Origin of the sequence: Jiella endophytica (genome assembly GCF_004519335.1) — a bacterium.
Classification (GTDB): Bacteria; Pseudomonadota; Alphaproteobacteria; order Rhizobiales; family Rhizobiaceae; genus Jiella; species Jiella endophytica.
On sequence record NZ_SOZD01000005.1, the window covers coordinates 224883 to 279706 of the forward strand.

Here is a 54824-nt window from a genome sequence, read left to right on the forward strand (position 1 = left end):
ACGCTGATGGCCTATGAGGACAGCTGGCGCGCCTCGCCGATCGGCAAGGACCTGAAGCCGGTCAGGAACGTCAAACCGCTCTGGTCGCAGTTCGGCACGCGGCTCGGCATCGCGCTCGGCGGCCTCGACATGTGGACGAACTCGCTGTTCGGCTTTTCCTTCTTCGGCACCCGCAAGCACGGCAAGCCCGACTATGCGTGCCTCGAGCCGGCGGAGAAGCACAAGCCGATCGCCTATCCCAAGCCCGACGGCGAACTCACCTTCGACAAGGTCTCGTCGGTCTATCTGTCGAACACCAATCACGAGGAGGACCAGCCGGTCCATCTTCAGGTGAAGGACCTGGGCCTGCAGAAATCCTCCGAGCTCGGCGTCTATGCCGGCCCGTCCCAGCGCTATTGCCCGGCCGGCGTCTATGAATGGGTGAAGGAGGGGGATGAGGACAGGTTCGTGATCAACGCCCAGAACTGCGTCCACTGCAAGACCTGCGACATCAAGGATCCCAACCAGAACATCAACTGGGTGCCCCCCCAGGGCGGCGAGGGGCCGGTCTACGAGGTGATGTGAGAAAAGGCGAAAAGTTCGCGGCGGCCTTGCAGCAAAGCGCCGCCGCCACTACTTCTCGACCCCGGTCGGCATTTCTCCATATTCACGACTTTTCGCTCCGGGAGGGGCTTGAGAATCGTCCGGAACGCCGCTAGAAGACGCCTTCCTATGGAAACGGCGCGTGGGGTGTCTCGGCACTCTTCACGCGCTTTAGCCGTGAGCAGTTTATGGCCACCAAGACCAATCCCTTCAAATTTCTGGAGCAGGTGCGTTCCGAGACGTCGAAGGTGACCTGGCCGACCCGGCGCGAAACCATGATCTCGACACTCATGGTCTTCGTCATGGTGGTGTTCGCGGCGGCATTCTTTTTCATCGCTGATCAGGCGCTCGGCTATGCCGTCGGCCTGATCATGAATGCGGGCGCTTGACGCTGCCGCAGGAGACATCGAAGCTTTCATGACCGCCCGCTGGTACATCGTCCACGCCTACTCGAATTTCGAGAAGAAGGTGGCCGAATCGATTGAGGAGCAGGCCCGGCAGAAGGGGCTCTCCGACAAGTTCGAGAAGATCCTCGTGCCGACCGAGAAGGTGGTCGAGGTGCGTCGCGGCCGCAAGGTCGATGCCGAGCGCAAGTTCTTCCCCGGCTATGTCCTCGTCAAGGCGGAACTGACCGACCAGGTGTTCTCGCTGATCAAGAACACCCCGAAGGTGACCGGCTTCCTCGGGCCGGACAACCGGCCGGTGCCGATCTCGGAAGCGGAAGCCACGCATATCCTGAACCAGGTTCAGGACGGCGTCGAGCGGCCGAAGCCGACCATGTCCTTCGACATCGGCGAGAATGTCCGTGTCTCCGACGGCCCGTTCGCCTCGTTCAGCGGCGTCGTCCAGGAAGTCGACCAGGAGCGCGCCCGCCTGAAGGTGGAAGTCTCGATCTTCGGCCGCGCGACGCCGGTCGATCTGGAATTCGGCCAGGTCGAGAAGACCTGACCGGAGAGTGGCGCCCGCCGATGCGGGCGCCTTGTCGTGCGGGAGGTGCCGTGGGCTCGAAAAGCCGGCCCATGGTGAACCGTACCGCGCGGACTGCAAAGCGCCGGCTGGCCAAGCGCCGCCGGCATCACGAAGAAGGCAGGAACAATGGCTAAGAAGATTGCGGGCCAGCTGAAGCTGCAGGTCCCGGCCGGTTCGGCGACCCCTTCGCCGCCGATCGGCCCGGCGCTCGGTCAGCGCGGCATCAACATCATGGAGTTCTGCAAGGCGTTCAACGCGCAGACCCAGGAAGCCGAGAAGGGTTCGCCCATCCCGGTGGTGATCACCTATTATCAGGACAAGTCCTTCACCTTCGCGATGAAGACGCCGCCGGTGAGCTACTTCCTCAAGAAGGCGGTCAACCTGAAGTCCGGCTCCAAGACCCCGGGCAAGGCGAGCGCCGGCACGATCTCTCGTGGCCAGCTTCGCGACATCGCCGAGAAGAAGATGGTCGACCTCAACGCCAACGACCTCGACGCCGCCACGGCGATGATCGAGGGTTCGGCGCGTTCGATGGGTCTCGAGGTCACGGAGTAAGGACGATGGCAAAGATCGGTAAGCGTATCCGCGCCTCGCGCGAAGGGATCGAGCGCACCAAGCTCTACGGTCTCGACGAGGCCATCGAGATGCTGAAGGGCAAGGCGACCGCCAAGTTCGACGAGACCATCGAGGTCGCGATGAATCTCGGCGTCGACCCGCGCCACGCCGACCAGATGGTCCGCGGTGTCGTCAACCTGCCGAACGGCACCGGCCGCACCGTGCGCGTCGCGGTGTTCGCCCGCGGTGACAAGGCCGATGAGGCCAAGGCTGCCGGCGCCGACATCGTCGGTGCGGAGGATCTCGTCGCCGAGATCCAGGCCGGCAACATCAATTTCGACCGCGCCATCGCGACGCCGGACATGATGGGCCTCGTCGGCCGTCTCGGCAAGGTGCTTGGCCCCCGCGGCCTGATGCCGAACCCGCGCGTCGGCACGGTGACGCCCGACGTCACCGCCGCCGTCAAGGCGTCGAAGGGCGGCGCCGTCGAGTTCCGCGTCGAGAAGGCGGGCATCGTTCATGCCGGCGTCGGCAAGGTGTCGTTCGACGCCAAGGCGATCGCCGAGAACGTCCGCGCCTTCGCCGATGCGGTGAACAAGGCCAAGCCGTCCGGCGCCAAGGGCAACTACGTCAAGCGCGTGGCGATTTCCTCGACCATGGGCCCGGGCGTCAAGATCGACCCGTCGACCATCGCGGCCGGGGCGTCGGCCTGATCTTAAAATCGCAGGGCCCGGTTCCTATATCGGGCACTTTGCGATCACGACGAAATCCGGGGTGACCCGGTAGGAAGGGCTCTCCGGGGCCTTTCCAAGAATGCCTGTCCGAGATTGTGGGCGACGGAAATCCTCCGGGATGACCGTCATAATCGTCAGAAAGCCTGCATGAGACGAGCGAAGAACCGTTTTCCCGGCGATGCCGGACACGGGTTCGAACTCCGAATGCCTTGCGCCGCGTGCGGGTTCCATCCCGCAGGCGACCCGTGAGGGGACAGGATCTCCGAGCGTCGCCCGGCTGATCCGGGCGGCAAAAGGCAAACCGGCCGAAGCGTTCCGAAAGGGATGTCTCGGCCAACTGGAGAGAGGCAGTGGACAGAGCGGAAAAGCGCGAATTCGTCACGACCCTCAACGAGACCTTCAAGGCCTCGGCGACGGTCGTGGTGGCCCACTATGCCGGTCTCACCGTCGCGCAGATGAACGACTATCGTTCGAAGATGCGCGAAGCGGGTGGGTCCGTCAAAGTCGCGAAGAACCGCCTCGCCAAGATCGCTCTTCAAGGCACGGACGCCGAAGGCATCTCGAACCTGTTCGAGGGCCAGACACTGATCGCCTATTCCAGCGATCCGGTGGTGGCGGCCAAGGTCACCAACGACTTCGCCAAGGGTAACGACAAGCTCGTGATCCTCGGCGGGGCGATGGGAACCTCGACCCTCGATGCGGACGGTGTGAAGGCTCTCGCCACCATGCCGTCGCTGGATGAACTGCGGGCGAAACTCGTCGGCATGATTCAGACGCCGGCCACGCGCATCGCCGGAGTGGTCCAGGCGCCTGCGGCTCAGCTCGCACGCGTCTTCGGGGCCTATGCCAAGAAGGACGAAGCGGCGTGAGGTTGGTTCCTCGCTGCTCAAACCAAAGTTCGAACCTGAAGGAAAAATCACATGGCTGATCTCGCCAAGATCGTTGAAGACCTGTCGAGCCTGACCGTCCTCGAGGCGGCCGAGCTTTCGAAGATGCTGGAAGAGAAGTGGGGCGTCTCCGCCGCCGCTCCGGTCGCGGTCGCCGCGGCTGGTGGCGCTGCCGCTCCGGCGGAAGCCGCCGAGGAGCAGACGGAGTTCAACGTCATCCTCGCTTCGGCCGGCGCCCAGAAGATCAACGTCATCAAGGAAGTCCGCGCGCTGACCGGCCTTGGCCTCAAGGAAGCCAAGGACCTGGTCGACAACGCGCCGAAGCCTGTCAAGGAAGGCGTCGACAAGGCCGAGGCCGATAAGATCAAGGACCAGCTCGAGAAGGCTGGTGCGACGGTCGAAGTCAAGTAATCGCGGCGCTGCGGCGCCACGTGACATGCGGGTAGGCGGGATGGCGTTTTGCCGTCCCGCCTTCCGTGCCTGCTAGCTGCGGCGCATCGCTTCGGCTGGCCGGCGCCCGGGAGGACCGGGCAGCCGCTGGGCTTTCTGGCGGTGTCGGGAATGCGAGGGCGTATCTTCCAACCCCCGCCGGCGAAAGCCGGTTCGCCGACACGGCGGGTGTTCGAAGATGCGGGCCGGGCGGCTCGACGATGAAAAGGCTCTCCGCCTCATGCGGAGAAGGGCGTCTGTGCCGGAGTGCCGGCACCCCGTGTCCGGCGGCCGCAAACTGGCCGGGAACGGGCGCGACGCCCGCATTCGATTGGCCGCCGAAAGGCGGCATGCCCTCCGCGAGAGAGGGATAGCAGGGTCAGCCCTTGGGTCAAGGGCGAAGGCGTTACGAGAAGGAGCGACGATGTCCCAGACGACGACATTTTCCGGTCGCAGGCGGGTGCGCAAGGTCTTCGGGCACATTCCCGAAGTCGCGCAGATGCCCAATCTCATCGAGGTCCAGAAGGCCTCCTACGATCAGTTCCTGATGGTGGACGAGCCGGAAGGGGGACGGGCGGACGAGGGTCTGCAGGCCGTGTTCAAGTCGGTCTTCCCGATCACCGACTTTTCCGGCCAGGCGATGCTGGAATTCGTCAAATACGAGTTCGAGGCTCCGAAGTTCGACGTCGACGAGTGCCGGCAGCGCGATCTCACCTTCGCTGCGCCGCTCAAGGTGACGCTGCGGCTTATCGTGTTCGATATCGATGAGGACACCCAGTCGAAGTCGATCAAGGACATCAAGGAGCAGGACGTCTACATGGGCGACATGCCGCTCATGACGATGAACGGCACCTTCATCGTCAACGGCACCGAGCGCGTCATCGTCTCGCAGATGCACCGCTCGCCGGGCGTCTTCTTCGACCACGACAAGGGCAAGTCGCACTCCTCGGGCAAGCTGCTCTTTGCCGCCCGCGTCATCCCCTATCGCGGCTCCTGGCTCGACATCGAGTTCGACGCCAAGGACGTCGTCCACGCTCGCATCGACCGTCGCCGCAAGATCCCGGTGACGTCGCTCCTGATGGCGCTCGGCATGGACGGCGAGGAGATCCTGTCGACCTTCTACAACGTCCTCGAGTTCAAGAAGGACAAGAACGGCTGGCGTGTTCCCTTCTCGGTGGATCGCGTGCGCGGCCAGAACGCCGCCGTCGACCTGATCGACGCCGATTCCGGCGAGGTCCTCGTCGAGGCAGGCAAGAAGGTCACCGCCCGTCAGGCCCGGCAGATGCAGGAGAAGGGCGTCAAGGCCCTGCGCGCCACCGAAGCCGATCTCTACGGTCATTATCTCGCCGAGGACATCGTCAACTTCGCGACGGGCGAGGTGTATCTCGAGGCTGGCGACGAGATCGACGAGAAGACCCTGAAGGTCCTCGTCGACGCTGGCTATGAAGAGTTCTCGGTCCTCGACATCGACCACGTCAATGTCGGCGCCTACATCCGCAACACGCTTGCCGCCGACAAGAACGAGAGCCGGCAGGACGCGCTGTTCGACATCTACCGGGTGATGCGCCCGGGCGAGCCGCCGACGATCGAGACCGCCGAGGCGATGTTCCACTCGCTGTTCTTCGACAGCGAGCGCTACGACCTGTCGGCCGTCGGCCGTGTCAAGATGAACATGCGTCTGGAGGTCGACGCCGAGGATACCGTCCGCGTTCTGCGCAAGGAGGACATCCTCGCCGTCGTCAAGACGCTGGTCGACCTTCGTGACGGCCGCGGCGAGATCGACGACATCGACAATCTCGGCAACCGCCGCGTCCGCTCGGTCGGCGAGCTGATGGAGAACCAGTACCGCGTCGGCCTGCTCCGCATGGAGCGGGCGATCAAGGAGCGCATGTCGTCGGTCGAGGTCGACACGGTCATGCCGCAGGACCTGATCAACGCCAAGCCGGCGGCTGCCGCCGTGCGCGAGTTCTTCGGTTCCTCGCAGCTCTCGCAGTTCATGGACCAGACCAACCCCTTGTCGGAGATCACCCACAAGCGCCGCCTCTCGGCGCTTGGACCGGGTGGCCTCACCCGCGAGCGGGCCGGCTTCGAGGTGCGCGACGTCCATCCGACCCATTATGGCCGGATCTGCCCGATCGAGACGCCGGAAGGCCCGAATATCGGTCTCATCAACTCGCTGGCGACCTTTGCGCGCGTCAACAAATACGGCTTCATCGAGAGCCCGTATCGCCGCGTCGTCGACGGCAAGGTGACGAGCGAGGTCGTCTATCTCTCGGCCATGGAAGAGTCGAAGCATCACGTCGCCCAGGCGAACGCGATCCTCAACGACGACAACACCTTCCAGAACGAGTTCGTGGTCTGCCGCCATTCCGGCGACGTCTTCATGACGCCGCGCGAGAATGTCGACCTGATGGACGTGTCGCCGAAGCAGCTGGTCTCGGTCGCCGCGGCGCTCATTCCGTTCCTCGAGAACGACGACGCCAACCGCGCGCTGATGGGCTCCAACATGCAGCGCCAGGCGGTGCCGCTGGTGCGGGCCGAGGCGCCCTTCGTCGGTACCGGCATGGAGCCGATCGTCGCCCGCGACTCCGGCGCCGCGATCGGCGCGAGGCGGACCGGCATCGTCGACCAGGTGGACGCGACGCGTATCGTCATCCGCGCGACCGAGGATCTCGAGGCCGGCAAGTCCGGCGTCGACATCTACCGGCTGATGAAGTTCCAGCGTTCCAACCAGAACACCTGCATCAACCAGCGTCCGCTGGTCGCGGTGGGTGACCGGGTGAACAAGGGCGACATCATCGCCGACGGCCCGTCGACGGATCTCGGCGATCTCGCCCTCGGCCGCAACGTGCTCGTCGCCTTCATGCCGTGGAACGGCTACAACTACGAGGACTCGATCCTGCTGTCCGAGCGGATCGTCGCCGACGACGTCTTCACCTCGATCCATATCGAGGAGTTCGAGGTCATGGCCCGCGACACCAAGCTCGGGCCCGAGGAGATCACCCGCGACATTCCGAACGTCTCGGAAGAAGCGCTGAAGAACCTCGACGAGGCCGGCATCGTCTATATCGGTGCCGAGGTGCAGCCGGGCGACATTCTGGTCGGCAAGATCACGCCGAAGGGCGAAAGCCCGATGACGCCGGAGGAGAAGCTCCTCCGCGCCATCTTCGGCGAGAAGGCCTCCGACGTCCGCGACACGTCGAGCCGCATGCCTCCGGGCACCTACGGCACGGTCGTCGAGGTGCGCGTGTTCAACCGGCACGGCGTCGAGAAGGACGAGCGCGCCATGGCGATCGAGCGCGAGGAGATCGAGCGTCTCGCCAAGGACCGCGACGACGAGCAGGCGATCCTCGACCGCAACGTCTATGGCCGCCTCGTTGAGATGCTCGACGGCAAGGCCGCGATCGCCGGTCCGAAGGGCTTCAAGAAGGGCTCGGCCCTCTCGGCCGACGCGATGGCCGAATATCCTCGCTCGCAGTGGTGGATGTTCGCCGTCGAGGACGAGAAGCTCCAGGCCGAGCTCGAGGACCTGCGCAACGTCTATGACGAGGCGAAGAAGACCCTCGAGCAGCGGTTCATGGACAAGGTCGAGAAGGTCCAGCGCGGCGACGAGCTGCCCCCGGGCGTCATGAAGCAGGTGAAGGTCTTCGTCGCGGTCAAGCGCAAGATCCAGCCGGGCGACAAGATGGCCGGCCGTCACGGCAACAAGGGTGTCGTCTCGCGCATCGTGCCGGTCGAGGACATGCCGTTCACCGAGGACGGCACCCATGTCGACATCGTGCTCAATCCGCTCGGCGTGCCGAGCCGGATGAATGTCGGGCAGATCCTCGAGACGCATCTCGGCTGGGCCTGTGCCGGCATGGGCAAGCGGATCGGCGAGATGCTCGAGGCCTACAAGCAGGACCACGACGTTGCGCCGCTGCGCGGCGAGATCGCGGGGCTGCTCGGCGACAACGACCGCAACGAGCCGGTCAAGGCCTATGACGACGACAGCGTCGTGACGCTGGCCCGCCAGATGACCAAGGGTGTCTCCATCGCGACGCCGGTCTTCGACGGCGCCAACGAGAAGGACATCGTCGAGTGGCTGGAGAAGGCCGGGCTGAACGGCTCGGGCCAGGTGACGCTCTATGACGGGCGCACCGGCGAGGCCTTCGACAGGCAGGTGACCGTCGGCTACATCTATATGCTGAAGCTGCATCACCTGGTGGACGACAAGATCCACGCCCGCTCGATCGGTCCGTACTCGCTGGTCACCCAGCAGCCGCTGGGCGGCAAGGCGCAGTTCGGCGGTCAGCGCTTCGGCGAGATGGAGGTCTGGGCGCTGGAAGCCTACGGTGCCGCCTACACGCTGCAGGAGATGCTGACGGTGAAGTCCGACGACGTCGCCGGCCGCACCAAGGTGTACGAGTCGATCGTGCGCGGCGACGATGCCTTCGAGTCCGGGATCCCCGAGAGCTTCAACGTTCTCGTCAAGGAGATGCGCTCGCTCGGCCTCGACGTCGACCTGCAGAACACGACGGCCGAACTGCCGGCGCCGTCCGGCGGCACCGAGCTGCCGGACGCGGCGGAGTAATACGACTACCCTGCGAGGGCCGTTCGCGAAGGACGGCCCGAGCCGGCGTTCGATGCGCCGGTTCGAATTGCGAGGATGATTTTCAGCGGTTGGCCTCGCCACCGCCGTTCAGGGGCGAATGCCCCATTAGGAGAAAGCCATGAACCAAGAGGTCATGAACATCTTCAACCCGCAGGCTGCGGCGCAGACGTTCGACTCGATCCGGATCTCGCTGGCGAGCCCGGAAAAGATCCTCTCCTGGTCCTTCGGCGAGATCAAGAAGCCGGAAACCATCAACTACCGGACCTTCAAGCCGGAGCGCGACGGCCTGTTCTGCGCCCGGATCTTCGGTCCAATCAAGGACTACGAGTGCTTGTGCGGCAAGTACAAGCGGATGAAGTACAAGGGCATCATCTGCGAGAAGTGCGGCGTCGAGGTCACCCTCTCGCGCGTGCGGCGCGAGCGCATGGGCCACATCGAGCTCGCCGCTCCGGTCGCCCACATCTGGTTCCTGAAGTCGCTGCCGAGCCGCATCGGCACGCTGCTCGACATGACCCTGAAGGACATCGAGCGGGTCCTCTATTTCGAGAACTACATCGTCACCGAGCCGGGCCTCACCTCGCTGAAGGAGCATCAGCTCCTGTCGGAAGAGGAGTACATGATCGCCATCGACGAGTTCGGTGAGGATTCGTTCACCGCGCTGATCGGCGCCGAGGCGATCCAGGACCTGCTCGCCTCGATGGATCTCGAAAAGATCGCAGCCGATCTTCGCGAGGAGCTCGCTTCGACGACCTCCGAGCTGAAGACCAAGAAGCTGATGAAGCGGCTGAAGATCGTCGAGAACTTCCTGGAGTCCGGCAACCGTCCGGAATGGATGATCATGACGGTCGTGCCGGTGATCCCGCCGGACCTGCGTCCGCTGGTGCCGCTCGACGGCGGCCGCTTCGCGACGTCGGATCTCAACGACCTCTACCGCCGCGTCATCAACCGCAACAACCGTCTCAAGCGGCTGATTGAGCTGCGGGCGCCCGGCATCATCATCCGCAACGAGAAGCGGATGCTGCAGGAGGCCGTCGACGCGCTGTTCGACAACGGCCGTCGTGGCCGCGTCATCACCGGCGCCAACAAGCGTCCGCTGAAGTCGCTGTCCGACATGCTGAAGGGCAAGCAGGGCCGCTTCCGCCAGAACCTGCTCGGCAAGCGCGTCGATTATTCCGGCCGGTCGGTGATCGTCACCGGTCCGGAACTGAAGCTGCACCAGTGCGGCCTGCCGAAGAAGATGGCGCTCGAGCTGTTCAAGCCGTTCATCTATGCGCGGCTCGACGCCAAGGGCTATTCCTCGACGGTCAAGCAGGCCAAGAAGCTGGTCGAGAAGGAGCGTCCGGAAGTCTGGGACATCCTCGACGAGGTGATCCGCGAGCATCCGGTGCTGCTCAACCGCGCGCCGACCTTGCACCGCCTCGGCATCCAGGCCTTCGAGCCGGTGCTCATCGAGGGTAAGGCGATCCAGCTGCATCCGCTGGTCTGCACGGCCTTCAACGCCGACTTCGACGGTGACCAGATGGCGGTCCACGTGCCGCTGTCGATCGAGGCGCAGCTCGAAGCCCGCGTCCTGATGATGTCGACCAACAACATCCTGCATCCGGCGAACGGCGCGCCGATCATCGTGCCTTCGCAGGACATGGTGCTCGGCCTCTACTACCTGTCGATCATGAACGAGAACGAGCCGGGCGAGGGCATGGCCTTCTCCGACATGGGCGAGCTCGACCATGCGCTGGCCTCGAAGTCGGTGACCCTGCACTCCAAGGTCAAGGGCCGCTTCAAGACCGTCGACGCCGAGGGCAACCCGGTTTCGGCGATCCACGAGACGACGCCGGGGCGCATGATGATCGGCGAGCTCCTGCCGAAGAACCACATGATCCCCTTCGACATCTGCAACCAGCTGATGACGAAGAAGAACATCTCCAAGATGATCGACACGGTGTATCGCCACTGCGGTCAGAAGGAGACGGTGATCTTCTGCGACCGGATCATGCAGCTCGGCTTCCGGAACGCCTGCACGGCGGGCATCTCGTTCGGCAAGGACGACATGCTGATCCCGGAGACGAAGGCCAAGATGATCGGCGAGACCCAGGCGCTCGCCAAGGAATACGAGCAGCAGTACAATGACGGCCTGATCACCCAGGGCGAGAAGTACAACAAGGTCGTCGACGCCTGGGCGAAGTGCACGGACAAGATCGCCGAGGAGATGATGGCCCGCATCAAGGCTGTCGAATTCGGCGAGGACGGCCGTCAGAAGCCGATGAACTCGATCTACATGATGTCGCATTCGGGCGCCCGCGGCTCGCCCACCCAGATGCGCCAGCTGGCGGCGATGCGCGGCCTGATGACCAAGCCTTCGGGCGAGATCATCGAGACGCCGATCATCTCGAACTTCAAGGAAGGCCTGACCGTGCTCGAGTACTTCAACTCGACCCACGGCGCCCGCAAGGGCCTGGCGGACACCGCCCTGAAGACGGCGAACTCCGGCTATCTGACCCGCCGCCTGGTGGACGTCGCGCAGGACTGCATCATCACGCAGACCGATTGCGGCACCACCAACGGCCTGACGATGCAGCCGATCGTCGACGCCGGTCAGGTCGTCGCCACCCTCGGCCAGCGTATTCTCGGCCGCACGGCGCTCGAGGACGTGCTGCATCCGCAGACCGGCGAGGTTCTCGTTCCGGGTGGGCGGACCGTCGAGGAAGCCGATGTCGAGGTGATCGAGAAGGCCGGCGTCCAGTCGGTGAAGATCCGCTCGGCGCTGACCTGCGAGATCCGCACCGGCATCTGCGCCACCTGCTACGGGCGCGATCTCGCCCGCGGCACGCCCGTCAACATGGGCGAGGCCGTCGGTGTCATCGCGGCGCAGTCGATCGGCGAGCCGGGCACCCAGCTCACCATGCGTACCTTCCACATGGGCGGCACCGCGCAGGTGGTGGATTCGTCGTTCCTCGAGGCGTCCTACGAGGGCACGGTGAAGATCCGCAACCGCAACGTCGTGCGGGACTCGGACGGCAAGCTGGTGGCGATGGGCCGCAACATGGCGATCCTGATCATGGATCCGAGCGGCAAAGAGCGCGCTTCGCACCGCGTCACCTACGGCTCGCGCGTCTATGTCGACGACGGCGATGCCGTGCGCCGCGGCCAGCGTATCGCCGAGTGGGATCCGTATACCCGCCCTGTGCTGACCGAGCTCGAGGGCACGATCGACTTCGAGGACATGGTGGACGGCGTTTCCGTCTCGGAGCAGACCGACGAGTCGACCGGCATCACCAAGCGTGCCGTCATCGACTGGCGGGCGAGCCCGCGCGGCACTGACCTGAAGCCGGCGATCGTCATCAAGGGCAAGGACGGCGAGATCCTCAAGCTCGCCCGAGGCTCGGACGCCCGCTACTTCCAGTCGGTCGACGCGATCCTCTCGGTCGAGCCCGGCCAACAGGTCAAGGCCGGCGACGTCCTGTCGCGCATTCCGATGGAAAGCGCCAAGACCAAGGACATCACCGGTGGTCTGCCGCGGGTCGCCGAGCTGTTCGAGGCGAGAAAGCCGAAGGACAATGCCGTGATCGCCGAGATCGACGGCACGGTGAAGTTCGGCCGCGACTACAAGAACAAGCGGCGGATCATCATCGAACCGCATGAGGATGGCGTCGAGCCGGTCGAGTACCTGATCCCGAAGGGCAAGCCCTTCCATCTTCAGGAAGGCGACGTGATCGAGAAGGGCGACTACATCCTCGACGGCAATCCGGCGCCGCACGACATCCTGGCGATCCGCGGCGTGGAGGCTCTCGCGAGCTACCTCGTCAACGAGATCCAGGAGGTCTACCGGCTGCAGGGCGTGTTGATCAACGACAAGCACATCGAGGTCATCGTCCGGCAGATGCTGCAGAAGGTCGAGATCGTCGAATCCGGTGACTCGGGCTACATTCCGGGCGACCATGTCGACCGGATCGAGCTCGCCGAGATCAACGAGCGGCTGGAGGAAGAGGGCAAGAAGCCGGCTTCCGGCAACCCTGTCCTCCTCGGCATCACCAAGGCCTCGCTGCAGACGCCGTCCTTCATCTCGGCGGCCTCCTTCCAGGAGACCACCCGCGTCCTCACCGAGGCCGCGGTGGCCGGCAAGATGGATACGCTGCAGGGCCTGAAGGAGAACGTCATCGTCGGCCGCCTCATCCCGGCGGGCACCGGCGGCATGATGACCCAGATGCGCCGCATCGCCGGCTCGCGCGACGACCTCATCCTCGAGGATCGCCGCAAGGCGGCGAATGCCGCCGAGACCGACCGCATGCTCACCTCGGTGGAAGACGCCGCGGAGTAAGGCTTCGGCGAAAGTCACGACATCGGCGAGAGGCCGCTTCCCGAAACGGGGGCGGCCTTTTGCTAACTAAGGCGGCAGGAGCGGGCAGGGGACGGATGGCATGGCGGAAGACAGGAACACTGGCGGCAGGACCGGCGAGACGACCGGTCCCCGGATCCTGCCGATGCGCGCAGCCGACCGGGGGCAGCTTCTTGCCCTCAACAACGACCACGCAGCCGAGCTTTCGCTGCTCGATGCGGCGGCTTTCGAGCGGCTGACCGCCAACGCGTTTCATGCCCGCCAGACGGACGACGCGAGCGGCCTCGTCGTCGCCTTCGACGAGACCGGCGACTATCAGAGCCCGAATTTCCTGTGGTTCAAGGAGCGATACGAGCGCTTCGTCTATGTCGACCGGGTGGTCGTCGCGCCGGCCGCGCGGGGCAGAGGGCTCGCGAGAGCGCTCTATGATTCCGTGTTCGCGGCGGCGGAGGCTGCGGGGACGCCTCGAATCGTTTGCGAGATCAATCTCGCCCCGCCGAATCCCGGCTCGATCCGCTTCCACGAAGCTCTGGAATTCCGGCAGGTCGGCACTGCCACACTCGATGGCGGCGCCAAGACCGTCGGCTACTACGAAAGATTGCGCTGACGCATGGCTGATCTGCGGATTTCACCGCCGATCGGCCGCCAAAACCGGTTTCGGGCGCTTGACGGGGCGAAACTGAACGTTTAGGTACCCCCCAACAAAGCCGATGTGAGGCCGAATCCTTCCTGTTGACGCCACGTCCGGGAAATCACTGCCTCAAACAAGGTTTCGTTCAACGAGACGTCAATCTCTGGCGCATGACCGTTCGCGGTCCTCTGCTTCTTCGCCGGGCCGTCCGCTAGACTAGCGGATCGACGCCCGGCTTCGCGCATGGCGAAGCTCGCTTCGCAATGGGCGAAGGCGTTTCGTTATGAACCTGGGACTGGAAGACTGTAGAGGAAGGTTGGATGCCGACCATCAACCAATTGATCCGGAAGCCCCGGCTGCGCCCGACCGAGCGCAATACGGTTCCGGCTCTCGAGGCGAACCCGCAGAAGCGCGGCGTCTGCACGCGCGTCTACACGACCACCCCGAAGAAGCCGAACTCGGCGCTTCGTAAGGTCGCCAAGGTGCGTCTCGTCAATGGCTACGAAGTCATCGGCTACATTCCGGGCGAGGGTCATAATCTTCAGGAGCACTCCGTGGTGATGATCCGCGGCGGTCGCGTGAAGGACCTTCCCGGTGTGCGCTATCACATCATCCGCGGCGTGCTCGATACGCAGGGCGTGAAGAACCGCAAGCAGCGGCGCTCGAAATACGGCGCCAAGCGTCCGAAGTAATCGACCCCCGCGATCAGTTTGAAGAGACGATAGAATGTCCCGCCGTCACAGAGCCGAAAAGCGCGAGATCAATCCGGACCCGAAGTTCGGCGACCTCGTCGTGTCGAAGTTCATGAACGCCGTGATGTACGACGGCAAGAAGTCGGTCGCCGAGCGCATCGTCTACGGTGCCTTCGACGTCGTGCATGACAAGACCCGCCAGGATTCGGTCGCGGTCTTCCATCAGGCGCTCGAGAATATCGCGCCGCATGTCGAGGTCCGCTCCCGCCGCGTCGGCGGTGCGACCTACCAGGTCCCGGTCGACGTCCGGCCCGAGCGCCGCCAGGCTCTGGCGATCCGCTGGCTGATCACCGCGGCGCGCAGCCGCAACGAGACGACGATGGTCGACCGCCTGTCCGGCGAGCTGATGGACGCTGCGAACAATCGCGGCTCGGCCGTCAAGAAGCGGGAAGACACGCACCGGATGGCCGAGGCCAACCGCGCCTTCTCGCATTACCGCTGGTAATTCCTGACTTCCTTCTGAAAGGCGATCGCCCCATGGCACGCGAATACAAGATCGAAGACTACCGCAATTTCGGCATCATGGCCCACATCGATGCCGGCAAGACGACGACCACCGAGCGGATCCTCTTCTACACCGGCAAGTCCCACAAGATCGGCGAAGTCCATGACGGCGCCGCGACGATGGACTGGATGGAGCAGGAGCAGGAGCGCGGCATCACCATCACGTCCGCTGCCACGACGACGTTCTGGCAGGGTCGTGACGGCAAGAAGCGTCGCTTCAACATCATCGACACGCCGGGCCACGTCGACTTCACCATCGAGGTCGAGCGTTCGCTGCGCGTGCTCGACGGCGCGATCGCGCTCCTCGACGCCAATGCCGGTGTCGAGCCGCAGACCGAGACTGTCTGGCGCCAGGCCGACAAGTACCAGGTCCCGCGGATGATCTTCGTCAACAAGATGGACAAGATCGGCGCCGACTTCTTCCGCTGCGTCGAGATGATCAAGTCGCGTCTCGGCGCCCGTCCGATCGTCATCCAGCTGCCGATCGGCGCGGAGAGCGAGCTCAAGGGCGTCATCGACCTCATCGAGATGAAGGCGCTGGTCTGGCGCGACGAGACCCTCGGCGCGCAGTGGGACATCCTCGATATTCCCGAGGACCTCAAGGCCCAGGCCGAAGAATATCGCGAGATGATGATCGAGGCGGCGGTCGAGATCGACGAGCCGGCGATGGAGAAGTATCTCGAAGGCGAGATGCCCTCCAACGACGAGCTGCGCCGGTTGATCCGCAAGGGCACCTGCGACGTCTGGTTTACGCCGGTTCTCTGCGGCTCGGCCTTCAAGAACAAGGGCGTGCAGCCGCTGCTCGACGCCGTCGTCGACTTCCTTCCCTCGCCGGTCGAGGTCCATGCCATCAAGGGCATCGATCCGAAGACCGAGCAGGAGGTGATCCGCAAGTCGTCCGACGACGAGCCGCTGTCGATGCTCGCCTTCAAGATCATGAACGACCCGTTCGTCGGTTCGCTCACCTTCGCGCGCATCTACTCCGGCGTTCTCAGCAAGGGCTCGTCCCTGCAGAACACCGTCAAGGAGAAGAAGGAGCGCATCGGCCGCATGCTGCAGATGCACTCCAACTCCCGCGAGGACATCGACGAGGCCTATGCCGGCGACATCGTCGCTCTGGCCGGCCTCAAGGACACGACCACCGGCGACACGCTCTGCGATCCGCTGAAGCCTGTCATCCTGGAGCGGATGGAATTCCCCGATCCGGTCATCGAGATCGCGATCGAGCCGAAGACCAAGGCCGACCAGGAGAAGATGGGCCTCGCCCTCAACCGTCTCGCCGCCGAGGATCCGTCCTTCCGCGTCAAGACCGACGAGGAGAGCGGCCAGACGATCATCGCCGGCATGGGCGAGCTTCATCTCGACATTCTCGTCGACCGGATGAAGCGCGAGTTCAAGGTCGAGGCGAATGTCGGCGCGCCGCAGGTCGCCTACCGCGAGACCATCACCCGCCGTGCCGAAGTGGATTATACCCACAAGAAGCAGACCGGCGGCACGGGCCAGTTCGCCCGCGTCAAGATGACCTTTGAGCCGGCAGAGATCGGCGAGGGCTTCACCTTCGAATCGAAGATCGTCGGTGGCGCGGTGCCGAAGGAATACGTTCCCGGCGTCGAGAAGGGCATCAAGTCGGTCATGGGGTCGGGTCCGCTCGCGGGCTTCCCGATGGTCGACATCAAGGCCGAGCTCATCGACGGCGCGTTCCACGATGTCGACTCCTCGGTTCTCGCCTTCGAGATCGCCTCTCGTGCTGGTTTCCGCGAAGCCATCCAGAAGGCTGGTCCGCGGCTGCTCGAGCCGGTGATGAAGGTCGAGGTGGTGACGCCTGAGGACTATGTCGGCGACGTGATCGGCGATCTGAACTCCCGTCGCGGCCAGATCCAGGGCACCGAGCCCCGGGGCATCGCCCAGGTGGTGAACGCCATGGTGCCGCTCGCCAACATGTTCGGCTACGTCAACACGCTGCGCTCGATGTCCCAGGGCCGCGCGCAGTACACGATGCAGTTCGATCACTACGAGCAGGTCCCGAACCAGGTGGCCGACGAGATCCAGAAGAAATACGCCTGAAGACCTTCACGGTCCTGACTGTTCGGCTCTGTCGAGCCAAGACGAAATAGATGGAGTGGCACTATGGCCAAGAGCAAATTCGAGCGTAACAAGCCGCATGTGAACATCGGCACGATCGGACACGTCGACCACGGCAAGACGTCGCTGACGGCGGCGATCACCAAGTTCTTCGGCGAGTACCGCGCCTACGACCAGATCGACGCGGCGCCGGAGGAGAAGGCGCGCGGCATCACGATCTCGACGGCGCATGTCGAATACGAGACCGAGAACCGGCACTACGCCCATGTCGACTGCCCGGGCCATGCCGACTACGTCAAGAACATGATCACCGGCGCGGCGCAGATGGACGGCGCGATCCTGGTCTGCTCGGCGGCCGACGGCCCGATGCCGCAGACGAGAGAGCACATCCTGCTCGCCCGCCAGGTCGGCGTTCCGGCGATCGTCGTGTTCCTCAACAAGGTCGACCAGGTCGACGACGAGGAACTGCTCGAGCTGGTCGAGCTCGAGGTTCGCGAGCTTCTGTCGTCCTACGAGTTCCCGGGCGACGACATCCCGATCATCAAGGGCTCGGCGCTGGCCGCCCTCGAAGATAGCAACAAGGAGATCGGCGAGGACGCGGTGCGGGCGCTGATGAAGGAAGTCGACGCCTACATCCCGACGCCCGAGCGTCCGATCGACCAGCCGTTCCTGATGCCGATCGAGGACGTCTTCTCGATCTCCGGCCGTGGCACGGTGGTGACCGGCCGCGTCGAGCGCGGCATCGTCAAGGTGGGCGAGGAAGTCGAGATCGTCGGCATCCGCGACACCAAGAAGACGACGGTGACCGGCGTCGAGATGTTCCGCAAGCTGCTCGACCAGGGCCAGGCCGGCGACAACATTGGCGCTCTGATCCGCGGCGTCGACCGCGACGGCGTCGAGCGCGGCCAGGTGCTGTGCAAGCCGGGTTCGGTGAAGCCGCACACCAAGTTCAAGGCCGAGGCCTACATCCTGACCAAGGAGGAGGGCGGCCGCCACACGCCGTTCTTCACCAACTACCGGCCGCAGTTCTACTTCCGCACGACGGACGTGACCGGCGTCTGCACGCTGCCCGAGGGCACCGAGATGGTGATGCCGGGCGACAACGTGACGATGGACGTCACGCTGATCGTGCCGATCGCGATGGAAGAGCGCCTGCGCTTCGCGATCCGTGAAGGTGGCCGCACCGTCGGCGCCGGCATCGTCGCCGCGATCGTCGAGTAGGAAACGCGTCTTCGGCCGGCGCGCCGGGGCCCCTTGCGGGCCGCAAGCGCCGGCCGTTTCGTCCCTTCCTTGAAGGGGCGGGCGGGAGAAGCTTCCCGCGCTCGATTTGGCTGATGAGAAGAATGACAAGCGCTCGGAAAAGGGCTGGCTTGCCGGTCGCTTCCGACAGAGGACAATAGAACATGAACGGCCAGAATATCCGCATCCGTCTGAAGGCGTTCGACCACCGGGTCCTCGACGCTTCGACGCGCGAGATCGTCTCGACGGCCAAGCGCACGGGCGCGAATGTGCGCGGACCGATCCCGCTGCCGACGCGCATCGAGAAGTTCACCGTCAACCGCTCGCCGCACATCGACAAGAAGTCGCGCGAGCAGTTCGAAATGCGCACCCACAAGCGGCTTCTCGACATTGTCGATCCGACGCCGCAGACGGTCGATGCGCTGATGAAGCTCGACCTCGCCGCCGGCGTCGACGTCGAGATCAAGCTCTGATCAGAGCACGGGAAGGATAACGCCCCATGCGTTCAGGTGTGATTGCACAGAAGGTCGGCATGACCCGCGTCTACAACGACGCCGGCGAGCATGTTCCGGTCACCGTCCTGAAGGTCGAAAACCTTCAGGTCGTCGCCCAGCGGACCCGCGAGAAGAACGGCTACACCGCCGTTCAGCTCGGCGCCGGTCTCGCCAAGGTGAAGAATACGTCGAAGGCCATGCGCGGCGTGTTCGCCCAGGCCTCCGTCGAGCCCAAGCGCAAGCTCGTCGAGTTCCGCGTCTCGGAAGACAACATGATCGACATCGGTGCCGAGATCACCGCCGATCATTTCGTCCCCGGCCAGATCGTCGACGTGACCGGGACCTCGATCGGCAAGGGCTTTGCCGGTGCGATGAAGCGGCACAATTTCGGCGGCCTGCGGGCCACCCACGGCGTGTCCGTGTCGCACCGTTCGCACGGTTCGACCGGTCAGCGCCAGGATCCCGGCAAGGTCTTCAAGAACAAGAAGATGGCCGGCCACATGGGCCAGGTTCGGGTGACCACCCAGAACCTCGAGATCGTTCGCACCGACCCCGAGAAGGGCCTGATCCTCGTTCGCGGCGCCGTGCCGGGTTCGAAGGGCGGCTGGATCGAGGTCCGCGACGCGGTGAAGGCTTCGCTGCCGGACAACGCGCCGAAGCCGGCTGCGCTGCGCCAGGCTGCGAACGATGCGGCTCCGGCCGAAGCGAGCGAAGCCGAGGGGGCTGAGTAATGGACATCACGATCAAGAGCCTCGACGGCAAGGATGCCGGCAAGGTGACGCTGGCGGACGAGATCTTCGGTCTCGACCCGCGCGAGGACATCCTGCAGCGGATGGTTCGCTGGCAGCTCGCCAAGCGTCAGCAGGGCACGCACCAGTCGCTCGGCCGCGCCGAGATCGCCCGCACCGGCGCCAAGCTGTACCGGCAGAAGGGCACCGGCCGGGCCCGTCACGGCTCGGCGCGCGCGCCGCAGTTCCGCGGCGGCGGCAAGGCCCATGGCCCGGTCTCGCGTGACCACTCGCACGAGCTTCCGAAGAAGTTCCGGGCGCTGGCGCTGAAGCATGCCTTGTCGGCCAAGGCGAAGTCCGGCGGCATCGTCGTCGTCGACGAGCTGAAGGCGGCCGACGCCAAGACCAAGGCGACGGTGAAGCGTTTTGCCGATCTCGGTCTTGCCAATGCGCTGATCATCGGCGGCTCTGAGCTCGACGAGAACTTCTCGCGCTCGGCCCGCAACATTCCGCACATCGACGTCCTGCCGGTGCAGGGCATCAATGTTTACGACATCCTGCGCCGGCAGACGCTGGTCCTGTCGAAGGCCGCAGTCGAGGCTCTCGAGGAGCGGTTCAAATGATCGATCTGCGCCATTACGACGTGATCACCTCGCCGGTGATCACCGAGAAGTCGACGCTTCTTTCGGAAGCGAACCAGGTGGTCTTCAACGTGCCGGGCACGGCGACCAAGCCGCAGATCAAGGCGGCGGTCGAGAGCCTCTTCGGCGTCAAGGTCACCGCCGTGAACACCCTCGTCCGCAAGGGCAAGGTCAAGCGCTTCAAGGGCCGGATCGGCCGTCAGAGCGACCAGAAGAAAGCCGTCGTGACCCTGGCCGAGGGCCAGTCGATCGACGTCTCGACCGGACTCTGAGCGGGACCGGAGGAATAGGCAGATGGCACTGAAGAATTTCAAGCCGAACACGCCGAGCCAGCGCCAGCTGGTCATCGTCGACCGTTCGGGCCTGCACAAGGGCAAGCCGGTCAAGCACCTGACCGAGGGTCTGTCCCAGAAGGGCGGGCGCAACAACACCGGCCGCGTTACCGCCCGCTATCAGGGCGGCGGCCACAAGCGGACCTATCGCGTCGTCGACTTCAAGCGTCGCAAGCTGGATGTCGCGGGCACGGTGGAGCGGCTCGAATACGATCCGAACCGCACCGCCTTCATCGCGCTGATCCGCTATGAGGACGGCGAGCTCGCCTACATCCTGGCGCCGCAGCGTCTCGCCGCCGGCGACACGGTGATCGCCGGCCTGTCGGGCGTCGACGTGAAGCCGGGCAACGCGATGCCGCTTTCGGCGATCCCGGTCGGCACCATCATCCACAATGTGGAGATGAAGCCGGAGAAGGGTGGCCAGATCGCACGCTCCGCCGGGGCCTACGCACAGCTCGTCGGCCGCGACCAGGGCATGGCGATCCTGCGCCTCAACTCGGGCGAGCAGCGTCTCGTGCCGTCGTCGTGTTTCGCGACGGTCGGTGCCGTGTCGAACCCCGATCACGGCAACATCAATCTCGGCAAGGCCGGCCGGACGCGCTGGCTCGGCAAGCGGCCGCATGTTCGCGGCGTCGCGATGAACCCGGTCGACCATCCGCACGGCGGTGGTGAAGGCCGCACCTCGGGCGGCCGCCATCCGGTCACCCCGTGGGGCAAGCCGACCAAGGGCAAGCGCACGCGCCAGAACAAGTCGACCGACAAGTTCATCATGCGCTCGCGCCATCAGCGCAAGAAGTAAGGGAAACTTTCAATGGCACGTTCTGTCTGGAAGGGCCCGTTCGTCGATGGCTTTCTTCTCAAGAAGGCCGACAAGGCCCGTTCGAGCGGTCGCAACGACGTCATCAAGATCTGGACCCGGCGGTCGACCATCCTGCCGCAGTTCGTCGGTCTGACCTTCGGCGTCTACAACGGCTCCAAGCACATTCCGGTCTCGGTCAACGAGGACATGATCGGACACAAGTTCGGCGAGTTCGCACCGACCCGCACCTATTACGGCCACGGCGCCGACAAGAAGGCGAAGAGGAAGTAAACCATGGGCAAGGCGAAAGCCGAGCGTCGGCTTGCGGATAACGAGGCGAAGGCGGTTGCCCGCTCGATCCGCGTCAGCCCGCAGAAACTCAATCTCGTGGCTCAGCTGATCCGCGGCAAGAAGGTCGACCGGGCTCTCGCCGATCTGACCTTCTCGCGCAAGCGGATCGCCGAGACGGTCAAGAAGACGCTGGAAAGCGCCATCGCGAACGCCGAGAACAACCACGACCTCGACGTCGACGCCCTCGTCGTCGCCGAGGCCTATGTCGGCAAGTCGATCACCATGAAGCGCTTCCACGCCCGCGGCCGCGGCCGCGCGAGCCGTGTCGAGAAGCCCTTCGCGCATCTGACGATCGTCGTGCGCGAGGTCGAGGAAATCGAGGAGGCCGCATAAGATGGGTCAGAAAATCAATCCGACCGGTCTTCGGCTCGGCATCAACCGCACCTGGGATTCGCGCTGGTTCGCGAACAAGGGTGAGTACGGCCAGCTCCTCCACGAGGACCTGGAGATCCGTCGCTATCTGATGGACGAGCTGAAGCAGGCGGCGGTCTCCAAGATCGTCATCGAGCGTCCGCACAAGAAGTGCCGCATCACGATCCACTCGGCGCGTCCGGGCATCGTCATCGGCAAGAAGGGCGCCGACATCGAGAAGCTCCGCAAGAAGCTTTCCTCGATGACCAAGGCCGAGACGCACATCAACATCGTCGAGGTGCGCAAGCCCGAGATCGACGCGACGCTGGTCGCCCAGTCGATCGCCCAGCAGCTGGAGCGCCGCGTGGCCTTCCGCCGGGCGATGAAGCGGGCCGTCCAGTCGGCGATGCGCCTCGGCGCCGAGGGCATCCGCATCAATTGCGGCGGCCGTCTCGGCGGCGCCGAGATCGCCCGTACCGAATGGTACCGCGAGGGCCGGGTGCCGCTGCACACGCTGCGCGCCGACATCGACTACGGGACTGCCGAGGCGAAGACCGCCTACGGCATCTGCGGCGTCAAGGTCTGGATCTTCAAGGGCGAGATCCTCGAGCACGACCCGATGGCCGCCGAGCGCCGTCAGGTCGAGGGTGACAGCCAGGGCAGTGGCGGCCGTCGCCGCGAGCACGCCTGAGCGCCCATAAGAATTCGGAGTTGGATGGATGCTGCAGCCAAAGCGTACGAAGTACCGGAAAGCGTTCAAGGGACGCATTCACGGTACCGCCAAGGGTGGAACGGCTCTCAATTTCGGCGCCTATGGCCTGAAGGCCGTGGAGCCGGAGCGGGTCACCGCCCGCCAGATCGAGGCGGCCCGCCGCGCGATCACCCGTCAGATGAAGCGTCAGGGCCGGGTGTGGATCCGGATCTTCCCGGATCTTCCGGTGACGTCGAAGCCGACGGAAGTCCGCATGGGTAAGGGCAAGGGCTCGGTCGACTATTGGGCGGCCCGGGTTCACCCCGGCCGCGTGATGTTCGAGATCGACGGCGTGCCCGAGGATATCGCCCGTGAGGCGCTGCGGCTCGGTGCCGCCAAGCTTCCGGTGCGCACGCGCTTCATTCAGCGCATCGCGGAATAAGGAGAGTTTGACGTGAAAGCTTCCGACGTCAGATCGATGACCCAGGACGAACTCACCGACGAGCTCGCCAAGCTGAAGAAAGAGCAGTTCAACCTGCGTTTCCAGCGGGCCACGGGTCAACTCGAGAACACTGCGCGCGTGCGCCAGGTCCGTCGCGACATCGCCCGGATCAAGACGATCGCACGCGCCAAGGCGGACACCGCCAAGGCCTAAAGGACCAGAATATGCCGAAACGCATCCTGCAGGGGACGGTGGTCTCCGACAAGAACGACAAGACGGTGGTGGTGCTGGTGGAACGCCGTTTCGCCCATCCGCTCCTGAAGAAGACCGTGCGCCGGTCGAAGAAGTACAAGGCGCACGACGAGAGCAACGCGCACAAGGTCGGCGACATCGTCTCGATCGAGGAGTCGCGGCCGATCTCGAAGGACAAGAGCTGGATCGTCGTTTCCAGCGCGTCGACGACGCAAGCAGCAAGTTGAACGAATGCGCCGGCCCGCCCAGACATGGGACGCGTCCGGCGGCAAGCTTTTGAAGGCGGTCTGACATGATTCAGATGCAAACAAACCTCGACGTCGCCGACAATTCTGGCGCCCGTCGTGTCATGTGCATCAAGGTGCTGGGCGGCTCGAAGCGGAAATACGCCTCGGTCGGCGACGTCATCGTCGTGTCCGTCAAGGAGGCGATCCCGCGCGGCCGTGTGAAGAAGGGCGACGTGATGAAGGCCGTGGTGGTTCGTACCGCCAAGGACATCCGCCGCGCCGACGGTTCGGTGATCCGCTTCGACAAGAACGCTGCGGTTCTCATCGACAACAAGAAAGAGCCGATCGGCACGCGTATCTTCGGCCCGGTTCCCCGCGAGCTTCGCGGCAAGAACCACATGAAGATCGTGTCGCTCGCCCCCGAAGTTCTTTAAGAGGAGAGCGGACGATGCAGAAGATCCGCAAAGGCGACACCGTCGTCGTGCTCGCCGGCAAGGACAAGGGCCGGTCGGGTGAAGTCATCAAGATGATGCCGAAGGACGATCGCGCTTTGGTGCGCGGCGTCAACATGGTCAAGCGCCATCAGCGCCAGACCGCTTCGCAGGAAGCCGGCATCATCACCAAGGAAGCACCGATTCACCTGTCGAACCTGGCGGTCGCCGACCCGAAGGACGGCAAGGCGACCCGGATCGGCTTCAAGACTCTCGAGGACGGCACCAAGGTGCGCGTCGCCAAGCGTTCGGGGGAAGAGATCAATGGCTGAAGCCGCCACCTACGAGCCTCGCCTCAAGCGCGTCTATCGCGAGGACATCCGCAAGGCCCTGCAGGACCAGTTCTCCTACGAGAACGGCATGCAGGTTCCGCGCCTCGACAAGATCGTCATCAACATGGGCGTCGGTGAAGCCACCGGCGACTCCAAGAAGCCTTCGGTCGCCGCCGAGGACCTCGCCAGGATCGCCGGTCAGAAGCCGGTGATCACCCGCGCCGGCAAGTCGATCGCCGGTTTCAAGGTCCGCGAGGGCATGCCGATCGGCTGCAAGGTGACGCTGCGCCGCGAGAAGATGTACGAGTTCCTGGATCGGCTGATCCAGATCGCTCTGCCACGCGTGCGAGACTTCCGGGGCCTCAACCCCAAGAGCTTTGACGGCCGTGGCAACTTCGCCATGGGCATCAAGGAGCACATCGTGTTCCCCGAGATCAACTACGACAAGGTTGATCAGATGTGGGGCATGGACATCATCGTTTGTACGACGGCCAAGTCGGACGAGGAAGCGCGCGCCCTTCTCAAGGCGTTCAACTTCCCCTTCCGAGCCAACTGACGCTAGTAACGGCAGACGAGCAAAGGACGACAAAATGGCCAAGAAGGGCATGATCGAACAGAACAAGCACCGCCAGAAGATGGTGGCGAAATTCGCCGCCAAGCGGGCTGCTCTGAAGGCGATCACCAAGAATGCCGACGCTTCCATGGAGGAGCGTTTCAAGGCGCAGTTGCAGCTCGCCGAGCTGCCGCGCAACGGTTCGAAGGTCCGCATCCGCAATCGCTGCGAAGTGACCGGTCGGCCGCGCGCCTATTATCGCAAGCTCAAGATGAGCCGTATCGCACTCCGGGAACTCGGCAACAACGGCCAGATCCCCGGCATCGTCAAGTCGAGCTGGTAAGGAGGCTTCGTCATGTCTTTGTCTGATCCGCTTGGCGACATGCTGACGCGCATCCGCAACGCGGTCCTGCGCAACAAGTCCTCGGTCTCGACCCCGGCCTCGAAGCTGCGCGGCCGTGTTCTCGACGTCCTCAAGGACGAGGGATACATCCGCGGCTACACCCAGACCGAATTCGAAAACGGCAAGTCCGAATTCGAGATCGAGCTGAAGTACCACGAGGGCCAGCCGGTGATCCGCGAGATCGGCCGCGTCTCCAAGCCCGGCCGCCGCGTCTACGTTTCGGCGAGGACGATCCCGCAGGTCGCCAACGGCCTCGGCATTTCGGTTCTGTCGACGCCGAAGGGCGTGATGGCCGATCACGCCGCGCGCGAACAGAACGTCGGCGGCGAGATTCTCTGCCGGGTCTTCTGACGCGGCGAAAATCGTGCCATAGGACGGGCGCTCGCGAACCCTGAAGGTTCGCCGGTCGCCCGTCGGCATTTTGAGCAACGCATGGTATGTCGCCTCTCAAAGGGCAGATGGCAGCCGTGCACGAAACGGACAGGGTTTCGAAGATGTCCCGTATTGGAAAGAAGCCGGTGGCCATTCCCGATGGCGTCACCGCCTCGGTGGACGGCCAGACCGTCAAGGCCAAGGGCCCGAAGGGCGAGCTTGCCTTCGTCGTCAATGACGAAGTGCTGGTGAAGATGGAAGACGGGGCGGTCAAGGTCGACCCGCGCGATCAGTCGAAGGTTGCCCGCTCCAAGTGGGGCATGTCCCGCACGATGATCGAGAACATCTTCGCCGGCGTGAAGACCGGTTTCGAGAAGAAGCTCGAGATCAACGGCGTCGGCTATCGTGCCGCCATGCAGGGCAAGAACCTGCAGCTGTCGCTCGGCTTTTCCCACGAGGTCGTCTACCAGACGCCCGAGGGCATCTCGATCGCCGTGCCGAAGCCGACCGAGATCGTCGTGACCGGCATCGACAAGCAGCGCGTCGGCCAGGTCGCCGCGGAGATCCGCGAGTATCGCGGACCCGAGCCCTACAAGGGCAAGGGCGTGAAGTACGCGGCCGAGAAGATCGTCCGCAAGGAAGGCAAGAAGAAGTAAGGTCCCGTCATGGCTACTCCTAAGGAATCGCTGCGGCGCCGTGCTTCGCGGATCCGCCGCTCGCTCAAGAAGGTCGCGAACGGCCGCCCGCGTCTGTCGGTGCACCGCTCGTCGAAGAACATCTACGCCCAGGTCATCGACGACGAGGCGGGCCGCACGCTGGCCTCCGCCTCGACGCTCGAGCCGACCCTGCGCAAGGATCTGAAGACCGGCGCCGATGTGGCCGCGGCCACCGCCGTCGGCAAGCTCGTCGCCGAACGTGCCAAGGAAGCCGGCGTCACCGACGTGGTTTTCGATCGCGGCGCCTTCATCTATCACGGCCGGGTCAAGGCCTTGGCCGATTCGGCCCGCGAGGCCGGCCTGAACTTCTGATCGGGCAGGACGACATTCCGACGGCGTGAGAGCGCCGCCGTTTCGCCCGGCCGCCACGATACGGCCGTTCCCATGGACGCCTCCGGAAAAGAACAAGGACTAGGATATGGCGCCTCGTAACGATCGCAATGATCGCCGTGACGATCACGACGACGGTTTCGTCGACAAGCTCGTCCACATCAACCGCGTCGCGAAAGTCGTGAAGGGCGGCCGCCGCTTCGGCTTCGCCGCTCTCGTCGTCGTCGGCGACCTCAAGGGCCGCGTCGGCTTCGGCCACGGCAAGGCCCGCGAAGTGCCCGAGGCGATCCGCAAGGCGACGGAAGCTGCCAAGCGCGACCTGATCTTCGTGCCGCTGCGCGACGGCCGCACGCTGCACCACGACGTCTCCGGCCGCCACGGCGCCGGCAAGGTCATCCTGCGCACCGCCGAGGCCGGTACCGGCATCATCGCCGGCGGCCCGATGCGCGCCGTCTTCGAGGCGGTCGGCATGCATGACGTCGTCGCCAAGTCGCTCGGCTCGTCGAACCCCTACAACATGGTTCGCGCCACCTTCGACGGGCTGAAGAACGCCACCCATCCGAAGGACGTGGCTGCCCGTCGCGGCATCAAGTATTCGACGCTGCAGGCCCGTCGCCAGCACACCCACGGCGCGGCATCCGCCGGCGCCGATGAAGCCGCCGCGGCGGAATGATCTGGCCGGCCTTCGTGCCATCGTTTGAAGGAGCCTGAGCATGGCCAAGAACACTCCCGCCGGCAAGACGGTGACCGTCGAGCAGATCGGCAGCCCGATCCGCCGTCCGAGGGATCAGCGTCAGACGCTGGTCGGCCTCGGCCTCAACAAGATGAATCGTCGCCGCACCCTGGAGGACACTCCCGCGGTGCGCGGCATGATCGCCAAGGTCCAGCACCTCGTTCGCGTCGTCGACGAGGCCTGAGCTTTCGCCGTCGCGGTCAAGCGCCTGACGCGGACCGCTCAACCCTTTTGCCAGGTCGCCCGCGTGGGGCCCTTAGCGGCTCCCGGCGCGGCCAAGGAGAAAAGACATGAAACTCAACGAGCTTTCCGATCTGGACGGCGCCACCCACTCGCGCAAGCGGGTGGGCCGCGGCATCGGTTCGGGCAAGGGCAAGACCGGCGGGCGCGGCGTCAAGGGCCAGAAGTCCCGGTCGGGCGTTGCCGTCAACGCCTTCGAGGGCGGTCAGATGCCGCTCTACCGGCGCCTGCCGAAGCGCGGCTTCGTCAACATCTTCGCCAAGAAGTTCAACACCGTCTCGGTTGGGCGCCTGCAGCAGGCGATCGACGCCGGCAAGCTGGACGCCTCGGCGCCGGTCGACGTGGCCGCGTTGGTCGCTGCCGGCGTTGTCCGTCGCCCGAAGGACGGCGTTCGCCTCCTCGGCGATGGCGAGTTGACCGCCAAGCTCACCCTCACTGTCGCCGGCGCTTCAAAGTCAGCGGTCGAGAAGGTCGAGAAGGCTGGCGGTTCGGTGACCGCCACGGTCGTCCGGAAGTCGGAAGAGACCGCCGAGGCTTGAGGCTTCGGGACGTCGTGAACGGATAGGGCCGGTTCGGCCCTCCCGTTGATCACGCCTTCGACATGATCGGAGCGGGCCGGTGATCGGCCCTGAACGCCTGCCGCTCCGAGACGGCGGTGGCCAACCCATGGCCGCCGCAAAACAGGGCAGGGCCCCCGCTGAACGCGCCGTTCCCGTCAGGGAGGAATTGGGCGCTTGCGTGGCAAAGCTCTCCCGACTATCTGACGGGTCTCGGCAAAGGGTCCGTCTCAAGCCCGAGTCCGGTCGGGCGCCTGATGCGCTTCTCGGCCGAATGCGGGACAACCCGGGGAGCTCCTCGTCATGGCATCGGCTGCGGAACAACTTGCCGCGAACCTGAACTTTTCGGCCTTTTCCAAGGCCGAGGACCTGAAGAAGCGCATCTGGTTCACCCTCGGCGCTCTCCTCGTCTACCGCCTCGGCACCTACATTCCGATGCCCGGCATCGACCCGGCCGCGCTCGCCCGCGCGTTCCAGCAGCAGTCGACCGGCATTCTCGGCCTGTTCAACATGTTTTCCGGCGGCGCCGTTGGCCGCATGGCGATCTTCGCCCTCGGAATCATGCCCTACATCTCCGCCTCGATCATCATCCAGCTGATGACGTCGGTCGTTCCCTCGCTCGAAAACCTCAAGAAGGAAGGCGAGCAGGGCCGCAAGGTCATCAACCAGTACACCCGCTACGGCACGGTGCTGCTTGCGACCTTCCAGGCCTACGGCATCGCTGCCGGCCTCGAGACGCAGGCGGGCATCGTCGTCGATCCGGGCTGGTTTTTCCGCGTCTCGGCGGTGATCACCCTCGTCGGTGGCACCATGTTCCTGATGTGGCTCGGCGAGCAGATCACCTCGCGCGGCATCGGCAACGGCATCTCGCTGATCATCTTCGCCGGCATCGTCGCGCATCTGCCGGCGGCCGTCGCCAACCTTCTGGAACTCGGCCGCACCGGCGCGCTGTCGACGGCGGTCATCCTGCTCGTCATCGTCGTCGCTGTGGCCTGCATCGCCTTCATCGTCTTCGTCGAGCGCGCCCAGCGGCGACTCCTGATCCAGTATCCGAAGCGACAGGTCGGCAACCGGATGTTCCAGGGCGACACCTCGCACCTGCCGTTGAAGCTCAACACCGCCGGCGTCATCCCGCCGATCTTCGCCTCCTCGCTTCTGCTCCTGCCGGTGACGGTGGCGAATTTCGCCGACACCTCGCAGCTGCCGGACTGGGCGACGGCGATCGTCGCGTCGCTTGGCCACGGCCAGCCGCTCTATATGCTGTTCTATGCGGGCCTGATCGCGTTCTTCGCCTTCTTCTACACCGCGGTGGTCTTCAACCCGACCGATACGGCCGACAATCTGAAGAAGCATGGCGGCTTCATTCCGGGCATCCGGCCGGGTGAACGGACGGCGGAATATATCGATTATGTCCTCACCCGCATCACGGTCATCGGCGCGATTTATCTTGTCTTGATCTGTCTTTTGCCCGAGTTTCTGATTTCGGCTGCGGGCGTCCCGTTCTATCTCGGTGGAACCTCGCTGCTCATCGTCGTTTCCGTGACGATGGACACCGTGGCGCAGATCCAGGGTCACCTGCTGGCCCATCAGTACGAAGGCCTCGTCAAGAAGGCGAAGCTCAGAGGGGGGAGACGCGGAGCAAGATGAAGCTGATATTGCTGGGTCCGCCAGGTGCGGGGAAGGGTACGCAGGCGCAGCGTCTGGTGACGCGACACGACATCCCGCAGCTTTCGACGGGAGACATGCTGCGGGCGGCCGTTGCTGCCGAAACCGAAGTCGGCCTGAAGGCGAAGGCCATCATGGATGCCGGCAATCTCGTGCCGGACGAAGTGGTCAACGCCATCGTCGCCGACCGGATCGCCGAGGAGGACTGCTCGGAAGGCTTCATCCTCGACGGCTATCCGCGCACGCTGAAACAGGCCGATGCGCTCGAGGCGCTGCTCGAAAAGCGCGGGCAGCATCTCGACCACGTCATCGAGCTGAAGGTCGACGACGACATCCTGGTGAAACGGGTCTCGGGGCGGTTCTCCTGCGCCAATTGCGGCACGGTCTATCACGACGAGGACAAGCTGCCGAAGGCGGAAGGCGTCTGCGACACCTGCGGCTCCACGGAGTTCAAGCGTCGCCCGGACGACAACGCCGAGACCATGCGCTCGCGGCTGCGGACCTACTACAAGGAAACCTCGCCGCTGGTCGGCTACTACTATTGCAAGCGGACGCTCCGCTCCATCGACGGCATGGCGCCGATCGACGATGTGACGGGGAGCATCGAAGAGGTCCTGAAGGGCTGACCCCAACGCTTCGGCGGCCGGGGCCTTGAAGGTTCCGGCCGAAACGCCGAGGCCAGCCTTTCCCGCACCGTCGTCCCGCTTCGCGAGGACGGATCGAGATGAGGGGCGAAACCACCACCGTGACCGCGCCGATCAATGCCGACACCGTGCGGGCCGCCGCGACAAGCGACGCCGGCAACCGCGAGGCGCTGGATCCTTCGAGCCCGGTGGCGGTGTTCGGCAAGGACGAGCCGCTGCATCTCGACGCCGGCATCGACCTGTCGCCGCTGCAGATCGCCTACAACACCTATGGCGAACTCAACGCCGAGCGCACCAACGCCATTCTCGTCTGCCACGCGCTGACCGGCGATCACTACGCCGCCAGCCGCTCGCCGGTGACCGGCAGGCCCGGCTGGTGGTCGTCGATCATCGGCCCCGGCAAGCCGATCGACACCGACAAGTATTTCGTCATCTGTTCCAACGTCATCGGTGGCTGCCTCGGCTCGACCGGGCCGGCCTCGATCAATCCGGAGACGGGCGAGCCCTATGGCCTTTCCCTGCCGGTGATCACCATCCGCGACATGGTGCGGGCGCAGGCGATGCTGGTCGAGCGGCTCGGCATCGACACGCTGTTCGCGGTGATCGGCGGGTCGATGGGCGGCATGCAGGTGCTGCAGTGGACCGTCAGCTATCCGGACAAGGTCTTCGCGGCGCTGCCGATCGCCACCGGTGCGCGCCACTCGGCCCAGAACATCGCCTTCCACGAGGTCGGCCGCCAGGCGGTGATGGCCGATCCCGACTGGCAGGGCGGGCGCTATTTCGCCCATGGCAAGCGGCCGGTGAAGGGCCTTGCCGTCGCCAGGATGACGGCGCATGTCACCTATCTCTCGGAAATGGCGCTGCAGCGCAAGTTCGGCCGCAATCTGCAGGATCGCGAGGCCTTCGGCTTCGGCTTCGACGCCGACTTCCAGATCGAGAGCTATCTGCGCCACCAGGGCATGACCTTCGTCGACCGGTTCGACGCCAACTCCTATCTCTACATGACGCGGGCGATGGACTATTTCGACATCGCCGCGGACTATGGCGGCTCGCTGGCGAAAGCCTTCCAGAACGCCCAAACACGCTTCTGCCTTGTCTCATTCTCCTCCGACTGGCTGTTTCCGACCGAGGAGAACCGCGCCGTCGTGCACGCCCTCAACGCCGCCGCCGCCTCCGTCTCCTTCGTCGAGATCGAGACCGACCGCGGCCACGACGCTTTCCTTCTCGAGGAGCCGAACTTCTTCGCCGCCATCGACGGCTTCGTCTCGTCGGCGGCGCGGGCGAGGGGGCTTTCCTCGTGACGCTGTCGGCCGATACGCGCGCCCACGGGCCGACGGCGACGAGCGAGACGGTGACCGCGACGCCGGCAGGCATCCGCCTCGACCTCGAGGTGATCGCCGATCTCGTCGCGCCGCATTCGCGTGTCCTCGATATCGGCTGCGGCGACGGCGCGCTCCTGCAGCTGATGCAGACACGCAGGCAGGTGGACGGGCGCGGCGTCGAGCTCAGCCAGGCCGGCGTCAACGAATGCGTCGCCCGCGGCCTTTCGGTGATCCAGGGCGATGCCGACCGCGACCTCGTCCACTATCCGGACGACGCCTTCGACTATGTCATCCTCTCGCAGACCATCCAGGCGACCCACAATCCCAAGGTCGTGCTCTCCGAGCTGCTACGGATCGGCCAGCGGGCGATCGTCTCCTTTCCGAATTTCGGCCACTGGACGATCCGCTATGCCGTCGGCCTGCGCGGCCGCATGCCGGTGACGCGGAACCTCGCCCATGCCTGGTACGAGACGCCGAACATCCATTTCTGCACCATCCGCGACTTCGTGGCGCTCGCCGACGAACTTGGCGCGACGGTCGAGACGGCGATCGCCATCAATGCGACCGGCCAGAAGATGGGCATGAAGATGCCCTGGTGGTTCTGGAACCTCTTCGGCCAGCAGGCGGTGTTCGTGCTGAGGCGGTAAGTGTCGGCCGCTGCGCTCGCGCCCATGGATCGCTGCTAAGCGATGCGCGCTCGGCGAGCGGCGACGACACTCTATGGCAGGAAGGTGAATTCCTGGCGGGTGCCATCGGCGCCGCTTTTGGTTTCGAGCGTGCCGTTCGCCTGTGCGGTGAGGCCGCGGATCAGGCGCATGCCGAGCGAGCCGGGCCGGCCCTCGCCGGTCATGCCCCGGCCATTGTCGCTGACGACCAGATGATAGGCGCCGTCCTGCCTGCGGAAGCGGACGCGGATCTCGCCGCCGCCTTCCGGCTCGAAGGCGTGCTTGATGCTGTTGTTGACGACTTCGTTGACCAGAAGGCCGACCAGTATCGCCCGGTCGCGCGGCATGTCGACCGCTTCGGTATCGCAGAGGATCTGCACGTTGCGGGCCGAGCCGATCGACGAGGCCAGCGCCTTGCACAGTCCTTCGAGATAGACGCGCATGTCGACGGCGCCGGTATAGTCGGCGTCGTGATAGAGGAATTCATAGGCCTGGGCGAAGCTTTCCACCCGCCCCAGCGCAGCGTTCAGCTCCTGCTTGGCGTCGTCGCTGTCCGTCGCGGAGACCTGCAGCCGCAGTACCGAGGCGATGGAGGCGAAATTGTTCTTCACCCGGTGCTGCAGTTCGAGGAGCAGCGCGTCCCGGTCGGCGAGGGCGTTGCGGACGGCGCGCCGGAACAGCTCCGCCAGCGCGACGACGAAATAGCCGGCGAGCATGTTGGCGATCACCCGCGGCCCGTCGGCGGCGGCGATGAACTGGAAGCTGCCCTGGATCGGCAGGACGAAATACCAGGCATAGAGGGAAGAGATCGTCTCGGTGATCGCCCCGCAGAGCCAGCGGCCGAACAGCGTCGCGACCAGTACGGCGGGGATCGTCAGAGCGAAGGGGCCGGCGCCCGGCAGGAACAGGTCGGCGAAGAAGCGCAGGCCGATGGAGACGCCGCTGCAGACGATGGCGAATAGGATCTGCGTCGCGACGACCGGAAGGAGATGCGCGGCCTTCTGCGGCAGGTCGACATGCGTCAGACGCTTGATTCCAAGCCGCAAGCTGACACTCCCCGCCACGACACCTGCCGGAATCGTTAGGCAATGTCGCCGGCAATTGCCACCGCTTTCATGAATGCCGGCAATGGTTTCGCGGCGCCGACCGGCCCGATTGCGACCGACAGTGGCGAATGCGCCACGCTCCTCGCGTCGACACGGCAGAGCGGCCGAGCGAAGCGAGGAGGTCCGCTCCCGCTTCGCCCGCAATTGGTTGGCTTTAGCCGAGCCGCTTGGCGTGCCAGGCGAGGTGATCGGCCATGAAGCTCGAGATGAAATAGTAGCTGTGGTCGTAGCCTTCCTGCATCCTCAGGGTCAGGTCGATCCCGGCGGCGCGGCAGGCCTGTTGGAGGAGTTTCGGCTTCAACTGGCCGTCGAGGAAGTTGTCGGCGGTGCCCTGATCGACGAGGAGGGCGTCCACCCGGGCGCCGTCCTCGATCAGTGCCACCGCGTCGTGCTTTCGCCAGGCGGCCTTGTCGTCACCGAGATAGCCGGGCAGGGCCTTCTCGCCCCAGGGAACGACGCCGGGCGCGACGATCGGCGCGAAGGCAGAGACGGCCTTGTAACGCTCGGGGAAGGTCAGGCCGATGGTCAGCGCACCGTGGCCGCCCATCGAATGGCCGAGGATCGACTGGCGGCTCATGTCGGCCGGGAAATTCTCGGCGACAAGGGCGGGCAGTTCCTCGGTGACATAGGACCACATGCGGTAGTTTTTGGCGAAGGGCTCCTCGGTGGCGTCGACATAGAAGCCGGCGCCGAGGCCGAAGTCATAGGCCCCCTCGGCATCGTCCGGCACGCCTTCGCCGCGGGGCGAGGTGTCCGGCGCGACGAAGATCAGCCCGAGTTCGGCGCAGGCCTTCCTGAACTCACCCTTTTCCGTGACGTTGGCATGGGTGCAGGTGAGGCCGGAGAGGTACCAGACCACCGGCAGCTTCGCGCCTTCGGCATGGGGCGGCACATAGACCGAAAAGGTCATGTCCGTGCCTGTCTGCTGGGAAGCGTGTCTGTAGACGCCCTGGACGCCGCCATGGGCGCGGTTGGTCGATAGGGTTTCGAGAGACATTTGTTCTCCTCCGTGGATACCGGTGCCGCCGGCCGCGGCGATGCCACGGGACCGGCGGGATGTCAGGGGTGATCTTTCGGCGGCTCGGCCGGGCGGCGCATGTCGAGATGCGGGATATCGTCTTCCAGATAGATCTTCGAGACCGGAAGAAAGCCGTGACGGCGATAGAAGCCCTCAAGATGCGCCTGGGCGGAGAGGTCCACTTGCGCGCCGGGGAAGCGCTCCGCGCAAAAGCGCAGCGCTTCCTCCATCATGGCGTGGCCGAGCCCGGTGTCGCGATGGGCCGCCGCCGTGGCGATCCGGCCGATCCTCGCGCGATGCTCCAGCGCCTGCGGCGCAAACAGCCTGAGGCAGCCGGCGAGGTCGCCGCCGACGAAGCGCCGCAGATGCAGCGCCTCCGGATCACGGCCGTCGATCTCGGCGAAGGCGCAGGCCTGTTCGACGACGAACACGTCCATGCGCAGCTTGAGAAGATCGTGGACCTCCCGCCCGCTCAGTGCATCGAACGTGGTCCAGCGCCACTCGCCTTCGGCCATGGGCAGCCTCAGTAGACGACCACCGAGCGGATCGACTTGCCCTCATGCATCAGGTCGAAGCCCTTGTTGATCTCTTCCAGGCTGAGGGTGTGGGTGATCATCGGGTCGATCTGGATCTTGCCGTCCATGTACCAATCGACGATCTTCGGCGTATCGGTGCGGCCTCTGGCGCCGCCGAAGGCCGAGCCCTTCCAGACCCGGCCGGTGACCAGCTGGAACGGCCGGGTGGAGATCTCCTTGCCGGCTTCCGCCACGCCGATGACCACCGAGACGCCCCAGCCTCTGTGGCAGGCTTCGAGCGCCTGGCGCATGACGGTGGTGTTGCCGGTGCAGTCGAAGGTGTAGTCGGCGCCGCCGCCGGTGAGTTCGACGAGATGGGCGACGATGTCGCCATCGACGCTCTTCGGATTGACGAAGTGCGTCATGCCGAAGCGCTCGCCCCAGGCCTTCTTGTCGTCGTTGAGATCGACGCCGATGATCTTGTCGGCACCCACAAGCTTGGCGCCCTGGATGACGTTGAGGCCGATGCCGCCGAGGCCGAAGACGACGACGTTGGCGCCCGGCTCGACCTTCGCCGTGTTGACGACGGCGCCGACGCCGGTGGTGACGCCGCAGCCGCAGTAGCAGCTCGTCTTGAAGGGTGCGTCCTCGCGGATCTTGGCGACGGCGATCTCTGGCAGGACGGTGAAGTTCGAGAAGGTCGAGCAGCCCATATAGTGGTAGATCGGCTGGCCCTTGTAGGAAAACCGGGTCGTGCCGTCCGGCATCAGCCCCTTGCCCTGGGTGGCGCGGATCGCCGTGCAGAGATTGGTCTTGCCGGAGAGGCAGGACTTACACTGCCGGCATTCCGGCGTGTAGAGCGGAATGACGTGATCGCCGGGCTTCACGGAGGTGACGCCGGCGCCGACCTCGCGCACGATGCCGGCGCCCTCATGGCCGAGGATCGAGGGGAAGAGACCTTCCGAATCGAGACCGTCCAGCGTGTAGGCGTCGGTGTGGCAGATGCCGGTCGCCATGATCTCGACGAGGACCTCGCCCTGCTTCGGGCCTTCCAGGTCGAGTTCGACGATTTCGAGGGGTTTCTTCGCCTCGAAGGCGACGGCTGCGCGGGTTTTCATGCGTCGGATTCTCCTGCCGGGTGCCACGAACGCTTGCTAGCGGCTCCGGCCGGCAAAGAAAATCCCGGACGGGCGAGAAAGCGCTGGGAGGCGCGGATTATCAGTTGTGCAGCGACTTAGTTTTGCATCTAAATCTCGATCGGGCCAGAGAGTGGAAAGTTTCTTCGCAAACGAAAGGTTTGCAGCTCGCCAAAAATCTGATGCGAATGCACTAGCGTTGTAGAAGCAAATGTGTGCATCTTTCAATTGCGCTTCTGCATGCGAGAAATCCTCGGTCGTGTATCGTCATACGAATGCTGTCCTTAATTACAGCCGGCAATTCGAAAGGGCTTTCGATGTTCGATGGAGTTACCTATGTCGATCCGTCCTATGATCCTATCATTCATGAAGGTCGGGATAGTGCAACCGTTGTTGTGATGAACGCCGGTCCGGCGGTGGTCAGACTAATGTCGTGGCCGCAAACTAAACCGGAGGGTGGACCCGACGTTGATATGCAGATTTGGCCCGGCAATAGCCGTTCGATTAGTGGTTCCCTTATCCGGGCGCAACTCGACGGACGGGGGCTGTATCATGTGCCACCCTCTGGCCCCTTCGCTGCATTGGGGTGGAGGGTCGTAAAATGATGGACCCAAAACGCGGCGCCTCGGTGGATTGGCAGCAACTCATCATCGTCCACGTGTCGGACATGCATTTCGGCGAGAAGCACAGGTTCGACCCGCCGCCCGGTGACAATGGCCAACGTGGCCCGCGGGAGGGGTTCCCAAAACTCGAAGAGTCGATACTGAAAGACCTCGGGAGCCTGATCCGCCAATCAAGCGCGGAGGGATTGGCGGACCCGAACGCCTTCGCAAGCCCGGCCAACGCACCGGTTCGTGTCATTTTTGTCCTGACCGGCGACTTCACTGAGACGGGAGCTGAGACGGAATACGACCAGGCCCGAAGATTTCTCTCCGCATTGCATGGCGCTACGGTGTTCAACTGGCGGATACAGTCGCGCGACATCTTCATGGTTCCAGGCAACCACGACGTTCGATACAGCGAGGAGCACTACGTTGACCGCTGGCATAGCTACTGCCGGTTTTATCGTGGCCACCTGGACGCACTGCACAAAGAGGAGAGCGCAACTGCGCTTGGTGGCGGCCACGCGCCCCCTCCGGCCCCAATGTACTTCAACGAAGAGAAGCCGCACCTGCTCTCTCGCGTCATTGACCAGTCTGACCAGGGATTGATCGTCGCCGAGATCAATTCATCGGCCTACGTGCAAAGGGGTGAGCCGGGGGAGAGACGGGGGGAGGTGGACCATAGTTCTATCGCCAATTTACGCGCAGGCCTGCACGAGCTTGGTGAGGCGGAGCAGGGCAGCGCTATCCGGATTGCACTGCTCCACCACCATCCGGTGTTACTGCCCGGCTTGGCCGAGGCCAGGCGAGGTAATGACGCGGTCGGCTACGGCGACATGCTCTTGAACCTGTTGCGGGACGAGGAATTTCAGCTCGTGCTGCACGGGCACAAGCACGTGCCATACATATTCCTCTTCGATGCCGAACTCGCCTGGGCAACAGAACGCGTGCGCCCGATCGTGGTGGTCGCAGGGGGTAGCGCCGGGAGCACAGAGCTGCCTCAGACGGACGGTGCGAAGAACACGTATAACTTAATCAGTCTGAGATGGCACGGGCCGGCCCGGCAAGCCCGAATCCATATCGAGACGCGTGGCTTGGTTCTAAAGGACTCGCGAAATCAAGACCTGCCGGCGCCGGAGTGGCATTGGCGTAGGCTGGCGGTGGACGACCGCGTTATCAGTCGACCCTCGCCCAGCGGTAAGGATCGGGCCTACTTCCGGCCGCGCGGTGACGAGGACCAGCCCTTCGAAGCGTTGCGCGCCGAGGCAATCGGCAATTGTCGACGCAATTTTCCCGCGATTGAGGTATTCCCAACTTTCCATCCGGGGCAGGGGTTCGAAGCGCGAGTTTGGATCGAAGCGCAGGAAAAGCAAGGCAGGGATTTCCCGGTCCGCGTCGAGTGGTCGGCCGGTCCCTATTTTCCGAAGATAGCTGTCTGCCACGTCGAGGATGATCCGCAGTTTCGAGCCCGTTTCGCCTATTACGGACCCATGCTGATTCAGGCTCGGATGTACTGGCGAGATAGCACCTACTCCATCGCGTACGTCTTTGCGCACTATCCCAGACGCGACGTTGAGGTCGAAGGCGCACCTCAATCGGTTCGGCCAGATTGGTCGGCTTTCAAAAACCGTGCAGAATCGGCAGGATCCCTGCCATCAACTCGTAGGTGCCTTCGACGAAAATTCCCGGAAGTGCAGTTCTAACGCCTCTTTGTAACATGCGGCATGACTGAAATGCGACCAGGCCGCCCTATATACCACTGATTGCGGGAGTCATTCCGCCAGCCAGCGTAACGAGAGAGCATCGATGAGCGTCGCATTCGTCAAGGAGCCGAACGAGGATCAGGTCGAGGGCCTGCCGGAGCGCGATCTCGGGACGGATCCGAATTTCGTCACCGAGCGCGGCCTCGCTCAACTCGACGCCGAGATCGTCAAGGGCGAGGCGGCGCTGGAGGAGGCGCGGGAAAAGGGCGACAAGATCGCCATGGCGCATGTCAACCGGGACATGCGCTACTGGCGGGCCCGGCGCTCGACCGCGCAGCTGACGATCCCGGAAGACGACACCGAGGTCGTGCAGTTCGGCCACCGCGTCGAGATCCGCCGGGACGACGGCAAGGTGTTGAGCTACCGGATCGTCGGCATCGACGAGGCTGACCCGACCGAAGGGCTGATTTCCTATCTCTCGCCGATCGCACGGCAGATGATCGGCAAGGAAGAGGGCGACACGTTTCGCGCCGGCGCGCATCAGGCCGAAATCACCGCGGTCAGTCTCGACTGAACGGGCGAGCCGCGAAATGGCGGATACCGAGGCGTCGCGTTGGTCTTCAGCGCGATGCCGCCCTCAGGCTTCCGGCTTGACCATCCTTGCCCCGACGCCGGCGCCGGCCGGCACCAGCACCGGCTTCATCACCTTGCGCTCCTTGGCGGCGGACGCGACGGGAATGCCACGATAGACCTGCTTGACCGCCTCGATCACCACGACGCCGGCAAAGAGCGGCCAGAACTTGCGGCCGATCCGCTCCAGCGCCGGCGCGAAGCCGACCAGCGAGCGGCGCTCGAAGGGCGGAAACAGCAGCGCCTCGCTCCAGCCATGCGGCGTGAAGCTCACCGATCGCAGGAGCCGGGTCAGCTGACCCCGCGACCATGGCCGGCCGGAGCCGAAGGGCGTGTGCTCGAACCTTGCCCAGATGCCGCGCCGGTGCGGCACGACGACGACGAGGCTGCCGCCCGGCGCCAGCACCCGCCAGGCCTCGGCGAGCAGCGCCTCGGGGCTTTCGGCGAATTCCAGCGCATGGACCATCAGGATGCGGTCGATCGAGGCGTCGCCGAGCGGCAGGTCCTCGATACCGACGAGCGCGGTCCTCAGCGGTGCGGCGAGCGGCCAGCGCTCGGCGCCCTGCGCCGCCGGCATGAAGGCGAGCGAGCGCTCGCAGTCGGTGCCGAAGCGCGCCAGATAGGGCGTCGCATAGCCGAGCCCGAGCAGCCGCTCTTCCGAGATCGGCCGCCAGATCGGGATCAGCGCGACCGAAATGGAGCGGGTCGCCGCCACGCCGAGAGGCGAGGCGTAGAAATTGCACAGATCGATGATGTCGGCATTGGTCGACAGGGCGTCGTCTCCAAAGGTTTCAGCTCGGGCGCTGCTTCCCATATAAGACCAAGGTCGGCTGGCTCGAAACCGTCGCATATCAATTTCGGCGCTCGATGCGGTGATCCGCGGACGAGCGGTCTTGTCGCCGCCCGGCGACGACGTCGAAGCCGCGGCCACCCGGACGCCCCGCCGACAGGCGGGGCCGACATGCGCCCGCAACGCCCAGCCGGAGGGAATCATGGCATCCTTCGAGATCAGACAGTTCATGTGCCGGACCGACAATTTCGGCGTCCTCCTGCATGAGAAGGAGACCGGCACGACAATTTCCATCGACGCGCCGGAGGAGGGGCCGATCCTCGCCGAGCTGGAAAAGGCCGGCTGGACGCTGACCCACATCCTGACCACCCACCACCATGGCGACCATGTCGCGGGCAACGAGGCGCTGAAGGCCCGTTTCCACGCCGAGATCGTCGGCCCGGAAGAGGAGCGGATGAAGATCCCCGGCATCGATCGTGCGGTCTCGGGCGGCGAGACGATCGACGTCGGCGGCGTGACCGTCGAGGTGATCTCGACGCCGGGCCACACGCTCGGCGAAGTCTCCTACTATCTGCCGGAGGCGCAGGCGCTGTTTGCCGGTGACGCGCTTTTCTCGCTCGGCTGCGGCCGGCTGTTCGAGGGCGATCCGGAGATGATGTGGGGCTCGATGCAGCGGCTACGGGTGCTGCCGGGGACGACGATGCTCTATTGCGGCCACGAATATACGGCGACGAATGCCAAATGCGCGCTCTCCGTCGACCCGGAGAACCTCACCTTGAGGGAGCGGGCGAAGGAGGTGGACGATCTGCGGCGAGGCGGCCGGGCGACCTTGCCCGTGCTGCTCGAGCGGGAGAAGAAGACCAATCCGTTCCTGAGGGCCGACGATCCGGGCCTCATGGCCGCGATGGGGATGGAAGGCGCCGCGCCGGTGGACGTCTTCGCAGCGATCAGAAAGAAGAGGGATCAGTACTGATGAGTTCAGCCGCGCTCAAGATCGTCAGGAGTCTCGAAATGAAGCCGCACCCCGAGGGCGGCTGGTATCGCGAGACCTTCCGGGACGAGCGTACCGACAAGGGCGGCCGGTCCTGCTCCACCGCCATCTACTATCTGCTCGAAGCCGGCGAGACGTCCGAGTGGCACCGGGTCAACGACGCCGCCGAGGTCTGGCACTGGTATGGCGGCGCGCCGCTGGTGATAACCATCTCCGAAAACGGCCACGATGCCTCCGCCCATCGCCTCGGTCCCGACATCGAGGCCGGGGAGCGGCCGCAATTCGTCGTGCCGGCCGGCTGCTGGCAGACCGCCACCTCGCTCGGCGAATACACCCTCGTCGGCTGCACGGTGGCACCGGCCTTCGACTTTGCCGGTTTCGAAATGGCCCCGAAGGACTGGCGGCCGACGCCGCGCAAACCCGGCGGCAATTGAGCCCGGCCCTGTCTCGGGGCGGCGGTCATGCCGCCCGGCGCGACAGCCTGCGGAACAGCGGCAGGGCGGCGAGCCCTGCGCCGAGAGTGATGAGAACGGCGGCGGCGGCGATCTCGAAGCGCATCTCCGCCTCGCCGGCCGCCACCAGCACCAGCGTCGACAAGAGCGGCGCGGCATAGCTTGCCGCGCCGATCAGCTGGATGTCGCCGTGCTTGACGCCGTAGTCCCAGACATAAAAGGCGCCGCCGACCGGGAGGAGGCCGAGCATCAGGACGGCGAGCCATTCCGTTGAAGAGCTTGGCCAGACCGTCGTCTCGAAGGCGAGATGGGCGAAAAGCGACAGCACCGCAGTGGCGAGGCAGAAGCCGGTGACGACGTCGCTCGGAACGTCGCCGAAGCGGCGCGAGAGAAGCGAATAGCTCGACCAGGTGAGGGCGCAGAGAATGGCGAGGCCGTAGCCCACCGCGTATCTCGGGTCGAGCGAGACGCCGCCGCCCCGCGTGACGATCAGCGCTGCGCCGCAGAGGCCGAGGATCGCGCCGAGGGCGTGGAACCAGCGCAGCCGCTCGCCTGGCAGCGAGGCGGAGCCGAGAACGATGAGCAGCGGCCAGAGATAGGCGATCAGGCTCGCTTCCGCCGCCGGGGCATTCCTCAGCGCGGCGAAATAGAGCGCGTGATAGCCGAACAGCCCGGCGACCCCGACGATCCAGACCGCCGGGCGCTGCCGGAAGACCCCGAGGCCGACGCCGCGAAGCTTCAGCATGACGAGACCGATGAGGCTGGCGATGGCGAAGCTCATCGCCGCGAGCTGGAAGGGCGGGACGTCGCCGCTGAGCGCGGTGAGCAGCGCCAGCAGCGCCCACATCAGGATGGCGGCAAAGCCGAGAAGCGTGCCCATGTCAGCTCTTGGGTGATGACTGCGATCTGTTCGCCGGCACTGGTCGCTAGCTTACTCCCCTCTGCCCTGCCGGGCATCGCCTCCGCAAGGGGGAGATCGATCTCGCACCGAGACTCGCGCCTCGTCGTCGGCCTCCGAGCTTGCGCAAGGGGTGTCGATTGAGCGGCGAGCCATCCGCTGCGTGATCTCCCCCCTTGCGGGGGAGATGCCGGCAGGCACGGGGGGCGCTGGCGCCCGCCTCACGGTCTCACGATCCGGCGCCGCGCTTCTCCCGCCTCTCGTAGAGCGATTTCGCCACTTCGCCGAGGGAGCCGAGAAACATCCCGAACGACCCGACGAGAAACAGCCAGACGCCGAGCGTGTAATAGGCATCGAACATCTTGAAGAACAGCACCGAGCCGACGACGAAGCAGAAATTGCCGGTGAGGCCGATACCGAGATGGATCCAGGAATAGTCGCGGACCAGCGTTTGCAGCATGAGGCGGAGATTCTCCGGTGATGAGAGGGTGAGCGGTGGTTTCTGGCGCGTCAGTCGACGAGGCTGACCGGCTCGTTCGAGAGCGTCGCGAAGTTGACGACCGCGACGAGACATGCCCCGGCGACGAGGCCGAGTGCAAGGCCGTAGCCGCCGATCAGCCACAGGAGAGAGCCGAGAAACGGCGAGAGCGCCGTCGCGCCGGTGTAGACACGGGCCATGCGGCCGCTGATCGCGCCGAAATTCGTTCCGCCGAGCGCCTCGCGCAGCATGACCGGCCGCATGATGCTGACCGTGCCGTAGCCGCTCCCATGGAGGACGACGAAGCCGACGACGAGGACGGGGACAGCAAACGTGCCGAGGAGGCAGAGCGAGCCGACGGTCACGGCGATGCAGCTCGCCAGGGTGACGATGCGGTTCGAGACCAGCCGCTCGACACCGAGCATACCGAGACGGCCGACCACCTGCATCGGCCCGATCCCCGCCGCCGCGGTGACGGCGAGCCCTTCGTCGATATGGGCACTTTCCAGGATCGGCAGCAGGTGATTGAGCATCAGCCCGTGGGCGCCGCCGATGATCGCAAAGCCCGCCGTCAGCCGCCAGAACCGCCGTCGGTGGGCTGGTGTCCAGGCCTGCGCCTGCGGTCTTGCCGCCGGCTCTGGCGCGGCAACACTTGTCGTGGTCGTGGTCGTGGTCGTGGTCGTGGTCGCGGTCGTGGCCGTAGCCGGGGCCGCGGCTGGCGGCGGCATTTCGGCCCGCTCTTCCTCGACCGCCCCGAGGCGCGAGGTCCCGAACCACAGGAGCGGCAGGCCGACGAACAGCGCCAGTCCCCCCATCGTCTGGCAGGCGAGGCGCCAGCCGCCGATCTCGGCGATCCAGTGGGTCAGCGGGAAGGCCACCGTGCCGGCAAAGCCCGCGACCAGCGTCACCGCGGTGATCGCCGGCTTGGCGCGGCGGCCGAGCGCCCGGGTAAGGACGGCGAAGCACGGCTCGTAGAGCGCTCCGGCGACGGGAATGCCGAGGGCGAGCCAGAAGAGGCAGAAGAGGGGCAGGCTGGTGGTGAAGGACACCGCGAAGAGCAGCCCGGCGCCGAAGGCCGCCGCGCCGGTCATCAGCTGCGGTCCGAGGCCGCGGTCGATCAGCCGCCCGGCCAGCGGCGCGAGGATCGCCGAAAGCAGGATGGTGCCGGCGAAGGCCGCCGTCAGCAGCGTCTTCTCCCAGCCCTCGTCGCTTTCCCAGCGCGAGATGAGCGCCGGGAATGTGTAGTAGAAGGCGGCCCAGACGATCGTCTCGCCGGCCGCGAGGGCGGCGATCGGAAGACGCTTCGGGCCGGCCGCTGTGGCTGGCTCGTTCACCGTCGGATCAGTCGAGCGTCTCGGACGGGATCGCCGCGGGGCGGCCGTCGTCGTCGATGGCCACCATCACGAAGGTGCCCTCAGTCACCTTCGCCTCGACGCGGGACGTGCGCCGCTGGGTCCAGGCCTCGATGGCGAGGGTAATCGAGGTTCGGCCGACCTTTTCGATCATCGTGTAGACGCAGAGCGTGTCGCCGATCTTCACCGGTTTCTTGAAGACGAGGGCGTTGATCGCCACCGTCGCGACTCGGCCGCGGGCCCGTTCGGCGGCGCGGATACCGGCAGCAAGGTCCATCTGCGAGACGACCCAGCCGCCGAAGATGTCGCCATTGGCATTGGCGTCCGCCGGCATCGCCGGAATGCGAACGGTGAGTTCGCCCCTCGGCTGTTCGTCGCTCTCGTCCATCGCCGCCGTTCCTCTTTCGCGATGCGCAGAATCGGGGAAGGCCCCGATCGGTCGGCGTCATAGGAAGGCGAGGCGGGCAGGATGGCAAGTCCGCCACCGCCTGCGAATGGCGCCGTGTCGGCCAAGCCGCGCGCCGCCGGGAACAATGTCCCCCGTGCAATCTCGATTTTGCGGGATTATATCCGGGCAACGCCATGACCTTCACGGCTTCAACGAGGAGACATCGATGTCCGAGACGCAAGCCGCGCCGATTCCCGTCACCGTTCTCACGGGCTATCTCGGCTCCGGCAAGACGACGCTGCTCAACCGCATTCTCTCGGAGGACCACGGGCGCAAATATGCCGTCATCGTCAACGAGTTCGGCGAGATCGGCATCGACAACGACCTCATCGTCGAGAGCGACGAGGAGATCTACGAGATGAACAATGGCTGTGTCTGCTGCACGGTGCGCGGCGATCTCGTGCGCGTCGTCGAGGGGCTGACGCGTCGCAAGGGCCGCTTCGACGCGATCGTCGTCGAGACCACCGGCCTTGCCGATCCCGTGCCGGTCGCGCAGACCTTCTTCATGGACGAGGACGTTCGGGCGAAGACCCAGCTCGACGCCGTCGTCGCGCTGGTCGACGCCAAGCACCTGCCGCTGCGGCTGAAGGACAGCCGCGAGGCCGAGGACCAGATTGCCTTCGCCGATGTCGTGCTCCTCAACAAGACCGACCTCGTCAGCGCCGATGAACTCGCCGCCGTCGAGGCGACGGTTCGGGCGATCAATCCGCATGCCGTCATCCACCGCACGGAGCGGGCCGGCGTCGACCTGAAGAAGGTGCTCGGCCAGAGCGCCTTCGACCTCAAGCGCGTTCTCGACGACGATCCGGACTTTCTGGAAGAGGCGGCCCATGCCCATGACGATCATGTCTGCGGGCCGGACTGCGACCACGATCATGACCACCATGGCCATCATCACGACCACGGGCATCACCATCATGACCATGATCATGCGCACGGCGCCTCGCCGATCCATGACGTGACGGTGACCTCGATTTCCCTGAGGGGCGGCCCGCTCGATCCGAAGAAGTTCTTCCCCTGGATCCAGGCGCTGACCCAGGAGCAGGGTCCGAACATCCTGCGGCTGAAGGGCATCATCGCCTTCGACGACGATCCGGACCGCTATGTCGTTCAGGGCGTCCACATGATCATCGAGGGCGACCACCAGCGGCCCTGGCGGGCCGGCGAGGCAAAACTCAGCCGCCTGGTCTTTATCGGCCGCAACCTCGACGCCGAAGAACTCGAGGCGGGGTTCGCCGCCTGTGCCGCGAAGGCGAAGGCCCCCGCCTGATGCCTTCGATTGCCGCCTACGAATTTTCCGATTTCGTCGAAACCGCATGCTTCTTGAACGATCGGCCGGCCTTCGCGCTGGCCGACGGCACGCTGCGCCTGCCGGCCGGCGGCGAGAAGGCCCTGACGCTGCATGAAGGCGGGCTGCTGTCGGCCGTCTATGACGGTTTCGGCCGGCGGCTCCTCAGCGGCGGCGAGGACGGCCGCGTCGTCGCGACCGCCGACGGCGAGAGCGCCGAGGAGCTGGCGAGCATCGGCCGCAAGTGGATTTCTGCCGTCGCAGGCGGGCCGAACGGTGCGGTCGGCTTTGCGTCCGGCCGCAGCGCCTATGTCCTCGCGGCGAAGTCGCCGCTGAAGGAACTGCCTCATCCGCGCACCGTCGAGGGTCTCGCCTTTTCGCCGAAGGGGCTGCGCATCGCGACGGCCCACTACGACGGGGCGTCGCTGTTCTTCCCGGCGACCGATGCCGTGCCGACGATGCTCGGCTGGAAGGGCGCCCATCTCGACGCGACCTTCTCCCCGGACGGCCGCTTCCTCGTCACCGCCATGCAGGAAAACGCCCTTCATGGCTGGCGGGTCGAGGACGGCAAGCACATGCGCATGACCGGCTATCCGTCCAAGGTGAAGGACTGGTCGTGGTCCGCCAAGGGCAGGTTTCTCGCCACCTCGGGCGCCCCTGCGGCGATCCTCTGGCCGTTCTCCGGCAAGGAGGGACCGATGGGCAAGGCGCCGCTGGAACTCGGCACGAGAGGCGATTCGATGGTCACTGCCGTCGCCTGCCACCCGGCCGAGGACATGCTGGCGATCGGTTATGCAGACGGCATGATCCTCGCCGTGCGCTTTGCCGATTCGAAGGAAGCGCTGATCCGCCGCGGCGGCGCCTCGCCGGTCCGCACCATGGCCTGGGACGGCAAGGGCCGGCTGCTGGCCTTCGGCGCGGAGGACGGCGAGGCCGGCGTTGTCGACATCGCGGGGTGAGGGGACCGCGCCGGGTTGGTTCGATTGTGGCGACTGCCGGGATAAAGGCGATGCTCGACGTCCCTCGCCCTTCGAGGCTCGCCTCGCTTCGCGCGGCTCGCACCTCAGGATGAGGGACTTTGGATAGGCCTTGCGTTTCCTCGATTGTCGCAGATGGAGGCTTCCTCCTGATCGTTTTGGCTGGATAGCGCATCTCAAAACAGCAGATCACCGTCGGAGCCGCGTCGGTTGAAAGGCGCACCGCGCCATAGCCGCACCTCATCCTGAGGCGCGAGCGCAGCGAGCCTCGAAGGGCGAGGGGCGCTCCGCCAATCGCTGCAGTCTCTTTGCTGGCCATCGACATTGGGCAGATCTGACGGTTTCAATGGAGCCTGCCGTCCCTCGCCCTTCGAGGCTCACCTCGCGTCGCTCGGCTCGCACCTCAGGATTAGGGACTTTGGAGACGCCTTGCGTTCCTCGATTGTCGCATATGGGCGCTTCCTCCTGATCGTTTTGGCTGGATAGCGCATCGCATCAAAGCAGCAGATCACCGTCGGAGCCGCGTCGGTTGAAAGGCGCACCGCGCCACAGTCGCCCCTCATCATGAGGTGCGAGCGGAGCGAGCCTCGAAGGGCGAGGGGCGCCGCTGCCATGCGAGATCAGAGCTCCGATGACCGTTTCGGCCCGTCCTCCTCATCCTCAAGCACCCGCCAGGCGGCACCGTCGATGTCGTCATACTGGCCGCTCTTCAGCGACCAGAGGAAGGCCAGGAGGCCGAGCAGCCCGAGAAACAGCGCGGCCGGTATGAGGAAGAGGAGGGCGCTCAAGCGGTCGCCTCCAGATGCTGCGGGCGACGGGCGCTCTCCGTCTGCGTCGCGGCCGACGCCGGCGCGGTCCCGCCGAGCGATCCGCGCGCGAGGCGCAGGCTGTTGGCGACGACGAGGATCGAGGACGCCGACATGGCGATGGCGGCGACCAGCGGCGTGACGAACCCCGCCATCGCCAGCGGCACGGCGACGAGGTTGTAGACAATCGCCAGGGCGAAGTTGGTCTGCACCAGGCGCTTCGCCCGTCTTGCCACGGCGAGCGCGAAGGGAACCGCGGTGAGGCTGTCGCGGGTAAAGACGAAGTCCGCCGCCAGCCGGCCGGCGTCGCAGGCGGAAGCCGGGGCCATCGACACGTCGCCTGCCGCAAGGCTCGGCGCGTCGTTCAGCCCGTCGCCGATCATCAGCACCCGGTGATGTTTCGCCTGCAGCTCGCGGATGCGGGCGATCTTCTCCTCGGGCCGGCAGCCCGAGCGGTGCCGCCCGATCGACAGGGCCGCCGCAACCCGGGCGACGGGCCCCTCGGCATCACCCGACAGAAGCTCGACCGGCAGGCCCGCCGCCGCGAGGCCCGAAGCCGCCTCCACCGCACCCTCGCGCAGCGTCTCGTGAAGCTCGAATATCGTGGCGGGGCCATTCTCGAAGGCGAAGGCGACGCCGCCGGCATCTCCGGTCGTCCGGTCCCCGGCGGCGATCTCCGCGACCCAGGCGGGTCGGCCAAGCCTTGTCCGCCGGCCGCCGACCAGCGCCTCGACGCCGACGCCGGGAATTTCCCGCACAGCCTCGATTGCCGGTTCGGTGCCGGCCGAAAGCCCGGCATGGATCGCCCGGGCGGCGGGATGGCTCGACCGTGCCGCAAGGGCCCGCGCCGCGCCGCGCGCCTCTTCGTCGGCATCCGTCCGGGCGAGCGCCGGCGTGCCGGTGGTCAGGGTGCCGGTCTTGTCGAACACCACCGTGTCGATCTCGGCGAGCCGCTCCAGCGCCGAGCCGTCCTTCATCAGGATCCCGGCGGAGAAGAGCCGCGATGCCCCGACGACATGGACGACCGGCACTGCGAGCCCGAGGGCGCAGGGGCAGGTGACGATAAGGACGGCGATCGCGATGGTGATGGCGTGGTACCAGTCGCCGCCCGAGAGGAAGAGCCAGGCGAGGAAGGTCACTGCGGCAGCGAGATGGACCGCGGGGGCGTAGAGCCGCGCCATCCGGTCGGCAACCCGCACATAGGCGCCGCGTCCTACTTCTGCCGCCTCCATCATCGCCATGATCTCGGCGAGGAAGCTTTCCTTCGCATTGCTCAGCGCCTCGACGTCGAGAGGCCCGGAGAGGTTCAGGACGCCTGCCTCGACCCGCATCCCGGCAGAGGCGTCCAACGGCTCGCTCTCGCCGGTGACGAGGGAGCGGTCGAGGGTGCTTTCTCCCGCAACGATGCGCGCATCGACGGGCATCCGCTCGCCGGCGGAGACGCGGAGCCGCATGCCGGGCTCGACCTCGTCGATCGGCACATGCACCGGCGCCCCGTCGACGATGCGGGTGGCGCCCTTGGCGGCGAGACGCGCGATGCCGAGGACGGCGCTTCTCGCGCGCTCGCGCATCAGCTCGTCGAGATAACGCCCGACCAGCAGGAAGAAGGTCAGCGTCACCACCGCGTCGAAATAGGCCTCGGCGCCGCCCGAAAGGCTCTCGACAATGCTCATGCCGAGGGCGAGAAGAAGGGCGAGGGAGATCGGCACGTCCATGTTCAGCCGGCCGGCCCTCAGGGCACCGAAGGCCGAGCGGAAGAACACCTGGCCCGAAAAGGCGACCGCCGGAATGGCGATCAGCGCGGAGATCAGGTGGAAGAGGTCGCGCGTCGCATCGTCGGCGCCGGCCCAGACCGAAACCGAGAGGAGCATGACATTGGCCGCGGCAAAGCCGGCGATCCCGAGCGCCGTCAGCAGCTTTGCCGACTGCCTGCCGCGCGCCAGCTCGTCGAGGTCGCCGAGATCGACGGGCGTTGCCGGATAGCCGAGGCGGGCGAGCGTCTCGGCGATGGGGAGGGGCGGGACGTCGGTCGTCGAGAGCACCACCGTCACCCGGCGAAGCGTCAGATTGACCCGTACCGAGTCGACGCCGGCTAGCGGCTTCAGCGCGTCCTCGATCGCGGCGATGCAGGCGCCACAGTGGACGTCAGGGACGGCGAAGACATAGGTGACGCTGCCGTCCCTGCCGACGCGGCCGGCATGGCGCAGTTCTTCGCCGCGCAGGTCCGCCGCGACGACGCGCTCCTCGGCCTCCGCCAGATCAAGCGCCGGGCTGCAGCAGCTCATCTCAGGCTCCCCTAACGCACGCTGAAGCGGACGGCGCGGTGCCAGGGCGCGAGCCCGTCCTTGTCGATCGTCACTCGCGCCTCCCACCGCCCGGCGGTCAGCGCAGTTGCCCCTTCATAGGCGCCGCCTGCCGGGGACAGGGTGAATGTACGATCGAAATTGGCGTTGACCGGATGGCCAATCGTCACCGTCACGGCCGCCCCCTCAATCGGCCGGCCGGCGGCGTCGCGCAAATGCAGGCGGAAGCGTCCGTCGAGATAGCTCGTGTCCACCCTCCAGCCGCGGGCGATTTCACGCTCGCGGACCGCGGTGTCGGTATCGAAGGTCTGGCTGGCGACGTAGCTGTTCGAGACGACAAGCCCGCTCCACGTCGTCTCGGCGTACCAGGCCATGGTGACGTTCACCGAGATCACCGTTCCGAAGAACGCCACCATGATGATTGCCATGTGCCGGCCGGTGAATTCGCGGGTGGCGCGGCCTTCTGCGCTCATCTGGCTTTCTCCGGGGCCTCGAAGGCGGCGTCGTAGACGGCGCGTTCGGAACTGCTCATGTCGTCGAGGACGAAGCGGAAGTCGGTCGTCCCCGGTTTGATCTCGCCGGCGGGCTGAACGACGAAGAATTTCAGCGTCCGCAGCCGGTCGGGATCGACCTTGACCGCGAAGCTGCGGCCGTCCGGCTGGTCGAGATCCTCGGAAAACATCGTCGCGCCCGGCAGTCCTTCGAGCGACAGGCGGAATTCGCGCGGCTCGGGGATCATGTTGAGGAGCTTGACGGTATAGCCGTTGCGGATCGAGCCGTCGCTGAGCGTGACGAAGACCGGATTACGGTCGCGCTGGACGTTGAGCTCCAGCCGCTCGCGGGACATCAGCGCGACCAGGAGGCCGATGCCGATCGCCGTCCAGAGGCCGGCATAGATCAGCGTGCGTGGCCGCAGGAAGACGCGCCAGTCGAAATGCTTCAGGGCGGTGACGAAGCGGCCTTCGGTATCGCGCACCCGGCCCGGCTCGATCGCGCCGGTGACCGGGTTCGTCGCGAGCGCCATATTGGCGTCGTAGTCCTTCAGCGTCGCATAGGAGATCAGGCCGCGCTCGCGGCCGATCTTGTCCATCACACCGTCGCAGGCGTCGATGCAGAGCGCGCAGGTGATGCAGGCCATCTGCTGGCCGTCGCGGATGTCGATGCCCATCGGGCAGACGGCGACGCAGGCGTTGCAGTCGACACAGTCGCCCGCCGCAATCCCTGCCGCCTTGGCTCGCCTCGCGCCACGGCTGCGCGGCTCGCCGCGCCAGTCGTTATAGGTGACGACGAGGGAGTCCTCGTCGAGCATCGCCGCCTGAATGCGCGGCCAAGGGCACATATAGATGCACACCTGCTCGCGCATGAAACCGCCGAAGACGTAGGTTGTAGCGGTGAGGATGCCGACGGTCGAATAGGCGACGAAGGGCGCATCGCCCTCGAGAAAGTCCTGCAGAAGGGTTGGCGCGTCGGCGAAATAGAAGATCCAGGCGCCGCCGGTCGCCACTGCAATGACGATCCATGTCGCATGTTTCATGACGCGCTTGCGGATCTTGTCGAAGCTCCAGGGCGCCTTGTCGAGCCTGATCCGGGCGTTGCGGTCGCCTTCGAAGAAACGCTCGACCACCAGAAAGAGATCGGTCCAGACGGTCTGCGGGCAGGTGTAGCCGCACCAGGCGCGGCCGACCACGGACGTCACCAGAAACAGCCCGACCCCGGCCATGACGAGAAGCCCGGCGACGAAGATGAACTCCTGCGGCCAGATCTCGATGAAGAAGAAGTAGAAGCGTCGATGCGCGAGATCGACGAGCACCGCCTGGTCCGGCGCGAAGGGGCCGCGGTCCCAGCGCAGCCAGGGGGTGACGTAATAGATGCCGAGGGTGACCGCCATGATGATCCATTTCAGCCGGCGGAAGCTTCCCTCGGCGCGCTTGGGGTGGATCTTCTCGCGCTTGGCATAGAGTGGCTGGGTCTGCTGGCGCACCGGCGCATTGACGGGCACGACGTCGATGCGGTGGATGTCAGGGCTGTCCGGGCGATTAAGCATGAATGGGTCTCGGCATTGTACCCGTTGATACGGGCGACAGCCGAGCTCCTAGACCGCAGGGGAGCGGTCGTCCTTGATCGAGGTCAAGTGGAGCGATGCCCACTCTCCGTCGTGGCTCTACCGTCCGAAGCCTCAGACTGATCTCGGCGGGTGTGGCACCGCAGCCAGGGCAGAGAGTCGTTCGTCCTTGACAGGCTATGCAACTTACGCAGTCATGGACCGGATGCATACGGTTTGCCAGACTCCTGCATTTGACCGGGCCGCACGCGACGCAGGAATGAGCGAAGCCGAGATCGAGAGGCTCGTCGTCTTCCTGTCGGCAAATCCCGACGCCGGGGTTGAAATGCAGGGTACGGGCGGATGCCGCAAACTGCGCGTTGCGGGGCGTGGCAAAGGCAAGAGCGGCGGCTACCGGACGATCACCTTTTATTCTGGTGACGACATGCCCGTCTTCCTCATTACCGTCTTCTCGAAAGGCGAGCGGGCCAATCTGACGGCAAAAGAGCGGAACGCGCTCAAGTCGCTATCCGCGGCGTTGGTAGATGATTATGGCGAACGGTCCCGTAAGACAGGTGGGGTGAGATGAGCAAGAAGGCTTTCGACAAGATCGCAGAGGGTCTCGGCGAGGCGATCGCGATTTCGAAGGGAGAGATGAACCCGGCGAGGCTTTACGTCCCCGATGATATCGACGTTCGAAACCTGCGTATGCGTCTTGCGATGAGCCAAGACGATTTCGCATCGGCGTTCGGCTTCACAATCAATCAGATTCGTGAATGGGAACAGGGCCGAGCGCGCCCCATCGGGGGCGTGCGCGCCTATCTGTTCCTGATCGAGCGCGATCCGGAGAGCGTGCTGGCGCTGCTTCGGCAAAAGGACCCACGCGAAGCCGCCTGAAGGGGTAGCGCGGCTCTCGCGAGACTAGGCGAGAGCCGTCGCGGATGCGCCGCTACTCGCCACCGCCCAGGCTGTGCACGTAGACCGTCAGCTCCTTCACCGTCGTCTCGCCCAACCGCTCGCCCCAGGCCGGCATCACCCCGTGGCGCGGTGCGGTGACTTGGGCGACGATGTCGGCCTTCGAGCTGCCATAGAGCCAGATCGCATCGTTGAGCCGCGGCGCGCCGATCTCGTGCATGCCTTCGCCCTTCTCGCCGTGGCAGGCCGCGCAGTTGTCGGCAAAGATCGCCTGTCCCTTCTCGACCGCCGCCTCGTCGCCGCTCCTGCCGCCGAGCGAAAGGACGTATTCCGCGACGTCGCCGATCTGCGTCCGGTCGAGGACGCCGTCCCGTCCGAAGGCCGGCATTTCCGAGATCCGCGTGTCGTCGTCGGTGGCGTAGCGGATGCCGTGTTCCAGCGTCGTGTGGATGGCGTCGAGCGAACCGCCCCACAGCCATGAATCGTCGTTGAGGTTGGGGTAGCCGGGCCCGCCTTCCGCGCCGGAGCCATGGCACTGGACGCAGTTGACCTTGAAGGCTGCCTTGCCGGCGGCAATGGCCGTCGGCCGAAGCTCCGGGTTCGCGGCGATTTCCTCGACGCCGAGCGAAGCGATCTCATCCAGCTTGCCGGCATTCGCGGCCTTGGCCTCCTCGATCGACGCCTCCAGCTGGCCGCGGCTCGACCAGCCGAGAAGCCCGCCGGTCGCCGAGTTGATCATCGGCCAGGCCGGATAGAGCACCGTGTAGACCAGCGCGAAGGCGATACAGCCGTAGAAGGTCCACAGCCACCAGCGCGGCAGCGGGTTGTTGAGTTCCTTGATGCCGTCCCAGGAGTGGCCCGTGGTCTCGACACCGGTGATCTGATCGACGTCCCTGGTCTCGGCCATGGGTCAGTCCTCCTTGAGGGGGATGGCGGCGGCATCGTCGGCCGCCTGGCGGGCGCCGGGGCGCAGCACGAAGCCGACTACGCCGAGGAAGAAGAGGGCCATCGCAAGCAGCCCCCAGGAATCGGCGAATGCGCGCATGGCGTGATAGTCGAAGTCCATCTGCGTCGCCTCCTAGCGCTGGTTTTCCTGCGGCTCGTAGGCCGAGAAATCGACCAGCGTGCCGAGCATCTGCAGATAGGCGACGAGGGCGTCCATCTCGGTCAGGCGCTGGGGATTGCCGTCGAAATCGGCGACCACCGCCTTCGGATAGCGGGCGAGCAGCCCCGAAGTGTCGCCGTCCGGATCGACCTGCGCCCTCAGATCGGCGGCGGCGTTCTCGACCATCTCGTCGCTGTAGGGCACGCCGACGTCGCGATTGGCCGCGAGGTGGCCGGCCGGATCCTTCATGTCGAGATCTGCCTGCATCAGGAAGCCGTAGGACGGCATGATCGATTCCGGCACGACAGAGCGCGGCTCGATCAGGTGCTGCACCTGCCATTCGTCGGAGTAGCGGCCGCCGACCCTGGCGAGATCCGGGCCGGTGCGCTTGGAGCCCCACTGGAACGGATGATCGAACATCGATTCCGCCGCCAGCGAATAGTGGCCGTAGCGCTCGGTCTCGTCCCGGAACGGGCGGATCATCTGGCTGTGGCAGTTGTAGCAGCCTTCGCGGATGTAGATGTTGCGCCCGGCGAGCTCGAGCGGCGAGTAGGGCCGCATCCCCTCCACCTTCTCGATGGTGTTCTGCAGGTAGAAGAGCGGGGCGATCTCGACGATGCCGCCGATCGTCACCACCAGGAACGACAGGACGAGGAGCAATGTGACGTTGCGCTCGATCTTGCCGTGATGGGCGAGGATGCCGCGGGC

The 54824-nt window shown here is 65.3% G+C and carries 63 protein-coding genes (2 of these 63 cut by a window edge); 47 read left to right on the plus strand and 16 right to left on the minus strand.

The window, feature by feature from the left end:
• The 39 genes from E3C22_RS16980 to metW form a co-directional block, all read left to right on the plus strand.
• On the plus strand, positions 1-564 hold the 3' end of the coding sequence (locus E3C22_RS16980) for an electron transfer flavoprotein-ubiquinone oxidoreductase (protein WP_134763245.1). The gene continues 1107 nt to the left of window position 1, outside the view; only the last 564 of its 1671 coding nucleotides appear in the window; the start codon falls outside the window, past its left edge; its stop codon occupies positions 562-564.
• Positions 565-770: 206 nt separating this feature from the next.
• Positions 771-971, plus strand: a complete 201-nt coding sequence (gene secE / locus E3C22_RS16985; protein ID WP_134763246.1) for a preprotein translocase subunit SecE — start codon at positions 771-773, stop codon at positions 969-971.
• Between the two features lie 28 nt (positions 972-999).
• The gene (gene nusG, locus E3C22_RS16990) at positions 1000-1530 is read left to right on the plus strand and encodes a transcription termination/antitermination protein NusG (protein ID WP_083594164.1); all 531 of its coding nucleotides are present in this window, start codon (positions 1000-1002) and stop codon (positions 1528-1530) included.
• Positions 1531-1677: 147 nt separating this feature from the next.
• Positions 1678-2106, plus strand: a complete 429-nt coding sequence (gene rplK / locus E3C22_RS16995) for a 50S ribosomal protein L11 (protein ID WP_134763247.1) — start codon at positions 1678-1680, stop codon at positions 2104-2106.
• A gap of 5 nt (positions 2107-2111) precedes the next feature.
• A complete protein-coding gene (rplA, locus tag E3C22_RS17000; protein WP_134763248.1) occupies positions 2112-2819 on the plus strand; it encodes a 50S ribosomal protein L1 in 708 nt (235 codons plus the stop codon).
• A gap of 371 nt (positions 2820-3190) precedes the next feature.
• Entirely contained in the window at positions 3191-3709 is a 519-nt protein-coding gene (gene rplJ, locus E3C22_RS17005) for a 50S ribosomal protein L10 (RefSeq protein WP_134763249.1), read from the plus strand.
• 51 nt (positions 3710-3760) lie between these two features.
• Positions 3761-4138: a 50S ribosomal protein L7/L12 gene (gene rplL / locus E3C22_RS17010; RefSeq protein WP_134763250.1), complete on the plus strand. Its 378-nt coding sequence runs from the start codon at positions 3761-3763 to the stop codon at positions 4136-4138.
• 442 nt (positions 4139-4580) lie between these two features.
• Positions 4581-8729 (plus strand): DNA-directed RNA polymerase subunit beta, encoded by a 4149-nt coding sequence (rpoB, locus tag E3C22_RS17015; protein ID WP_134763251.1) that lies wholly within the window; start codon positions 4581-4583, stop codon positions 8727-8729.
• Positions 8730-8868: 139 nt separating this feature from the next.
• Positions 8869-13065, plus strand: a complete 4197-nt coding sequence (gene rpoC / locus E3C22_RS17020; RefSeq protein ID WP_134763252.1) for a DNA-directed RNA polymerase subunit beta' — start codon at positions 8869-8871, stop codon at positions 13063-13065.
• Between the two features lie 100 nt (positions 13066-13165).
• On the plus strand, positions 13166-13690 hold the full coding sequence (locus E3C22_RS17025) for a GNAT family N-acetyltransferase (RefSeq protein WP_245515050.1): 525 nt from the start codon (positions 13166-13168) through the stop codon (positions 13688-13690).
• 344 nt (positions 13691-14034) lie between these two features.
• On the plus strand, positions 14035-14406 hold the full coding sequence (gene rpsL, locus E3C22_RS17030; RefSeq protein WP_134763253.1) for a 30S ribosomal protein S12: 372 nt from the start codon (positions 14035-14037) through the stop codon (positions 14404-14406).
• A gap of 34 nt (positions 14407-14440) precedes the next feature.
• The gene (rpsG, locus tag E3C22_RS17035) at positions 14441-14911 is read left to right on the plus strand and encodes a 30S ribosomal protein S7 (RefSeq protein WP_134763254.1); all 471 of its coding nucleotides are present in this window, start codon (positions 14441-14443) and stop codon (positions 14909-14911) included.
• Positions 14912-14943: 32 nt separating this feature from the next.
• Positions 14944-17034, plus strand: coding sequence for an elongation factor G (gene fusA, locus E3C22_RS17040; RefSeq protein WP_134763255.1), 2091 nt, complete (start codon positions 14944-14946; stop codon positions 17032-17034).
• A 63-nt stretch (positions 17035-17097) separates the two neighbouring features.
• On the plus strand, positions 17098-18273 hold the full coding sequence (gene tuf, locus E3C22_RS17045; RefSeq protein WP_134761008.1) for an elongation factor Tu: 1176 nt from the start codon (positions 17098-17100) through the stop codon (positions 18271-18273).
• 182 nt (positions 18274-18455) lie between these two features.
• Positions 18456-18764, plus strand: a complete 309-nt coding sequence (gene rpsJ, locus E3C22_RS17050; protein WP_007066362.1) for a 30S ribosomal protein S10 — start codon at positions 18456-18458, stop codon at positions 18762-18764.
• A 26-nt stretch (positions 18765-18790) separates the two neighbouring features.
• Positions 18791-19516: a 50S ribosomal protein L3 gene (rplC, locus tag E3C22_RS17055; protein WP_134759002.1), complete on the plus strand. Its 726-nt coding sequence runs from the start codon at positions 18791-18793 to the stop codon at positions 19514-19516.
• Positions 19516-20136 carry a 50S ribosomal protein L4 gene (rplD, locus tag E3C22_RS17060; RefSeq protein ID WP_134759004.1) on the plus strand — a complete coding sequence of 207 codons (621 nt, stop codon included), beginning with the start codon at positions 19516-19518 and terminating at the stop codon, positions 20134-20136. Before rplC ends, rplD begins: the two co-directional genes overlap by 1 nt.
• Positions 20133-20426, plus strand: coding sequence for a 50S ribosomal protein L23 (locus E3C22_RS17065; protein WP_134759006.1), 294 nt, complete (start codon positions 20133-20135; stop codon positions 20424-20426). Before rplD ends, E3C22_RS17065 begins: the two co-directional genes overlap by 4 nt.
• Before the next feature lie 22 nt (positions 20427-20448).
• Complete coding sequence (gene rplB / locus E3C22_RS17070; RefSeq protein ID WP_134759008.1) at positions 20449-21285, plus strand: 50S ribosomal protein L2; 837 nt, start codon at positions 20449-20451, stop codon at positions 21283-21285.
• Between the two features lie 12 nt (positions 21286-21297).
• Positions 21298-21576, plus strand: coding sequence for a 30S ribosomal protein S19 (gene rpsS / locus E3C22_RS17075; RefSeq protein WP_134759010.1), 279 nt, complete (start codon positions 21298-21300; stop codon positions 21574-21576).
• Between the two features lie 3 nt (positions 21577-21579).
• A complete protein-coding gene (gene rplV / locus E3C22_RS17080; RefSeq protein ID WP_134759012.1) occupies positions 21580-21969 on the plus strand; it encodes a 50S ribosomal protein L22 in 390 nt (129 codons plus the stop codon).
• Between the two features lies 1 nt (position 21970).
• On the plus strand, positions 21971-22678 hold the full coding sequence (rpsC, locus tag E3C22_RS17085; protein WP_134759014.1) for a 30S ribosomal protein S3: 708 nt from the start codon (positions 21971-21973) through the stop codon (positions 22676-22678).
• Between the two features lie 28 nt (positions 22679-22706).
• Positions 22707-23120, plus strand: coding sequence for a 50S ribosomal protein L16 (gene rplP / locus E3C22_RS17090; RefSeq protein WP_134759016.1), 414 nt, complete (start codon positions 22707-22709; stop codon positions 23118-23120).
• Between the two features lie 12 nt (positions 23121-23132).
• Positions 23133-23333: a 50S ribosomal protein L29 gene (gene rpmC, locus E3C22_RS17095; RefSeq protein ID WP_134759018.1), complete on the plus strand. Its 201-nt coding sequence runs from the start codon at positions 23133-23135 to the stop codon at positions 23331-23333.
• Positions 23334-23344: 11 nt separating this feature from the next.
• The gene (gene rpsQ, locus E3C22_RS17100) at positions 23345-23599 is read left to right on the plus strand and encodes a 30S ribosomal protein S17 (RefSeq protein WP_134759020.1); all 255 of its coding nucleotides are present in this window, start codon (positions 23345-23347) and stop codon (positions 23597-23599) included.
• Positions 23600-23664: 65 nt separating this feature from the next.
• Complete coding sequence (rplN, locus tag E3C22_RS17105; protein ID WP_134759022.1) at positions 23665-24033, plus strand: 50S ribosomal protein L14; 369 nt, start codon at positions 23665-23667, stop codon at positions 24031-24033.
• Positions 24034-24047: 14 nt separating this feature from the next.
• Positions 24048-24362, plus strand: coding sequence for a 50S ribosomal protein L24 (gene rplX, locus E3C22_RS17110; protein WP_134759024.1), 315 nt, complete (start codon positions 24048-24050; stop codon positions 24360-24362).
• The gene (rplE, locus tag E3C22_RS17115) at positions 24355-24918 is read left to right on the plus strand and encodes a 50S ribosomal protein L5 (protein WP_134759026.1); all 564 of its coding nucleotides are present in this window, start codon (positions 24355-24357) and stop codon (positions 24916-24918) included. The genes rplX and rplE overlap by 8 nt, the downstream gene beginning before the upstream one ends.
• A 34-nt stretch (positions 24919-24952) precedes the next feature.
• A complete protein-coding gene (gene rpsN, locus E3C22_RS17120; protein ID WP_134759028.1) occupies positions 24953-25258 on the plus strand; it encodes a 30S ribosomal protein S14 in 306 nt (101 codons plus the stop codon).
• A gap of 12 nt (positions 25259-25270) precedes the next feature.
• Positions 25271-25669, plus strand: a complete 399-nt coding sequence (gene rpsH / locus E3C22_RS17125; protein ID WP_134759030.1) for a 30S ribosomal protein S8 — start codon at positions 25271-25273, stop codon at positions 25667-25669.
• Between the two features lie 143 nt (positions 25670-25812).
• On the plus strand, positions 25813-26346 hold the full coding sequence (gene rplF, locus E3C22_RS17130) for a 50S ribosomal protein L6 (protein WP_134759032.1): 534 nt from the start codon (positions 25813-25815) through the stop codon (positions 26344-26346).
• 9 nt (positions 26347-26355) lie between these two features.
• Positions 26356-26718: a 50S ribosomal protein L18 gene (gene rplR, locus E3C22_RS17135; RefSeq protein WP_134759034.1), complete on the plus strand. Its 363-nt coding sequence runs from the start codon at positions 26356-26358 to the stop codon at positions 26716-26718.
• A 106-nt stretch (positions 26719-26824) separates the two neighbouring features.
• Complete coding sequence (rpsE, locus tag E3C22_RS17140; protein ID WP_134759036.1) at positions 26825-27409, plus strand: 30S ribosomal protein S5; 585 nt, start codon at positions 26825-26827, stop codon at positions 27407-27409.
• A 40-nt stretch (positions 27410-27449) separates the two neighbouring features.
• Positions 27450-27653, plus strand: coding sequence for a 50S ribosomal protein L30 (gene rpmD / locus E3C22_RS17145; protein ID WP_134759038.1), 204 nt, complete (start codon positions 27450-27452; stop codon positions 27651-27653).
• Between the two features lie 106 nt (positions 27654-27759).
• The gene (gene rplO / locus E3C22_RS17150) at positions 27760-28248 is read left to right on the plus strand and encodes a 50S ribosomal protein L15 (protein ID WP_134759040.1); all 489 of its coding nucleotides are present in this window, start codon (positions 27760-27762) and stop codon (positions 28246-28248) included.
• A gap of 321 nt (positions 28249-28569) precedes the next feature.
• Positions 28570-29913: a preprotein translocase subunit SecY gene (gene secY, locus E3C22_RS17155; RefSeq protein ID WP_134759042.1), complete on the plus strand. Its 1344-nt coding sequence runs from the start codon at positions 28570-28572 to the stop codon at positions 29911-29913.
• Complete coding sequence (locus E3C22_RS17160; RefSeq protein WP_134759044.1) at positions 29910-30557, plus strand: adenylate kinase; 648 nt, start codon at positions 29910-29912, stop codon at positions 30555-30557. The genes secY and E3C22_RS17160 overlap by 4 nt, the downstream gene beginning before the upstream one ends.
• 98 nt (positions 30558-30655) lie before the next feature.
• Positions 30656-31876 carry a homoserine O-acetyltransferase MetX gene (gene metX / locus E3C22_RS17165; protein WP_134759046.1) on the plus strand — a complete coding sequence of 407 codons (1221 nt, stop codon included), beginning with the start codon at positions 30656-30658 and terminating at the stop codon, positions 31874-31876.
• 50 nt (positions 31877-31926) lie between these two features.
• Positions 31927-32544, plus strand: coding sequence for a methionine biosynthesis protein MetW (metW, locus tag E3C22_RS17170; protein ID WP_167591638.1), 618 nt, complete (start codon positions 31927-31929; stop codon positions 32542-32544).
• 71 nt (positions 32545-32615) lie between these two features.
• Here metW and E3C22_RS17175 read toward each other — a convergent pair whose 3' ends face one another.
• From E3C22_RS17175 to E3C22_RS17190, 4 genes are all read right to left on the minus strand, one after another.
• Complete coding sequence (locus tag E3C22_RS17175) at positions 32616-33608, minus strand: sensor histidine kinase (protein ID WP_134759048.1); 993 nt, start codon at positions 33606-33608, stop codon at positions 32616-32618.
• A gap of 214 nt (positions 33609-33822) precedes the next feature.
• Positions 33823-34665 carry an S-formylglutathione hydrolase gene (gene fghA, locus E3C22_RS17180; RefSeq protein ID WP_134759050.1) on the minus strand — a complete coding sequence of 281 codons (843 nt, stop codon included), beginning with the start codon at positions 34663-34665 and terminating at the stop codon, positions 33823-33825.
• Between the two features lie 62 nt (positions 34666-34727).
• Complete coding sequence (locus E3C22_RS17185) at positions 34728-35201, minus strand: GNAT family N-acetyltransferase (RefSeq protein ID WP_134759052.1); 474 nt, start codon at positions 35199-35201, stop codon at positions 34728-34730.
• Positions 35202-35209: 8 nt separating this feature from the next.
• Positions 35210-36319 (minus strand): S-(hydroxymethyl)glutathione dehydrogenase/class III alcohol dehydrogenase, encoded by a 1110-nt coding sequence (locus E3C22_RS17190; protein WP_134759055.1) that lies wholly within the window; start codon positions 36317-36319, stop codon positions 35210-35212.
• 619 nt (positions 36320-36938) lie between these two features.
• On the opposite strand from E3C22_RS17190, the gene E3C22_RS17195 reads away from it, so the two are divergent.
• A complete protein-coding gene (locus E3C22_RS17195; RefSeq protein ID WP_134759057.1) occupies positions 36939-38642 on the plus strand; it encodes a metallophosphoesterase family protein in 1704 nt (567 codons plus the stop codon).
• Between the two features lie 103 nt (positions 38643-38745).
• On the plus strand, positions 38746-39216 hold the full coding sequence (locus tag E3C22_RS17200; protein WP_134759059.1) for a GreA/GreB family elongation factor: 471 nt from the start codon (positions 38746-38748) through the stop codon (positions 39214-39216).
• Positions 39217-39279: 63 nt separating this feature from the next.
• Here the strand turns inward: E3C22_RS17200 and E3C22_RS17205 are convergent, their stop codons facing one another.
• On the minus strand, positions 39280-40086 hold the full coding sequence (locus tag E3C22_RS17205; RefSeq protein WP_134759061.1) for a class I SAM-dependent methyltransferase: 807 nt from the start codon (positions 40084-40086) through the stop codon (positions 39280-39282).
• Between the two features lie 178 nt (positions 40087-40264).
• On the opposite strand from E3C22_RS17205, the gene gloB reads away from it, so the two are divergent.
• Together gloB and E3C22_RS17215 are read left to right on the plus strand one after the other, a co-directional pair.
• A complete protein-coding gene (gloB, locus tag E3C22_RS17210; protein WP_134759063.1) occupies positions 40265-41035 on the plus strand; it encodes a hydroxyacylglutathione hydrolase in 771 nt (256 codons plus the stop codon).
• Positions 41035-41487 (plus strand): cupin domain-containing protein, encoded by a 453-nt coding sequence (locus tag E3C22_RS17215; RefSeq protein ID WP_134759065.1) that lies wholly within the window; start codon positions 41035-41037, stop codon positions 41485-41487. The genes gloB and E3C22_RS17215 overlap by 1 nt, the downstream gene beginning before the upstream one ends.
• Before the next feature lie 25 nt (positions 41488-41512).
• Here E3C22_RS17215 and yddG read toward each other — a convergent pair whose 3' ends face one another.
• From yddG to E3C22_RS17235, 4 genes are all read right to left on the minus strand, one after another.
• Positions 41513-42385 (minus strand): aromatic amino acid exporter YddG, encoded by an 873-nt coding sequence (gene yddG / locus E3C22_RS17220; protein WP_134759067.1) that lies wholly within the window; start codon positions 42383-42385, stop codon positions 41513-41515.
• Positions 42386-42632: 247 nt separating this feature from the next.
• On the minus strand, positions 42633-42863 hold the full coding sequence (locus E3C22_RS17225; protein WP_134759069.1) for a YrhK family protein: 231 nt from the start codon (positions 42861-42863) through the stop codon (positions 42633-42635).
• A gap of 50 nt (positions 42864-42913) precedes the next feature.
• Positions 42914-44215 carry an MFS transporter gene (locus E3C22_RS17230; protein WP_134759071.1) on the minus strand — a complete coding sequence of 434 codons (1302 nt, stop codon included), beginning with the start codon at positions 44213-44215 and terminating at the stop codon, positions 42914-42916.
• A 7-nt stretch (positions 44216-44222) separates the two neighbouring features.
• Complete coding sequence (locus tag E3C22_RS17235; RefSeq protein ID WP_134759073.1) at positions 44223-44621, minus strand: acyl-CoA thioesterase; 399 nt, start codon at positions 44619-44621, stop codon at positions 44223-44225.
• A 226-nt stretch (positions 44622-44847) separates the two neighbouring features.
• On the opposite strand from E3C22_RS17235, the gene E3C22_RS17240 reads away from it, so the two are divergent.
• Positions 44848-45951: a CobW family GTP-binding protein gene (locus E3C22_RS17240; protein WP_134759075.1), complete on the plus strand. Its 1104-nt coding sequence runs from the start codon at positions 44848-44850 to the stop codon at positions 45949-45951.
• Positions 45951-46928: a WD40 repeat domain-containing protein gene (locus E3C22_RS17245; protein WP_134759077.1), complete on the plus strand. Its 978-nt coding sequence runs from the start codon at positions 45951-45953 to the stop codon at positions 46926-46928. The genes E3C22_RS17240 and E3C22_RS17245 overlap by 1 nt, the downstream gene beginning before the upstream one ends.
• A gap of 638 nt (positions 46929-47566) precedes the next feature.
• Here the strand turns inward: E3C22_RS17245 and ccoS are convergent.
• Genes ccoS through ccoG form a run of 4 tightly spaced genes read right to left on the minus strand, consistent with a single transcriptional unit; the run spans position 47567 to position 52099 of the window.
• A complete protein-coding gene (gene ccoS / locus E3C22_RS17250; protein WP_134759080.1) occupies positions 47567-47734 on the minus strand; it encodes a cbb3-type cytochrome oxidase assembly protein CcoS in 168 nt (55 codons plus the stop codon).
• Positions 47731-50037 carry a heavy metal translocating P-type ATPase gene (locus tag E3C22_RS17255; RefSeq protein WP_134759082.1) on the minus strand — a complete coding sequence of 769 codons (2307 nt, stop codon included), beginning with the start codon at positions 50035-50037 and terminating at the stop codon, positions 47731-47733. The genes ccoS and E3C22_RS17255 overlap by 4 nt, the downstream gene beginning before the upstream one ends.
• Before the next feature lie 11 nt (positions 50038-50048).
• On the minus strand, positions 50049-50528 hold the full coding sequence (locus E3C22_RS17260; RefSeq protein WP_134759084.1) for a FixH family protein: 480 nt from the start codon (positions 50526-50528) through the stop codon (positions 50049-50051).
• Positions 50525-52099, minus strand: coding sequence for a cytochrome c oxidase accessory protein CcoG (gene ccoG, locus E3C22_RS17265; protein ID WP_134759086.1), 1575 nt, complete (start codon positions 52097-52099; stop codon positions 50525-50527). The genes E3C22_RS17260 and ccoG overlap by 4 nt, the downstream gene beginning before the upstream one ends.
• A 223-nt stretch (positions 52100-52322) precedes the next feature.
• On the opposite strand from ccoG, the gene E3C22_RS17270 reads away from it, so the two are divergent.
• On the plus strand, positions 52323-52685 hold the full coding sequence (locus E3C22_RS17270) for a type II toxin-antitoxin system RelE/ParE family toxin (RefSeq protein WP_134760829.1): 363 nt from the start codon (positions 52323-52325) through the stop codon (positions 52683-52685).
• Positions 52682-52993: a helix-turn-helix domain-containing protein gene (locus E3C22_RS17275; RefSeq protein ID WP_134759088.1), complete on the plus strand. Its 312-nt coding sequence runs from the start codon at positions 52682-52684 to the stop codon at positions 52991-52993. Before E3C22_RS17270 ends, E3C22_RS17275 begins: the two co-directional genes overlap by 4 nt.
• Before the next feature lie 52 nt (positions 52994-53045).
• Here E3C22_RS17275 and ccoP read toward each other — a convergent pair whose 3' ends face one another.
• The 3 genes in view from ccoP to ccoO are tightly spaced (at most 12 nt apart) and all read right to left on the minus strand, a layout consistent with a single transcriptional unit that may run on beyond the window.
• Entirely contained in the window at positions 53046-53918 is an 873-nt protein-coding gene (gene ccoP, locus E3C22_RS17280; protein ID WP_134759090.1) for a cytochrome-c oxidase, cbb3-type subunit III, read from the minus strand.
• A 3-nt stretch (positions 53919-53921) separates the two neighbouring features.
• On the minus strand, positions 53922-54077 hold the full coding sequence (locus E3C22_RS17285; protein ID WP_134759092.1) for a cbb3-type cytochrome c oxidase subunit 3: 156 nt from the start codon (positions 54075-54077) through the stop codon (positions 53922-53924).
• Positions 54078-54089: 12 nt separating this feature from the next.
• A protein-coding gene (ccoO, locus tag E3C22_RS17290) for a cytochrome-c oxidase, cbb3-type subunit II (protein WP_134759094.1) crosses the window boundary here: on the minus strand, positions 54090-54824 show its 3' portion. The gene runs 69 nt beyond the window's last position; the window shows 735 of its 804 coding nt (coding positions 70-804); its start codon lies beyond the right edge, outside the window; the stop codon is at positions 54090-54092.

Bases quoted from the DNA above. Each gene is read 5' to 3' on its own strand.
- secE (WP_134763246.1), top strand. From the start codon at position 771: ATGGCCACCAAGACCAATCCCTTCAAATTTCTGGAGCAGGTGCGTTCC.
- nusG (WP_083594164.1), top strand. From the start codon at position 1,000: ATGACCGCCCGCTGGTACATCGTCCACGCCTACTCGAATTTCGAGAAG.
- rplK (WP_134763247.1), top strand. From the start codon at position 1,678: ATGGCTAAGAAGATTGCGGGCCAGCTGAAGCTGCAGGTCCCGGCCGGT.
- rplA (WP_134763248.1), top strand. From the start codon at position 2,112: ATGGCAAAGATCGGTAAGCGTATCCGCGCCTCGCGCGAAGGGATCGAG.
- rplL (WP_134763250.1), top strand. From the start codon at position 3,761: ATGGCTGATCTCGCCAAGATCGTTGAAGACCTGTCGAGCCTGACCGTC.
- rpoB (WP_134763251.1), top strand. From the start codon at position 4,581: ATGTCCCAGACGACGACATTTTCCGGTCGCAGGCGGGTGCGCAAGGTC.
- rpoC (WP_134763252.1), top strand. From the start codon at position 8,869: ATGAACCAAGAGGTCATGAACATCTTCAACCCGCAGGCTGCGGCGCAG.
- E3C22_RS17025 (WP_245515050.1), top strand. From the start codon at position 13,166: ATGGCGGAAGACAGGAACACTGGCGGCAGGACCGGCGAGACGACCGGT.
- rpsL (WP_134763253.1), top strand. From the start codon at position 14,035: ATGCCGACCATCAACCAATTGATCCGGAAGCCCCGGCTGCGCCCGACC.
- rpsG (WP_134763254.1), top strand. From the start codon at position 14,441: ATGTCCCGCCGTCACAGAGCCGAAAAGCGCGAGATCAATCCGGACCCG.
- fusA (WP_134763255.1), top strand. From the start codon at position 14,944: ATGGCACGCGAATACAAGATCGAAGACTACCGCAATTTCGGCATCATG.
- tuf (WP_134761008.1), top strand. From the start codon at position 17,098: ATGGCCAAGAGCAAATTCGAGCGTAACAAGCCGCATGTGAACATCGGC.
- rpsJ (WP_007066362.1), top strand. From the start codon at position 18,456: ATGAACGGCCAGAATATCCGCATCCGTCTGAAGGCGTTCGACCACCGG.
- rplC (WP_134759002.1), top strand. From the start codon at position 18,791: ATGCGTTCAGGTGTGATTGCACAGAAGGTCGGCATGACCCGCGTCTAC.
- rplD (WP_134759004.1), top strand. From the start codon at position 19,516: ATGGACATCACGATCAAGAGCCTCGACGGCAAGGATGCCGGCAAGGTG.
- E3C22_RS17065 (WP_134759006.1), top strand. From the start codon at position 20,133: ATGATCGATCTGCGCCATTACGACGTGATCACCTCGCCGGTGATCACC.
- rplB (WP_134759008.1), top strand. From the start codon at position 20,449: ATGGCACTGAAGAATTTCAAGCCGAACACGCCGAGCCAGCGCCAGCTG.
- rpsS (WP_134759010.1), top strand. From the start codon at position 21,298: ATGGCACGTTCTGTCTGGAAGGGCCCGTTCGTCGATGGCTTTCTTCTC.
- rplV (WP_134759012.1), top strand. From the start codon at position 21,580: ATGGGCAAGGCGAAAGCCGAGCGTCGGCTTGCGGATAACGAGGCGAAG.
- rpsC (WP_134759014.1), top strand. From the start codon at position 21,971: ATGGGTCAGAAAATCAATCCGACCGGTCTTCGGCTCGGCATCAACCGC.
- rplP (WP_134759016.1), top strand. From the start codon at position 22,707: ATGCTGCAGCCAAAGCGTACGAAGTACCGGAAAGCGTTCAAGGGACGC.
- rpsQ (WP_134759020.1), top strand. From the start codon at position 23,345: ATGCCGAAACGCATCCTGCAGGGGACGGTGGTCTCCGACAAGAACGAC.
- rplN (WP_134759022.1), top strand. From the start codon at position 23,665: ATGATTCAGATGCAAACAAACCTCGACGTCGCCGACAATTCTGGCGCC.
- rplX (WP_134759024.1), top strand. From the start codon at position 24,048: ATGCAGAAGATCCGCAAAGGCGACACCGTCGTCGTGCTCGCCGGCAAG.
- rplE (WP_134759026.1), top strand. From the start codon at position 24,355: ATGGCTGAAGCCGCCACCTACGAGCCTCGCCTCAAGCGCGTCTATCGC.
- rpsN (WP_134759028.1), top strand. From the start codon at position 24,953: ATGGCCAAGAAGGGCATGATCGAACAGAACAAGCACCGCCAGAAGATG.
- rpsH (WP_134759030.1), top strand. From the start codon at position 25,271: ATGTCTTTGTCTGATCCGCTTGGCGACATGCTGACGCGCATCCGCAAC.
- rplF (WP_134759032.1), top strand. From the start codon at position 25,813: ATGTCCCGTATTGGAAAGAAGCCGGTGGCCATTCCCGATGGCGTCACC.
- rplR (WP_134759034.1), top strand. From the start codon at position 26,356: ATGGCTACTCCTAAGGAATCGCTGCGGCGCCGTGCTTCGCGGATCCGC.
- rpsE (WP_134759036.1), top strand. From the start codon at position 26,825: ATGGCGCCTCGTAACGATCGCAATGATCGCCGTGACGATCACGACGAC.
- rpmD (WP_134759038.1), top strand. From the start codon at position 27,450: ATGGCCAAGAACACTCCCGCCGGCAAGACGGTGACCGTCGAGCAGATC.
- rplO (WP_134759040.1), top strand. From the start codon at position 27,760: ATGAAACTCAACGAGCTTTCCGATCTGGACGGCGCCACCCACTCGCGC.
- secY (WP_134759042.1), top strand. From the start codon at position 28,570: ATGGCATCGGCTGCGGAACAACTTGCCGCGAACCTGAACTTTTCGGCC.
- E3C22_RS17160 (WP_134759044.1), top strand. From the start codon at position 29,910: ATGAAGCTGATATTGCTGGGTCCGCCAGGTGCGGGGAAGGGTACGCAG.
- metX (WP_134759046.1), top strand. From the start codon at position 30,656: ATGAGGGGCGAAACCACCACCGTGACCGCGCCGATCAATGCCGACACC.
- fghA (WP_134759050.1), bottom strand. From the start codon at position 34,665: ATGTCTCTCGAAACCCTATCGACCAACCGCGCCCATGGCGGCGTCCAG.
- E3C22_RS17185 (WP_134759052.1), bottom strand. From the start codon at position 35,201: ATGGCCGAAGGCGAGTGGCGCTGGACCACGTTCGATGCACTGAGCGGG.
- E3C22_RS17190 (WP_134759055.1), bottom strand. From the start codon at position 36,319: ATGAAAACCCGCGCAGCCGTCGCCTTCGAGGCGAAGAAACCCCTCGAA.
- E3C22_RS17195 (WP_134759057.1), top strand. From the start codon at position 36,939: ATGATGGACCCAAAACGCGGCGCCTCGGTGGATTGGCAGCAACTCATC.
- E3C22_RS17200 (WP_134759059.1), top strand. From the start codon at position 38,746: ATGAGCGTCGCATTCGTCAAGGAGCCGAACGAGGATCAGGTCGAGGGC.
- E3C22_RS17205 (WP_134759061.1), bottom strand. From the start codon at position 40,086: ATGGGAAGCAGCGCCCGAGCTGAAACCTTTGGAGACGACGCCCTGTCG.
- gloB (WP_134759063.1), top strand. From the start codon at position 40,265: ATGGCATCCTTCGAGATCAGACAGTTCATGTGCCGGACCGACAATTTC.
- E3C22_RS17215 (WP_134759065.1), top strand. From the start codon at position 41,035: ATGAGTTCAGCCGCGCTCAAGATCGTCAGGAGTCTCGAAATGAAGCCG.
- yddG (WP_134759067.1), bottom strand. From the start codon at position 42,385: ATGGGCACGCTTCTCGGCTTTGCCGCCATCCTGATGTGGGCGCTGCTG.
- E3C22_RS17225 (WP_134759069.1), bottom strand. From the start codon at position 42,863: ATGCTGCAAACGCTGGTCCGCGACTATTCCTGGATCCATCTCGGTATC.
- E3C22_RS17235 (WP_134759073.1), bottom strand. From the start codon at position 44,621: ATGGACGAGAGCGACGAACAGCCGAGGGGCGAACTCACCGTTCGCATT.
- E3C22_RS17240 (WP_134759075.1), top strand. From the start codon at position 44,848: ATGTCCGAGACGCAAGCCGCGCCGATTCCCGTCACCGTTCTCACGGGC.
- E3C22_RS17245 (WP_134759077.1), top strand. From the start codon at position 45,951: ATGCCTTCGATTGCCGCCTACGAATTTTCCGATTTCGTCGAAACCGCA.
- E3C22_RS17255 (WP_134759082.1), bottom strand. From the start codon at position 50,037: ATGAGCTGCTGCAGCCCGGCGCTTGATCTGGCGGAGGCCGAGGAGCGC.
- E3C22_RS17260 (WP_134759084.1), bottom strand. From the start codon at position 50,528: ATGAGCGCAGAAGGCCGCGCCACCCGCGAATTCACCGGCCGGCACATG.
- ccoG (WP_134759086.1), bottom strand. From the start codon at position 52,099: ATGCTTAATCGCCCGGACAGCCCTGACATCCACCGCATCGACGTCGTG.
- E3C22_RS17270 (WP_134760829.1), top strand. From the start codon at position 52,323: ATGCATACGGTTTGCCAGACTCCTGCATTTGACCGGGCCGCACGCGAC.
- E3C22_RS17275 (WP_134759088.1), top strand. From the start codon at position 52,682: ATGAGCAAGAAGGCTTTCGACAAGATCGCAGAGGGTCTCGGCGAGGCG.
- ccoP (WP_134759090.1), bottom strand. From the start codon at position 53,918: ATGGCCGAGACCAGGGACGTCGATCAGATCACCGGTGTCGAGACCACG.
- E3C22_RS17285 (WP_134759092.1), bottom strand. From the start codon at position 54,077: ATGGACTTCGACTATCACGCCATGCGCGCATTCGCCGATTCCTGGGGG.